Below are 57,214 nucleotides of genomic sequence, written 5' to 3' on the forward strand. Positions count from 1 at the left end.
CGCGGCCGGTCGACGGCCGCGCGCTCCCCGTTGTCGATCCCGCCCGGCAGGCCGGGCCGGGAGCGGCTCAGGAACGGACGACGGTGCCCGCCCAGGAGCGGTTGCCGAGCAGGGTCTTCACGTCCGAGGCGAGCCCGTTGTCGGGATTCACCAGGAAGCCGAGCTCGTACAGGGTGTCCTTGTCCCAGCCGGTGGTCAGCAGACGGACCGGGACGTCGCCCGGGTGGGCCTGGAGGGCCTGCCTGAGCTCGGCCACCACCTCGGGGGTGATCCGGGCGGTCGGCACGGTGATCTGGACCGGGGGCTTGGTGCCCAGCTCGGCGGAGGAGACGTCGAGCGTGGTGATCTCCTGGCCGAAGATGCTCAGCGACCCGTCGCGCTCGTTGAGCCGGCCGCGGACCGAGATGACGTTGTCCTCCACCATCTGCTCGGCCATCAGGTTGTAGGTGGCCGGGAAGAAGAGCACCTCGACCGAGCCGTCGCGGTCGGCGAGGGTGATGATCGCCCAGGCGTTGCCGGCCTTGTTGATCCGGCGGTCCACGGCGGTGATCAGGCCGGAGAGGCGGACCTCGCCCTCGGTCCGGCCGGAGCCGAGGAGGTCGGCGATCGAGGTGTCCCGGTTCTGGGAGAGGATGTGCTCGGCGCCGTCGAGCGGGTGGCTGGAGACGTACAGGCCGAGCATCTCCCGCTCCAGGGAGAGCAACTGGCGGCGCGGCCACTCGCGGTCGGTGAGCTCGAAGTCCAGGCCGATGGCGGGGCCGCCGTCCCCGGTCTCCAGGGCGCCGAAGAGGTCGTCCTGGCCGATCGCCTGCTGCTTCTTCAGCCCGGTGACGGCGTCGATCGCGCTCTCGTGCACGGTGCTGAGCGAGAGCCGGCTGTGCCCGAGCGAGTCGAAGGCGCCGGCCTTGACCAGGGAGTCGACGGTGCGCTTGTTGCACACCACCAGCTCCACCTTGTCCAGGAAGTCGGGGAAGGAGGTGTACTTGCCCTTCTCCTCCCGGGTGCGCACCAGCGACTCGATGACCGGGACGCCGACGTTGCGCACGGCCTTGAGGCCGAAGCGGACGTCGCTGCCGACGGCGGTGAAGTCGACCACCGACTCGTTGACGTCGGGGGAGAGGATCCGGATGCCCATCTGCCGGCACTCCGCCAGGTAGACCGCCATCTTGTCCTTGTCGTCCGCGACCGAGGTGAGCAGGGCGGCCATGTACTCGGCGGGGTAGTTGGCCTTGAGGTAGGCGGTCTGGTACGAGACCAGGCCGTAGGCGGCGGAGTGCGATTTGTTGAACGCGTAGCCGGCGAACGGGACCAGGACGTCCCACACCGCCTGGATGGCCTCGTCGGAGTAGCCGCGCTCCTTGCAGCCGGCGTGGAAGGGGACGAACTCCTTCTCCAGGACCTCCTTCTTCTTCTTGCCCATCGCCCGGCGCAGCAGGTCGGCCTGGCCGAGCGAGTAGCCGGCCAGCACCTGGGCGGCACGCTGGACCTGCTCCTGGTAGACGATCAGGCCGTAGGTGGGGCCGAGGACGTCCTTGAGCGGTTCCTCCAGCTCGGGGTGGATCGGGACGATCTCCTGCTGGGCGTTCTTGCGCAGCGCGTAGTTGGTGTGCGAGTTCATGCCCATCGGGCCGGGCCGGTACAGCGCGGAGACGGCGGAGATGTCGGCGAACTCGGTCGGCTTCATCAGCTTGAGCAGGGCGCGCATGGGCCCGCCGTCGAGCTGGAAGACGCCCAGGGTGTCGCCGCGGGCGAGCAACTGGTAGGTGGTGGGGTCGTCGATCGGGATCTTCTCGATGTCGACGTCGACGCCCCGGTTGGCCTTCACGATCTTGATGCAGTGGTCGATGATGCCCAGGTTCCGCAGACCCAGGAAGTCCATCTTGATCAGGCCCATGGCTTCGCACGACGGGTAGTCGAAGCCGGTGATGATGGTGCCGTCCTTGTCCCGCATGTGCAGCGGGATCAGCTCCAGCAGCGGGGTGGAGGAGAGGATGACGGCGGCGGCGTGCACACCGGTGCCGCGGATCAGGCCCTCGATGCCCCGGCCGGTGTCGATGATCTTCTTGACGTCGGGCTCGTTGTCGTACAGCGCCCGGATCTCGGTGCCCTCGTTGTACCGGGGGTGCTTGTCGTTGAAGAGGTCGGCGAGCGGGACGCCCTTGCCCATCACGTCCGGCGGCATGGCCTTGGTGATCCGGTCGCCCATCGCGAAGGGGTAGCCGAGGATGCGGTTGGCGTCCTTGACGGCGGCCTTGGCCTTGATGGTGCCGAAGGTGTTGACCTGGGCGGTGTAGGCGGAGCCGTACTTCTCGGTGACGTAGCGCACCATCTGGTCGCGCTGGCGGTCGTCGAAGTCGATGTCGACGTCCGGGGGGTTGATGCGCTCGGGGTTGAGGAACCGCTCGAACAGCAGGTCGTGCTCCAGCGGGTCGAGCTGGGTGATGCCGGTCAGGTAGGCGACCATCGAGCCGGCCGCCGAGCCACGGCCGGGGCCGACCGGGATGCCGTTGTCCCGCCCGTACTGGCAGATGTCGGCGACCACGAGGAAGTAGGCGTCGAACCCCATCGGGGTGATCACGCCCATCTCCAGCTCGACCCGGTCCAGGACCTCCTGGCTCGGGTTGTCGCCGTAGCGGTGCTGGAGGCCGGCGGCGATCTTCTGGCGCAGGTAGGAGGCCTGGGTCTCGCCCTCGGGCACGTCGAACTGCGGCATCCGGTCGACGTAGGTGAAGACCTCCTCGTACGACTCGACCCGCTCGGCGATCGCCAGCGTGTTGTCGCAGGCCTCCGGCAGCTCGCGGAAGAGCTCGCGCATCTCCTCGGCGGTCTTGACGTAGTAGCCGGAGCCGTTGAACTTGAAGCGGTTCGGGTCGTCCTTGTTCTTGCCCACGCCGACGCAGAGCAGGCTGTCGTGGGCGTCCGCCTGGTCGGCGGTGACGTAGTGCGAGTCGTTGGTGGCGAGCAGCGGGATGTCCAGCTGCTTGGCCAGGCGCAGCAGGTCCGCGCGGACGTCCTGCTCGATGGACAGGCCGTGGTCCATCAGCTCCAGGAAGTAGTTCTCCTTGCCGAAGATGTCCTGGTAGGCGGCGGCCGCCTTGACCGCCTCGTCGTACTGGCCGAGCCGCAGCCGGGTCTGCACCTCGCCGGAGGGGCAGCCGGTGGTGGCGATGATGCCGGTCGCGTTGGCGGCGATCAGCTCGCGGTCCATCCGGGGCTTCATGTAGTAGCCCTCCATCGACGCGAGCGAGGAGAGCTTGAAGAGGTTGCGCAGACCGGTGGCGTTCTGCGCCCACATGGTCATGTGGGTGTAGCGGCCGCCGCCGGAGACGTCCTTGCCGCCCTCGCCGTCGGCGCCGCTCGGGCGCTGGCCGCCGGGGGACCAGAACACCTGCTTCTTCAGGAAGCGCGAGGCCGGGGCGACGTAGGCCTCGATGCCGATGATCGGCTTGACACCGGTCTTGGCGGCGGCGTGGAAGAACTCGTAGGCGCCGAACATGTTGCCGTGGTCGCTCATCGCGATGGCGGGCATGCCCTGTCTCTCCGCCTCCGCGAAGAGCTTGCCGTTCTTCGCGGCCCCGTCCAGCATCGAGTACTCGGTGTGGACGTGCAGGTGCGCGAAGCTGTCGGACACGGCGCTGGGCTCCTCGGGTGGTGCTCGGACGGGAAGCCGCCCAGGCTAGTCGGTCGGCGCGCACGACACGCCGCGCCGGGGGCTCCTGCCCACGACCTTGACGTGCCCCTCGCGACTCCTTGACGCGCCCGCGGCCCGGCCGCACCCCTCGGGGCGCGGCCGGGCCGGACGGGGCTCAGGCTCCGGTGGAGGCCAGCCGGGCGTGGCGCCGGGCGCTCGCCTCGGCCGGGTCCGGCACCGGCACGGCGGCCAGCAGGCCCTTGGTGTAGGCGTGCCGCGGGGAGTCGTACACCGTGTCGGCGTCGCCCTGTTCCACGATCCGCCCGGCCCGCATCACCGCGACCCGGTCGCTGACCTGCCGGACCACGGCGAGGTCGTGGGCGATGAAGACCAGTGCGAGACCGAGATCACGCTGCAGCTCGCCCAGCAGCTCGACCACCTGGGCCTGCGTGGTGACGTCCAGCGCGGAGACCGGCTCGTCGCAGACGATCAGCCGCGGCTCGGGCGCGAGCGCCCGGGCGATGCCGACCCGCTGCCGCTGCCCGCCGGAGAACTCGTGCGGATAGCGGTGGTACCAGTCGGGGTCGAGCCCGACGCGTTCCAGCAGCTCGCCGACCCGGGCGCGGATGCGGCGCTCGTCGCCCTCGCCGGCGATCCGCAGCGGGTCGGCGACGGACTCCCCGATGGTGCGGCGCGGGTTGAGCGAGGAGACCGGGTCCTGGAAGACCATCTGCAGCTCCCGGCGCAGCGGGCGCAGCTCCTTCTCCCCGAGGGCCCCGATGTCCCGGCCGCGGTAGTGCAGCCGGCCGCCGGTCGGCTCCAGCAGCCGGACGAGCATCCGTCCGAGGGTGGTCTTCCCGGAGCCGGACTCGCCGACGACGCCCAGCGTCTCGCCGGCCCGCACGGTGAGCGAGACGCCGTCCACGGCGGTCACGGCGGCGGTGCGCCGGGCGAGGCCGCGGGTGGCGAACTCGCGGCGCAGGTCGACGGCCTCCAGCAGGACCTCGCCCCCGGCCGGCCCGGCCGGCTCGCCGGGCGCGCGCACGCGCGGGTCCCGCGGAGCGTCCAGCCGGGGCACCGCCGACAGCAGTGCGCGGGTGTACGGCTGGCGCGGTGTGCCGAGCACCTCGGTCACCGGGCCGTGCTCCACCGCCCGGCCGTCCTTCATCACCAGCACCCGGTCGACGCTCCCGGCGACCACGCCCAGGTCGTGGGTGACCAGGACCAGCCCGGCCCCGGTCTCGGCGCGCAGCTCGTGCAGCAGGTCGAGGATCTGGGCCTGGACGGTGACGTCCAGCGCGGTCGTCGGCTCGTCGGCGACCAGCAGCCGCGGCTCGCAGGCCAGCGCCATCGCGATCAGCACCCGCTGGCGCATGCCGCCGCTGAACTCGTGCGGACGCGACCGCGCGCGGCGCGCCGCGTCGGCGATGCCGACCCGGTCGAGCACCTCGACGGCCCGGGCCCGGGCGGCCCGGCGGGAGACCGGCCGGTGCACCCGCACCACCTCGGCGATCTGGTCCCCCACCGCGTAGTAGGGGTCCAGCGCGGAGAGCGGGTCCTGGAACACCATGGCGGCCAACCCGCCGCGCAGGCGCCGCAGGTCCTCGCCCTCGGCGGTGACGGCGTCCACGCCGGCGACCCGTACCGAGCCGCCGATCCGGGCGCCGGTGCCGCGGTGCAGGCCGAGCAGCCCGTAGGCGACGGTGCTCTTGCCGGAGCCGGACTCGCCGACGATGCCGAGCGCCTGCCCGGCCTCCAGGGTGAAGCCGACGCCGTCGACGGCGCGGAGGTGGCCGTCGCCGACGGGGAAGTCGACGACCAGGTCCCGGACGTCGACCAGGGGTCCGGCGCCGACCGGGCCCGCGGCCTTCTCCAGGGGCGTGGCGCTCATGTCAGGACCACCCTTCGGTCGGCCACCGCGTAGAGCACGTCCGCGATGACGTTGGCGAGGACGACGGCGAACCCGGTGACCAGGGTGAGCCCGACGACGGTGGGCAGGTCGATCAGGCCGACCGAGGTGACCAGCAGCTTGCCGAGCCCCGGGAGGCCGAACAGCGACTCGGTCAGCACCGCCGAGCCGAACATCGTCCCCAGGTCGATGGCGGTCAGGGCGATCACCGGGGTGAGCGCGCCGCGCAGCGCGTGCCGGGTCACCAGGTGCCGCTCGCTGACGCCGAACGCCCGGAAGGTCCGGATGTGGTCGTCGGCGAGGGTCTCCAGCATGGAGGAGCGGGTCAGCCGGGCGTACTTGGCGCACTCGATGAGCGCCAGCGAGACCCAGGGCAGCAGCAGGCCCCAGAACCACTGCTGCGGGTCCTCGGTGAGCGGCACGTAGCTCGGGAAGGGCAGCCACTGGAGCTGGGCGCACAGCACGATCAGCAGCACCAGGCCGATGACGAACACCGGGATCGAGCTGCCGGCCAGTGTCAGCGCGGTCAGCAGGCGCTCGGCGAGCCGGCCCCGGCGCAGCGCCGAGAGCAGCCCGGTGCCGACCCCGAGGGCCAGCCAGATCACCATGGCGCCGAGCGCCAGCGAGGCGGTCACCGGGAGCCGGGCGGCGATCATGTCGGTGACCTGCTCGCCGCTGCGGTAGGAGACGCCCAGGCAGGGCGCCGGGCAGTGCAGCAGGCCGGTCCCGGCGCTGAAGTCGCGGCCGGCGACGACGCCCTGCAGGAAGTGGGCGTACTGCAGGTGCACCGGAGCGTCGAGGCCCAGCCGTTCGCGCACCTGGAGCACCTGGGCGGGGCTGCACTTCTCGCCGCAGGCCAGCTGGGCGGGGTCGCCGGGGGCGATGTAGAACACCGCGTAGACGATCAGGGAGAGGGCGAACAGGACACCGACCATGCCGACGGCCTTGCGGAGCAGGAAGCGGGTCATGCGGGGGCCTCCTCGGTGGTGCCCGACGGGCCGGGGCGGGCGGCGCCGGCCGCGTCGGTGCCCTTCGCGCCGGTGTCCGGGGCGGGGCCGTCCGCCGTCGGACCGGCGGCGCCGCGGGCAGTGCCGACCCGCAGCCGGGAGGCCGCGCGGGGGTCGAGCTCGGTGCGGACGGCGTCGCCGAACACGGTGAAGGCGAGCACGGTGACGAACAGCAGCGCGGACGGGAGCAGCACGTACATCGGGTCCGCGCGGAACCAGGTGGTCGCGCCGGAGAGCATCTGGCCCCAGGACGCGGTGGGCGGCTTGACGCCCACGCCGAGGAAGGAGAGCCCGGCCTCGGCGATCACGTTGGACGGCAGCAGCACCGCCGCGTAGGTGATGACCGGCGCGGCCAGCGACGGCAGCAGCTCCCGGCGGGCGATCCGCCACCGGGTGGCGCCGGCGAGCCGGGCCGCGGCCACGTAGTCCAGCTGCTTGAGGCCGAGCGTCTGGGCCCGGACGATGCGTGCGGTGCCGGCCCAGCCCAGCAGTCCGATGACCAGGGTCAGCAGCAGCGGGCGGGGGAAGCCGGAGGGCACGACCGCCATCAGCGAGATGGCGAAGACCAGCGAGGGCAGCGCGAGCATCACCTCGGTGGTGTTGCCGATCAGCTGGTCGAGCAGGCGGCTGCCGAGGCCCGCGAGGAGGCCGAGCAGCACGCCGATGGTGACCTGGACCAGGGTGGCGCCGACGGCGACGAGCAGCGAGATCCGGGCGCCGTGGACCAGCCGGGCGAACACGTCGCGCCCGGTGCCCGGTTCGACGCCCAGCCAGTGCTCGGCGCTGACGCCGCCGAACGAGCCGGTGGGCACGCCGCCGGCCGCCGAGTCGAGCAGGTCGTTGTGGTAGCTGGTGGGGTCCTGGCCTTCGAGCGCGGTGAGCAGCGGGGCCGCCGCCGCGATCAGCGCGAGCAGGACGATGACGAGGCCGGCGGCGAGGGCGGCGCGCCGCGCGAGCAGCCGCCGCCACACCTGCCGGCCCCCGGCGGCCGGGGAGGCCGCGAGGGCCTCCCCGGCACGGGGTTCCTGTGGAGCCATGGTTGTCCGATCGATCCGTCCGGTCCGCTCCGCTACTTGACCGCGACCTGGGAGATGTCCAGCACGCCGGTCCAGTCGCTGATGACGATGTTGCGGACGTCCTTGCCGGACAGCCGCTTGTAGACCGGGTGGAACAGCGGGACGGTGAGGGCCTGCTCGCCGATCCGCTTGTCCAGGGCGCCCCAGCGCTTGGCGGCCTCGGCGTGGTCGGTGATCTTGTTGATCTGGTCGATCTCGTCGTTCACCGACGGGTCGTCCAGCTGCGCGGAGTTGAAGTTGTATCCGTCGGTGACGATCTGCCGGCCGTCGAAGATCGGCGCGAGGAACGGGCCGCCGGACGGCCAGTCGGCGCCCCAGCCGCTGAGGAAGAAGCCGGGCTCGGTGCTGACGGTGTGGATGGTCTTGGAGTACCGGGTGGAGTCCAGGGCCTCCAGCTGGACGGTGATCCCGGCCGCCTTCAGGCCGTCCTGGACGGCGGTGGCCAGGTCCGGGCCGTAGCCCTTGCCGACGGCGCTGGAGTGGGTGAGCGGGATGGTCAGGCCGTCCGGGTAACCCGCCTCCTTCAGCAGCTCCCTGGCCTTCTCCGGGTTGCCGGTGGCACCCGCCGGGAACGGGTCGTAGGGCGTGTGCCCGAAGGTCTCCTGGGCGGGCAGGTAGGTGGTGGCGGCCTCGGCGAGCGAGGAGCCGCCGGCCGCGTTGACGACCGAGGTGCGGTTGACCGCGTAGGCGATCGCCTGCCGGACCTTGGGGTTGTCGAACGGCTTGACCTTGGGGTTGAACGCCAGGTAGTTGACGAAGCCGAAGTGGCCGGTGCCGACCCGGGCGGCGAGCGCCTTGTCGTCCTTCACCTGGGCGAGTTCGGAGGGACCGAGGTTGGTGTCGGTGGTGACGGCGGCCGCGTCGGCGCCGGTGCCGGCCGAGAGCCGCTGGTTGATCACCGCCGGGTCGAGCCCGGACTGCACGTCGACGGTGTCCGGGTACGCCTTGCGCTGGTCGTCCGTCGCGGCGGACCAGTGCGGGTTGCGCTCCAGGACGAGGTGCGCGCCGTCGTTCTCGTTCTTGACGACCCGGTACGGGCCGGAGGAGACCGGGTGCTCCTGGTACTTGGTCCCGGTGTCCTTGGCCTTCGGGACGGGTGCGAACTGCGTCTGGGTGGCCAGGTAGGGGAAGTCGCCCTCGGGCTTGTTGAGGCGGAAGACGATGGTCTTCTCGTCCGGCGTCTCGATGGCGGCCAGCCCGCTGCCGTCCTTGTACGGACCCTGGTAGTCGGCGGCGCCGACCAGCCAGTCCCTCAGGAACGGTGCGCCACCGGAGAGTTCGGGGGCGAATGACCTTTCGATGCCGTACTTGATGTCGGCGGTGGTGATCGGCGAACCGTCCTCGAAGGCGAGGCCGTCCTTGAGCCGGTACGTCCACACCGTCGCGCCCTCCGAGGGGGTGCCGGTGTCGGTGGCGAGGTCCGGGACGACCTTGGTGCCGGCCGTGCCGTCGGCCCGGTTGCGGGTGGTGAGGGTGCGGAAGACCAGCGAGGGAACGTTTCCGCCACCGGAGGTGTAGAGCCGCGCGGGGTCGAACTGCTCCTGAGGGTTCTGGTTGAGCACGGTGAGCGTGCCGCCCTGCTGCGGCGCGGCGCCCTGGTCGGCGCTTCCACCGCCGTCGGCCTTCGGTCCGCACGCCACCGCACCGACGGCCAGCGCGACGGTGACGGTCGCCGCGGCGAGGCGGCGGGGGGTGAAGGTGGTTCGAGACATCGGAAAGGGGGCCTTTCGCTACCGATGGTGCACGGAGAAAGGCGGGCGACAGTGAGGCCGTGAGAGGAGGGTGAGCAGCACCGCGCCCGCGGAAAAAGGGGCGACGCCCCGAAGCGGCGATCACCGCAACGCGTCGGGACAGGCGGATTCAGCGACAGAGATTGTCGGAAACGCAGTGCGCGGCCACGCCGATCAGCGCCAGCTCGATGGCGGCGTACTCGATCGGGTGACGGTCGGACATGCCGAGAAGAATGGAGGACCGTAAGCGGAATGTCAAAAATCCCGATCACCTCCCCCCACCGCGGGAGTGGTGGGAACTGAGGTGATTCCCGGGGCGCCGGGGGATTCCCGGGAATGCGGGGGAGAACCGGACCGCCTCCGGCAACGCTGCGTACAGGGGGCTGTGCGAAACGCGGGAAGCGTCGCAGAATGACAGACATGGGCGAAATAGACCAGTTCGACCGTCTTGGGGTGATGTACGAGGAGATGTCCCTCCTGCCGTGGCGAAGGCATCTGGAGTCGTTCAGCGTGTTCGCCGAGCTGGGAACGGTCACCGGCAGGAGCCTCCTGGACATCGGGTGCGGGACGGGGCTCTACAGCCGGGAACTCAAGCGCCGCGGGGCGGCGCGGGTGGTCGGGCACGACATCTCCGAGGGCATGCTCGACGTCGCCCGGCGGGCCGAGCGCGCCGAGCCGCTCGGCGTCGAGTACACCGAGCGGGCCGGCGGCATCGACGAGGGTGCCTTCGACGCCGCCGTGGCCGTGTACGTCATGCCGTACGCCGAGGAGTACGCGGAACTGGTCACGCTCTGTGCGCTGGCCGCGCGGGCCCTTCGCCCGGGAGGCCGGTTCGTCACCCTCCCGGTGAACCCGGACTTCGACGGGGAACGCGAGTACTACGAACGCTACGGCCTGCGCCTGGTCGAGGCCGAGCCGCGCCGCGATGCCTCGCGGGTGACGCTGGAGTTGTGCTTCGGCCGCTACGACGAACGGATCACCGCCCGCTACTGGAGCCGTGCCACCCTGGAACGGGCCCTGCACGAGGCCGGGTTCGGCACGGTCCGCTGGCCCGGATTCCGGGTCTCCGGGGAGGGACTGGCCCGCCACGGAAAGGACTTCTGGCGGCCCTACCTCACCCGCCCCCACGCGGCGCTCATCACCTGCACCAGAGCCGAATGACCCCGAGGCACGATCATGACGACCACGCAGCAGGACCACCGGAGCCCCGGGCCGATCGAGGAGGGCATCCTGCCGTCGCTCGCCGACGTCGACCACGCCGGGTGGGACCGGCTGGCCGGCCCCGACAACTTCTACAACAGCAGCGCCTGGGCGCACGCGCTCGAACTGGCCCACGGCGACACGGCGCTGGTCACCGCCGCCTCCGGCGGCAGGCTGCTGGGCGCCCTGCCCGTCTGGCCCGGAGAGAACGACGAACCCGGACTGTTCCACCTGCCCACGCTGTTACCCGACGTGACGCAGGCGCGCTCGTCGGCGTACCTGTGGCTGGGAGCCCGGCGCTCCACCTACAACGAACTGGTCTGCACCCGCGGCGAGGCCCGCGCCCGCACCCTGGACGCCCTGTTCGGGACGGCGCTGCGGCTGGCCCGCGAGCGCGGCCTCGACGGCGTCGTCATGCCCTACCTGGCGGCGGACGACGCCCGGGAGCTCGCCCGGCGGCAGCCGCGCGCGAGCGTGCTGCTGCACGACGCGGACGCCAACCTCGCCGTCGCGATCGGCGGCTACGCCGAGCAGTTGGCGCGGATGAGCCAGCCCGACCGCACCCGCCGCCGGGCCGAGCGGCGCGCCTGCGAGCGCGGCGGCACCACCGTGCTGTGGCGGCCCCTGGACCGGCGCGAGGTGGTGCGGCAGACCGCCGCCCTGGTGACACAGACCCGCGCCCGCCACGGCGGCACCGCCGACCCCGCCTGGATGCTCCGCGCCTTCGAGGCCCAGGCCGCGACCGGAGTCCTGGACCGGGCCGTCGGCTGCTTCGCCGTCCGCGAGGGACGGCCCGTCGCCGTGAACGTCTGCTACGCCCACGGTGACCGCCTCTACGCCCGCTACTTCGGGTTCGACTACCGGGCCGCCGAACCGCACGGCGAGTACTTCGTGCTCTGCTACCAGGCCCCCGTCGACTACGCCGCCGCCTGCGGCTTCCGCCGCTACCGCCTGGCGATCTCCGCCTGGCAGATCAAGATCCGGCAGGGCGCCGTGCTCTCCCCGCTCGCCGTCGCCGTGCTGCCCCTGCGCGGGCGGCTCTGCGACCCGCGGACGGAGCGGCGCCACAACGCCCGGACCGCCCGGCTCTGGACGGCCCGCTGCGCCGCCCGCCCCTGGGCCCTGGCCCCCGGGTGGCGCGCCTGGGCGCCGGAAGCCCCGGCCCGCCGCCGGCCGGCTGACCACGACCCCACCGCGGAAGGAGCCCCGCCGTGCTGCACCTGGTCTACCTGATCCAGCCCACCGCGGCCGCCGAAGCGGACCAGGCCGCCTTCTGGGAGTGGGTCCGCGCCCGCGAGGCCTGGTTCTACGACGGCCTCGACACCGTGCTGCGCACCCGGTGGGCGGTGCGCACCGTCGGAAGCCCCGTGCACACCATCGAACACACCGTCAGCTTCGCCGACGAGGCCGGCTGGGGCCGCTACCGGCGCCAGGTCGCCGAACGCGGCCGGGACCCCGTCTGGGAACGCCGCCGCACCGAGCAGGCCCAATGGTGGACCCTGCTGGAGGCCACCCTGCTCAGCGACCCGCCGGTCCCGCTCGGATTCGACCGCGGCTCCCTTCCGCCGGGAGGCCCGTCATGACCGCCCTCGACGACCTCGTGCGCCGCAGCCGCCACCCGCTCTCCCGCGCCCGCTTCATGACCCTGGCCACCACCGACGGCTCCGCGCCCCGCCGCTTCCACCCGCCCCTGGGACTGGGCTGACGTAACGTCAGATAGCTGTTCCCGGACGGTCGGTGGCGTGTCGCCGGGGTTGTCGACAGGGGGTTCGCCGCCCGGCCATGGGTGGGTAATGGTCCAGACCTATTGACGCGCCTTGCCGTGCCTCCTACGATCCGGACCGGCACATCCCCACATGTCCCCACCTCACCCAGAGCCGGGCGTCACGCCCCCACGCGCCGGTCTGTCCACGGCGCCCGGCGGGAAGCGAGCACAGCATGTTCCGTCGGAGGTCGTCGCGCACCCCCCGTCTGCCGGGCGCGGTCCGCCCCGGTCCGGATCCCGTCCGCACGCAGCAGGCGGGCGTGGAACGCGCGGCGCGGGTGCACCGCACCGGCACCGCCGTGCCCGGATCGTCCGTCCTGAGGCGCTCCCTCGCCGGGGTGAGCGCCGCCGCCGTCATCGGTGCCGGTCTCGCCGTGGCGGGCACCGTCACCGCCGGGGCCGCCACCCCCAACCTGGTGTCCAACGCCGGTTTCGAGAACGGACTCTCCGACTGGACCTGTTCCGGCGGCGCCGGCACGGCGGTCAGCAGCCCGGTGCACGGTGGCACCTCGGCGCTCAAGGCCACGCCGACCGGCCTGGACAACGCCCAGTGCAGCCAGACCGTCAGCGTGCAGCCCAACTCCCAGTACACGCTGAGCGCCTACGTCCAGGGCAGCTACATCTACCTGGGCGCCACCGGCACCGGCCTCACCGGTACGACGTCCACCTGGACGGCGAGCAGCGCCTCGTACGGCAAGCTCAGCACCACCTTCTCCACCGGGGCGAACACCACGTCGGTGACCGTCTTCCTGCACGGCTGGTACGGGCAGTCCGCGTTCTACGCGGACGACGTGGAGCTCGCCGGCCCCGGCGGCACCACCACGCCGCCGACGACGCCTCCCACGACGCCGCCGACCACCCCGCCGACCACCCCGCCGACGACGCCTCCCACGACGCCGCCGACCACCCCGCCGCCCACGCCTCCCACCACCCCGCCGGGCTCCACCTGCGCGACGAAGCCCAAGCCCGCGGGCAAGGTCGTGCAGGGCTACTGGGAGAACTGGGACGGCGCCTCCAACGGCGTCCACCCGGGCATGGGCTGGACCCCCATCAACGACAGCCGGCTCGCCGCGCACGGCTACAACGTCATCAACGCCGCCTTCCCGGTGATCCTCTCGGACGGCACCGTCCTCTGGGAGGACGGCATGGACGCCACCGTCAAGGTGTCGACCCCGGCCGAGATGTGCCAGGCCAAGGCGGCCGGCGCGACCATCCTGATGTCGATCGGCGGCGCCGCCGCCGGCATCGACCTCAGCTCCAGCGCCGTCGCGGACAAGTTCGTGGCCACCGTCGTCCCGATCCTGAAGAAGTACAACTTCGACGGCATCGACATCGACATCGAGACCGGCCTGTCCGGCAGCGGCAACATCAACACGCTGTCCGCGTCCCAGTCCAACCTGATCCGCATCATCGACGGCGTGCTCGCCCAGATGCCGGCCGGCTTCGGCCTGACGATGGCCCCCGAGACCGCGTACGTCACCGGCGGCAGCGTCACCTACGGCTCCATCTGGGGCTCCTACCTGCCGATCATCAAGAAGTACGTCGACAACGGGCGCCTGTGGTGGCTCAACATGCAGTACTACAACGGCAGCATGTACGGCTGCTCCGGTGACTCCTACCAGGCCGGTACCGTCCAGGGCTTCACCGCGCAGACCACCTGCCTGAACAACGGCCTCACCATCCAGGGCACCACCATCAAGGTGCCCTACGACAAGCAGGTCCCCGGCCTGCCGGCCCAGCCCGGCGCGGGCGGCGGCCACATGGCGCCGAGCCTGGTCAGCCAGGCCTGGAACGCCTTCAACGGCCAGCTGAAGGGGCTCATGACCTGGTCGATCAACTGGGACGGCTCGAAGGGCTGGTCCTTCGGCGACAACGTCAAGGCCCTCCAGGGCCGTTGATGTCCCGCTAGCGGCGGCACGACGAGCGCCCGCCGGGTGCCACGGACGGATTCCGTGGCACCCGGCGGGCGCCGGCCTTTCGGCCCGGTCGGCCGGGTCGGCCGGGTCGGCCGGAGGCCGCGGCGGCGGCCCCCGGTGAGGGTGGGGGCGCCGCCGCGGGGTTCAGCGGGTGGCCGGGCCGGCCTCGATCCGGAGGTCCGGGCCGGTGCGGGGGAGCGTGCCCGGGAGCGGGGACGCCGTGGGGGCGGCACCCGGGAGGGTCCCCGGCGCGCACAGCGTCTTGGCCACGAGGGAGCCGATCGCCGCCCCGCTCGCCGAGTCGTCCCGGCCCACGAACGGGTTGTACGACAGCGCGAACTGCCGCCGCCCGTCCAGGCTGCCGAGCAGCAGGGTGGTCCAGCCGGGCAGGCCGCCGTCGTGGCCCCAGGCGGGCTCGCAGCCCGGGCCCAGGTCGATCCGGACCACGCCGAGCCCGTACTGCGCGCCGTCACCCGTGGTCGGCACCGTGTCCGTCAGTGCGGCCATCTCGGCCGGCCGCAGCAGCTTCCCGCCGAACAGGGCGGCGTGGAACCGGTCGAGGTCGGTGGTGGTGGAGATGCCGTTGCCGGCCGCGTCCACCAGGGACGGGTTGAACCGGGTGATGTCGGCCGGCCCGGCCGGCAGGTCGAGGTAGGCGTGGGCGTGCGGGCCGCCGAGGCCGGTCTCCGAGCCCGGGAACGCGGTGTCCTCCAGGTGCAGGGGCCGGACGATCCGGCGCTCTACCTCGCGCTGCCAGGTGTGCCCGGTGACCTTCCGGACGATCATCCCGGCGAGGACGTAGTTGGTGTTGGAGTACTTCCAGCCCTGACCGGGTGCGAAGTACGGCGGGTGCTCGGCCGAGACCGCGGCCAACTGCTCGGGGCGGTAGTCCCGGTAGCGCCAGCTCCCGTACGCGTAGTCCTGCAGGTCGGCCTCGCTCCTCACCAGGAACCGCTCGTCCTCGGTGAAGTTGAACAGGCCGCTGGTGTGGTTGAGCAGCTGCCGGACGGTGATCGCGCCGCCGTTCGGGACGACCCCCGGCAGGTGCCGTTCGACCGGGTCGTCCAGCCGCAGCCGGCCCTCGCCGACCAGCTGGAGGACGACCGTCGACACGAAGGTCTTGGTGATGCTGCCGATCCGGAACCGGCCGTCCGCCCTGGCCGGCTGCCCGGTGGCCAGGTCGGCGGTCCCGGCGGCGCCGCGCCACGGGACGCGACCGGCGAGGCGGATCTCCGCGAGCGCGGCGGTCGCCCCGCCGTGCTCCACGAGGTCCCGCAGCTCCGGCCGCCCGTCGACGCGCGGCCGGCGCTCCGCCACGGACCCGGGGCCGGAGGCGTCCCCGCCCGCCGCCACGGCCGCCGTCGGGGCGAGCGTGACGACGGTGGCACCGGCCAGGGCGACGGCGGCGAGCCGTGTCCCCAGCCGGCCGCGCCGGTGCGATGTCCGAGACTGAACGATGGTCATGGTTCCCGCCCCTTCCGGCCCGACCCCCGGGCCGCCGCCACCACCATCGCAGTTCCCGCACCCCCGCCGCGTCCTCCTCCGGGGGGGTCATCGCCCTTGGCGGGCCCGCGCGGTGAGGGACGTGAAGTGCTCGGTGCCGAGGATCCGGCGCCGGACGGCCTCGGGCTCGCGGGCCAGCAGGCCGGGCAGCGCACGCCCGGGCCCGGTCTGGCTGCGGTGGGCCGTGATCGCGGCCCACTTCCGGTCGAACCACGGGCCGATGTCGCAGCTCAGGTCGACCATGCTGTCCGGCACGCTGAGCGTCGTCTTGCCGACGCGGCCCAGGAGGGGGCCGAGGTCGGCGAGCGCCGCGTGGGGATGGGTCGCCATCCGGAGGGCCTCGGGCTGCCAGGGCGCGCCGGCCTCCGGATAGAGGTGTTCGAGGCCGGCGGCGGCGAAGGCGAGCAGGGTGGCGTGGTGGGTGCGCCGGTGGTCCGGGTGGCCGGTCAACTGTCCGTATGCGTCGTGGGTCAGCACGATCCCGGGCCTGACGGCGCGGATCTGCCGCACGATGTCCTGGACGACGGTGTCCACGGGCGCGTCGCAGAGCCGGGGCCGCCCGGGCGCGGACCGCGGGACGCGGGCGTCGGCGTAGCCGAGCATCCGCGGCTCCCCGGCGCCCAGGACGCCCAGGGCCTCGGCGAGTTCGGCGCCGCGGTGGCTCTCCCGCGTCCAGGTGGCGGTGACGACGGCCGTCCGCGCCCCGGAGGCGGCGTGCCGGGCGAGGACGCCGCCGACGAGGAGCGATTCGTCGTCGGGGTGGGCGAGGACGGCGAGCAGCGAGGGCAGTGGCGGCATGGGCGGGACCTCCTGGTTCGGGCGGGTCAGCCTTCCTCGGGTGACCGCGCGGGTGAGTCCGAGGGTGACTCCGCCGTGACGACGTAGAGCGTCACCGCGGCGAGGAACGGCCCTCGGGTCAGATGGTCGAGCCAGCTGTCCGCCTGACCGCGCGTGAGGTACCCGGCGGCCACCGCGCGCTCGGTGTTGCGGTGGAGCCCGAGGATCCGGTCGGCGGCGTGGACCTCCCGGAAGACCGAGGTCACCGGGGCGACCGAGGGGACGGCGAAACCCGCCTGCCCGGCGAGGCGGGGCAACTGCCGTCCGACGAGGGCGTTGCGCACGATCCGGTCGGTGATGTGCCGGGTGTACGCCCGGGCGATCTCCGGATCCGGGTGGTCGACGGCGAGCGAGTCCCAGTCGGGTTCGGCCATGACCAGCCGGCCGCCGGGGCGCAGCACCCGCCGGGCCTCCGCCAGGACGGCCGGGACGTCCTCGACGTGTTGCAGCACGCGGTCGGTCCGCAACCGGTCCGCGGAGCCCGCGGGAAGCGGCAGGGCGTGAACGTCGGCCGTCAGCACGCCGGTTCCCGGAAGGCCGGCGGTCCGGGCGAGCGCCCGCCGGGTCATCCCGGGGTCGGAGTCGACGCCGATGACCCGCCCGCCGGGCGCGGCCGCGCGGGCCAGCACGCCGAGGTCGGTCGCCGGACCGCAGCCCAGGTCCAGGACGACGTGGCCCGGCCGGACGGCCAGCGCCCGCAGGGCGGCCTCCTTGTAGGTGTGCGCGACCTGGGTGGCGGAGAGCCGGTCCAGGTAGAGAGCCTTGTCCGGGACGGCCTTCTCGAAGATCTCCGCGGCCTGCGCGAGGGAGGCGATCCCGCCGTCGAGGGCCTCCCGGCCGGCCGGCGTGAGCGCCAGTGGCCGCCGCCTGCCGTCGCCGTCCAGGTACTCGACCAGGCCCTTGCCGTGCAGCCGCGCCAGGGCGCTCGACAGGCTGCCGCGGCCGAGTCTGGCGCCGGTCAGCCGCTCGATCGCGGTGTTGACGGCGTATCCGTGCAGGGGACCGTCCGCGAGGGCGGACAGGACGAGCATCTGGGCGTCGTTGGTACGCACTGGCACTCCCGGGAGCAGCGGGTTTCCCTGATAACACGCGGCGCGTGCTATCACTCCGTAGTATGCACGCCGTGATGGGCCGGTGTCCGCCCATCCCTCCCGCTTCCGAAAGGCCGCGACATGCGCGTCAGTGACCCCCTCTACGCCTTCTACGCCAGGCGGCTGCGCCGACGGCTCCACGGCCGGGAGCTCCCCGGGCACATCGGGTTGATCATGGACGGCAACCGGCGCTGGGCCCGTCGGCGCGGTATCGGGAACCCGAGCCTCGGCCACAAGGCCGGTGCCGAGCACGTGGAACACGTGCTCGCGTGGTGCGAGGACCTCCGGATCCGGCACGTCACGGTGTTCGTCTGCTCCGCCGAGAACCTCCAGCGGCGCGGTGACAGCGAGGTCGCCTTCCTGATGCGGGTGATCGAGGACGTCCTGGCGGCGCAGCTCGCCAGGCCGCGGCCGCGCTGGCGGGTGCACATCGCCGGAGCCCTCGACAGCCTGCCCGACAGCACGGCCCGCGCCCTGAAGGAGGCGGTCGAGGCCACCCGCGAGTGCATCACCGGCGCCCACGTGACCCTCGCCGTCGGCTACGGCGGCCGCCAGGAACTCGTGGACGCCATGCGGGACCTGCTGTACGAGCAGGCGGCGGCCGGAACGCCGATGCGGGACCTCGCCGGCGAGCTGACCGCCGACGACATCGCCCGCCACCTCTACACCGCCGGACAGCCGGACCCCGACCTGGTCATCCGCACCAGCGGAGAGCAGCGGATGTCGAACTTCCTGCTGTGGCAGAGCGCCTACTCGGAGCTGTACTTCTGCGAGGCGTACTGGCCGGCCTTCCGTGAGGTGGACTTCCTGCGCGCGGTACGCGCCTACGCCGACCGGCAGCGCCGCTACGGGGCCTGACGGCCGGACAGGTCCCGCGAGGCGGCGGGCGGCGGTGGGTGGTCGCCGTCGACGGCCGCGCCCGGGCACGGCCGTCGCGGATCCGCGGGTCCGCAGGGGTGCCTCAGCCCGCGGCCGGTCCGGCCGAGCGGGCCAGTAGGGCGCCGGCCCGGTGGAGCCAGTGGGCGGCCCGCCGCCGGGCGTCCTCGGGGTCACCGGCCAGCGAGAGCAGGGTCAGCGCCCGCGCGTCGGTGGAGTCGCCGGCGACCACGCGGACCGGGACGGCGGCCCGCCGCGCCCGCGCCAGCACCTCGCCGACGGCCTTGCCGAGCAGGCTGGTGGCGTCGAAGCGGCCCTCGCCGGTGACCACGAGGTCGGCGCCGTCGAGGGCCGCGTCCAGGCCGAGCAGGTCGGCGACGGCGGCGGCGCCGGGCGTGATCCGGGCGTTCCAGGCCGCGGCCAGCCCGTAGGCGGTGCCGCCGGCCGCACCGGCTCCCGGCTGCCGCGGGTCGCCGCCGAGCAGCTCCGCGTACCGCTCCAGCCCGCGCTCCAGCCGGGCCACCTCGGCTGCTCCGGCGCCCTTCTGCGGCCCGTACACCGCCGCCGCGCCGGCCGGGCCGAGCAGGGGGTTGGTGACGTCGGTGAGCAGCCGGACGCCGCCGGGCGGGGCCGGGCGCAGGCTTCCGAGGTCGGCGCGGGCGGCCGCGGCGAGCGCGCCGCCGCCGTCGGGCAGCGGTGTGCCCGAGCGGTCGAGCAGGCGCAGGCCGAGCGCGGAGAGCAGCCCGGCGCCGCCGTCGGTGGAGGCGGAGCCGCCGAGGCCCACCGTCAGCGCGCTCGCGCCGGCGTCCAGGGCGGCGGCGATCGTCTCGCCGGTGCCGCGGCTGGTCGCGGTGAGCGGGGCGAGCCGCTCGCCGAGCAGCGGCAGGCCGCCGGTGGTGGCGAACTCGACCAGCGCCGTGCCGTCGGGGAGCAGGGCGTAGCGGCCGGGGACGGGCCTGCCGTCGGGGCCGGTGCAGCCGGGGACCTCGTGGACGCACGCGCCGGGGCGGGCGGTGGCCACCGCGTCGAGGGTGCCCTCGCCGCCGTCGGCCATCGGCAGGGACAGCAGGTCGTCGCCGGGGCGCACCGAGCGCCAGCCGTCCGCGAGGGCCCGGGCGGCCTCGGTGGCGGTGGCGGTGCCCTTGAAGGAGTCGGGCGCGAGGACGATCCTCACGACACGGCCACGTGGGCGAGGTGGCGCTCGGTCAGGGTGCGCAGGGTCTGCTCGCCCGGGGTGTCCCAGATCCGCTCGTTGAAGATCTCCACCTCGATCCAGCCCTCGTAGCCGGCGGCGGTGACCAACTCGGTGAGCGCGCGGAAGTCGATGTGGCCGTCGCCGACGTGGCCGCGTCCGAGCAGGGCGTCGGCCGGCAGCGGCAGCGTCCAGTCGCAGACCTGGTAGGAGGCGATCCGGCCCTCCCGTCCGGCGCGCGCGATCTGCTCGGGCAGCTGCGGGTCCCACCAGACGTGGTAGCTGTCGACGACGACGCCGACCTGCGCGGCGGGGTGCGGCCGGGCGAGGTCGAGGGCCTGGCCGAGGGTGGAGAGGACGGCGCGGTCGGCGCAGAACATCGGGTGCAGCGGCTCCAGGGCCAGACGTACGCCGAAGTCCCCGGCGTGCGGGGCCAGTTCGGCGATCATGTCGGCGACGGACCGCCGGGCGCCGGCGAGGTCCCGGCTGCCGCCGGGCAGGCCGCCGACGACCATCACCAGGGTGTCGGTGCCGAGTTCGGCGGCTTCCTCGATCGCCTGGAGGTTGTCGGCGAGCGCGGTCCGCCGCGCCTCGGGGGCGGTGGCGGTCAGGAAGCCGCCCCGGCACAGGCTGCTGACGGCCAGTCCGGCGTCCCGGCAGAGCTTCGCGGAGCGGGCCAGGCCGGTTTCGGCGACCTTGTCCCGCCAGAGGCCGATCGCCGGGATGCCGGCGTCCACGCAGCCCCGGACGGCCTCGGGCAGGCTCCACCGCTTGGTGGTGATCTGGTTGAGCGAGAGACGGTCGAGTCCGGTCACGGTGCCGGGCTCCTTTCGGGGAGAGGGGGCGGGAACGCCGGTGGCCGCCCGTCGGGGGAGGGGCGGCCACCGGGGGAGGAGGAGCGCTGGTCTCAGCCGAGCGGTGCGGCCACCGCGAGGTAGCGCCGCATCCGCTCGACGGCGAGGTGCGGGTCGGGCAGCACGCCCGCGGCGTCGGCGAGGCGGAACAGCTCGACCAGGTGCGGCACGGAACGCCCGCTCTGCGCGCCGCCGACCATGGTGAAGTGGTCCTGGTGCCCGGCGAGCCAGGCCAGGAAGACCACCCCGGTCTTGTAGTGGAAGGTCGGCGCGGCGAACAGGTGCCGGGCCAGCGGCAGGGTCGGCGCGAGCAGCGCGTCGTACCGGTCGAGGTCGCCCGCGTCCAGGGCCCGCAGCGCGGCGGCGGCGACCGGGGCGATCGGGTCGAAGACGCCCAGCAGTGCGTCGCTGTGCCCGAGCGCGTCGCCGCGGATCAGCGCCGGGTAGTTGAAGTCGTCGCCGGTGTAGAGCCGCACGCCCGGGGGCAGGGCGCGGCGCAGCCCGACCTCGTGGTCCGCGTCGAGCAGCGACACCTTGATGCCGTCGATCCGCTCGGCGTGCGCCTCGATGAGCGCCAGGACGGTGGCGGTGGCGGCGGTGACGTCCCCGGAGCCCCAGTAGCCGGCCAGGGCCGGGTCGAACATCTCGCCCAGCCAGTGCAGGATCACCGGCCGGCTGCTCTGGCCGATCAGGCGGCCGTAGACCGCCAGGTAGTCCTCGGCGCCGCGGGCGGCGTGGGCGAGCGCCCGGCTGGCCATCAGGATCGGCCGGGCGCCGGCGGCCTCGACGACCTCCAGCTGCTCCTCGTAGGCCGCGGCGATGGCGCCGACGGTGTGCGTTCCGGGGGCGAGCTGGTCGGTGCCGACGCCGCAGGCGAGCAGTCCGCCGTGGCTGCGGGCCTCGGCGCCGGAGCGGGTGATCAGCTCGCGGGTGGCGGGCCAGTCGAGGCCCATGCCGCGCTGGGCGGTGTCCATCGCGTCGGCGACGCCGAGGCCCAGGGACCACAGGTGGCGGCGGAAGGCGAGCGTGGTGTCCCAGTCGACGGCGGCGGGGGCGCCGGGAGCGTTGCCGCCGAGCGGGTCGGCGACCACGTGGGCGGCGGCGTAGGCGAGCCGGGAGGCCGGGGGCTCGGGGGTGGCGGGCAGCTCGGCGGGGGCGCGCATCCGGTGGCGGCCGAGGCCGGGCAGGTCGATGTCGGTCATGGTGTCAGCAACGCAATCGCTACGGGGCGGTCGGGGAGCGGGGCACTCGGCGCGCAGGGCGTTCGGAACCCTCGGGGCGTTCGGAGCGTCGGGGCGTTCAGAGCGCGAGGTCGGGCACGTCGAGGCGGCGGCCCTCGCGGGCGGAGCGCAGGCCGAGCTCGGCGAGCTGGACGCCCTTGGCGCCCTCCAGGAGGTCCCAGCGGTAGTCCGAGCCGGTCACCACGTGGCGCAGGAACAGCTCCCACTGCACCTTGAAGCCGTTGTCGAACTCGCCGTTGTCCGGGACGTGCTGCCACTGGTCGCGGAAGGACTCGGTGACCGGCAGGTCGGGGTTCCAGACCGGCTTGGGGGTGGCGGCGCGGTGCTGGAAGCGGCAGTTGCGCAGGCCGGCCACCGCGCTGCCCTCGGTGCCGTCGACCTGGAACTCCACCAGCTCGTCGCGGTCGACCCGCACCGCCCACGAGGAGTTGATCTGGGCGGTGATGCCGCCCTCCAGCTCGAACACGCCGTACGCGGCGTCGTCGGCGGTCGCCGGGTAGCGGCGGCCCTGCTCGTCGACGCGCTGCGGGATGTGGGTGGCGGTGTGCGCGTAGACGGACCGGACGGGGGCGATGAGGTTGTCCAGCACGTAGCGCCAGTGCGGGAACATGTCGAGGACCATGCCGCCGCCGTCCTCGGCGCGGTAGTTCCAGGACGGGCGCTGGGCGTCCTGCCAGTCGCCCTCGAAGACCCAGTAGCCGAACTCGCCGCGCACGGACAGGATCCGGCCGAAGAAGCCGCCGTCCACCAGCCGCTTGAGCTTGAGCAGGCCGGGCAGGAAGAGCTTGTCCTGCACGGCGCCGTTGCACACCCCGGCCTCGCGGGCGAGCCGGGCCAGCTCCAGCGCGGCGTCCACCGACTCGGCGGTGGGCTTCTCGGTGTAGACGTGCTTGCCGGCCGCGATGGCCCGGCGGATGGCCTGCTCGCGGACCTGGGTCAGCTGGGCGTCGAAGTAGATCTCGGCCAGCGGGTGGGCCAGGGCCTCGTCCAGGGAGGTGGTCCAGTGCTCCAGGCCGTGGCGCTCGGCGAGCTCCTTCAGCTTGGCGGCGCTGCGGCCGACCAGGATCGGCTCGGGCCACAGCACCTCGCCGTCGCCGAGCGGCAGGCCGCCCTGGTCGCGGATGGCGAGGATGGAGCGGACCAGGTGCTGGCGGTAGCCCATCCGGCCGGTGACACCGTTCATGACGATGCCGATCACCCTGCGGGACATGGGGGTTCTCCAATTCGTGGGGAGCTGGGTCGTTCTCGTGCGGGGGACGGCGCGCGGTTCACGCGGTGCGGTGGACGTCCTCGGCGCGCACGGGGTGGGCGAAGGGCTGCCCGGCGGCGTAGCGGGCCAGTTCGTCGGCGGCCGCGGCGGCCATGCGGTGCAGCTCCCGGCCGAGCGAGCCGGCGATGTGCGGGGTGAGCACCACGTTGGGCAGGTCGTAGAGCGGGGAGTCGGCGGGCAGCACCTCGGGGACGGTGACGTCGAGGACGGCGTCGAGGCGCCCGGAGAGCAGTTCGCCGACGAGCGCCCGCTGGTCGACCAGGGAGCCGCGGGAGGTGTTGATCAGGGTGGCGCCGTCGCGCATCGACGCCAGGTGGCGGGCGTCGATCAGGTGGTGGGTGGCCGGGAGCTCGGGGGCGTGGATGCTGACCACGTCGCTCGCCGCGCAGAGTTCGTCCAGGCCGACGGCGCGCGCGCCGAGCGCGGCGGCCCCGGCCGCGTCCACGTACGGGTCGTGCAGCAGCAGGTCGAGGTCGTGCGGGCGCAGGAGTTCCAGGACGCGCCGGCCGATCCGGGAGGCGCCGACGATGCCGACGGTGCGCCGGTAGTTGCCGGCGTCGGGGTAGCCGCGCTGCCAGTCGTGCGGGACGCCGCGCCGGGCGCGGTAGTCCTCGCGGAGCCGCAGCACCTGCTTGTTGGCCAGCAGGACGGCGGCGACGGTGTACTCGGCGACGGGCAGGGCGTTGGCCCAGGCGGCGGAGGTGACCAGCAGGCCGCGCCGCCAGCAGGCGTCGGTGACGTGGTGCTTGATCGAGCCCGCCGCGTGGATCACCGCGCGCAGCCGCGGGGCGGCGGCCAGCACGCTCTCGTCGATCGCGGGGCAGCCCCAGCTGGACACGATGACCTCGGTCTCGGCGAGGACGGCGCGGGCCTCCTCGGTGCCGAAGTCGTCGAGCACCAGCGCGGGGTCGAGGTCGGCGACCTCCGTCAGGCGGGCCGTCGAGCGCTCGTCGAAGAGGCGGGCGGTGAGCTCGCGGTGCATCGCGAGCACGGCGCGGGGGCGGTGGGCGGGGTGGGCCGGGCCCGCCGCTCGGGGGTCGGTCATGGGGATCTCCGGGGCGGGGGCGGTGGATGGGGTGCTCACTTGACGCTCCCCGCGGTGAGACCGGCCTTCCAGTGCCGCTGGAGCAGGACGAAGGCGAGGATGAGCGGGACGACGGCCAGCAGCGCGCCGGTGACGACCAGCGGGTAGTACTCGGGGAAGGCCTTGGTCTGGGCGTTCCAGCTGAACAGGCCGAGGCTGACCGGGAAGAGCCGGTTGTCGGAGAGCATCACCAGGGGCAGGAAGAAGTTGTTCCAGATGGCGGTGAACTGGAACAGCAGGACGGTGACGAAGCCGGGCATGACCATGCGCAGGCCGATCGACCAGAAGGTGCGCAGCTCGCCCGCGCCGTCCATCCGCGCGGCCTCCAGCACCTCGCCGGGCACGTAGCCGGCGCAGAAGACCCGGGCGAGGTAGACGCCGAAGGGGTTCACCAGGGAGGGCAGGAAGACCGCCCAGAAGGTGTTGACGATGCCGAGTTCGGAGGCGAGCAGGTACAGCGGCAGGGCGAGCGCGGTGGTGGGCACCAGCACGCCGAGCAGGACCAGGCCGAACAGCTTCTCCTTGCCGGGGAAGGTGTAGACGTGGAACGCGTAGCCGGCGCCGACGCACACCAGCGCGCAGAGGAAGGAGCCGATCCCGGCGTAGAGCAGGGAGTTGAGGTACCAGCGGAAGTAGATGCCGTCGCCGGTGGTGGCGAGGTCGCTCAGGTTCTGCCCGAGGTTGAAGTTGGCGGGGGTCAGGGTTCGGCCGCCGAGCAGGTCGGCGGTGTTCTTGGCGGCGGCGGTGAGCAGCCAGCCGAGCGGCAGCAGGGTGTAGGCGGTGGCCAGGACGAGGGCGCCGTTGACGGCGCCCTTCGACAGGGTCCAGGGACGTCGGGTGTTCACGGGCGGGCCTCCCGTCCGCGCCCGGAGCGGGAGCGGGTCAGCCGGGTGACGGCGAAGGAGAGCGCGGCGGCGGCGAGGGCGAGCAGCACCGAGGAGGCGGCCGCCAGGCCGTAGTCGCCGCGCTCGAAGGCGGCGGTGTAGGCGTACATGTTGGGGGTCCAGGTGGAGACCACGCCCGGTGCGGTGCCGTGCAGGATCATCGGCTCGGTGAAGAGCTGGAGCGAGCCGATGACGGTGAACAGCCCGACCATGGCGAGCGAGGGCCGGATCAGCGGGATCTTGATGCTCAGCGCCGTCCGCAGGGGCCCGGCGCCGTCGACGACGGCGGCCTCCAGCACCTCGCGCGGGATGGCCTGGAGCGCGGCGTAGAAGATGACCATGTTGTAGCCGCTCCACTGCCACAGCGCCATGTTGACCACGGCCGGCAGCGGGTTGCCGAGTGGGTCGGGCTGCGCGCCGAGGGCCTCGAAGGCGTCGAGCACCGGGCTGATGCCGGGGGTGTACAGGTACATCCAGATCAGCGCGGCGATGATGCCGGGCACCGCGTGCGGGATGAACAGGGCGAGCTGGAAGAACCGCTTGGCCCGGGCCAGCGCCGAGTCCAGGAGCAGCGCGAGGACGAGCGCGAGGACCGTCATCAGCGGGATGTAGAGCAGGCAGTACCGGGCGATGGTGAGGAAGCCGTCGCGGAAGGCCTCGTCCCGCAGGGCCCGGGTGTAGTTGCCGAGGCCGGTGAAGACCGTCTCGGTGCCGCCGAAGCCGAGGCCGGAGCGGTGCTCGGTGAACAGGCTCAGCCTGATCGCGTAGCCGATCGGGACGAGGGTGCAGGCGGTGAACAGGAGGAAGAACGGGGCGAGGAGCGCGGCCGGTGCCCCGTACCGCCCGCGCCGCCGCACGGCGGCGGCGCGGGGGGCCTTGGTGCGGGTCGTCACTGGGCGACCTTCAGCCCGCGGTTCTTGAACTCGGCGAGGGTGGCCTGCTGCCCGGCGGAGAGGGCGTCGTCGATGGTGCCGGTCTTGCCGGCGACCTTGCCGAAGGCGTCCTTCAGGGTGCTGTTGGTCAGGCCCATGACGGGGCCCCAGGTCCAGCCCTGCTTGATCGACTTGGCGGCGTCGGAGAACACCGCGTAGATGTCCTGGCCGCCGTAGAAGTCGGTGTTGAAGGCCTGGGCGGCGACCGGGACGAGCTCGGTGGCGGCCGGGTAGGAGGACGAGGTGCCGGAGGCGATGCGGGCCTTGATGCCCTCGGGCGTGGTGGTCGCCCAGGTGGCGAAGGTGACGGCGGCCGCGGCCTTCTTGCTGTCCTTGGAGACGGCGAAGGTGGTGCCGCCGAGCATGCCGCTGGCGGGGGTGCCGTCCCAGCTGGGCAGCGGGGCGACCGCCCAGGTGCCGTTGACCTCGGAGGTGGTGCCGAGGTTGGCCTTCAGGACGCCGCCGCCCCAGGAGGCGCCGAGGTAGCCGGCGGTCTCGCCCTTCTGCAGGGAGGCGGTCCACTGCTGGCTGAAGGACGGCTGGACGCGGACCAGGTCCTCGTCGATCAGCTGCTGCCAGTAGGCGGAGACCTTCCTGGTCTCGGCGCCGGTCAGGTCGGCCTTCCAGGACTCGTCGGCGGCGGTGAACCAGCGGGCGCCGTTCTGCCAGGCCATCGCCTCCAGGGTGGTGGGGTCGTCCGGGAAGAACGTGGCGATGCGGGCGTCGGGCTGGGCCTCCTTGAGCTTCTGGGCGGCGGTGCGGAACTCGTCCCAGGTCCTGGGGACGGTGATGCCGGCCTTCTCGAAGAGGTCCTTGCGGTAGTAGAAGGTCTGCGGGGCGGCGTCCAGCGGCAGCGCCCAGGTGCGGCCGCCGAGCGAGGTGAGCTCGGTGGCCTGCGGCAGGTACTTGGCCTTGAGGTCGGCCCCGACGAGCTTGGAGATGTCCTGGACGGCGCCCTGGCTGACGAAGTCGGGCAGCTGCGGGTACTCGACGTTGAACACGTCGGGGGCGTTGCCGGCCTTGACGGCGTTGGAGAGCTTCGCGTAACCGCCGGCGTTGCCCGCGGGGATCTCCTCGAAGGTGACCTGGATGTCCGGGTGGCTCGCGTTGAAGGCGGCCACCACCTCCTTGGTGCCCTTGGCCCAGCCCCAGAAGGTGAGGGTGACGGGCTTGCCGTCGGCGGCGTCGGTCGCCTTGCCGCCGTCGCTGCCGCAGGCGGCGAGGAGGGTCACCGAGAGCGCGGCCGCGGTGACGGTGGCGGCGGCGCGGAGGGCTCTGCGGCGGGGGAACGCGAATGAGCGCATGGCACGGCTCCTAGGGGGATGGTCACGGCCCGGGGGGTCGGCCCGGTCGCGGACTCGTGAGGGTGGGGGCGACTGGCAGCCATCCTGAGCAGCTTGCCGATCGGAGTCAAGACCGATAGATCGAATGATCCGATCTGATCGGATGACCGAGCGGGCGACGGTAGCCGTTGGTGCGCCGTTCACCTGCGAAAATGACGCACCGTCGGGGGGTGGGGTGGCAAGGTCACAATCTGATCAACTGGTTCATTTGATCCGGAAGCCTTGACGAATGATCGACTGCTTTCTAGATTCCGGCCAGGAACCCACCCGTTCCCGGACACTCCAGACGAAGGACACCCGATGCCGCTGCCCCCGGAGGACCGACGCCTCAGCCCCCGTACCGGCTGGACCAGGGCCCACTGGGAAGCGGTGGCCGACGACCTGCTCGCCGCCGTCCGCCCCCACGCGAGCCCCGGCCACGCGCTGATCGACCTGCCCGGCACCCGGCCCAGCTGGTCGGGCCGCCGCTCGGACGCCCTGGAGGGCTACGCCCGCACCTTCCTGCCCGCCGCGCTGCGGATCGCCGGCGCCGGCGGCGCCGACCCGCACGGCCTGCTGGAGCGGTACGCCGCCGGACTCGACTCCGGCACCCGCCGCCCCACCGGCGAACGCGACCTCGCCGACGGCGACCGGGAGTCCTGGCCGCTGATCACCGACCGGGGCCAGGCCATGGTCGAGTCCGCCTCGATCGCCTTCGCGCTGCGGCTCACCCGGCCCTGGCTCTGGGACCGCCTGGACGGCCCGGTCCGCGACCGCGTCGGGCGCTGGCTGGCCGACGCGCTGCACCGCACCCCCAACGACAACAACTGGTGGCTCTTCCCGCTCGCCGTCGGCGGCTTCCTCGCCGAGGCCGGCATCGAGGAGCCGGCCGCCCGCGCCGCCGTGCGCCGCGGACTGGAGCGGATCGACCGCTTCTACCTCGGCGAGGGCTGGTACACCGACGGCCGGCCCCGGGCCTTCGACCACTACAACGGCTGGGCCCTGCACCTCTACCCCGTCCTGCACGCCCACCTCGCCGCGGACCGGGCCCTGCTCGACGCGTACGGCCCCCGGCTCGCCGCCCACCTCGCCGACCACGCCCACCTCTTCGGCGCCGACGGCGCCCCCGTCCACCAGGGCCGCTCGCTCACCTACCGGTTCGCCGCGACCGCCCCGCTGTGGGCCGGCGCCCTCACCGGCCACACCCCGCTCGCCCCCGGCACCACCCGCCGGCTCGCCTCCGGCGCGCTGCGCCACTTCGTCGACCACGGGGCCTTCGACGACCGGGGCCTGCTCACCCTCGGCTGGCACGGACCGGAGCCGCGGCTGGTCCAGCCCTACTCCGGCCCCGCCTCGCCGTACTGGGCGGGCAGCGGCTTCCTCGGCCTGCTGCTCCCCCCGGAGCACCCGGTCTGGACCCACCCCGAGCAGCCCGCCCCGGTGGAGCAGCGCGACACCGTACGGGTCATCGCGAAGCCCGGCTGGCTGGCCCAGTCCACCGCCGCCGACGGCCTGGTCCGGCTGCACAACCACGGCAGCGACGACCAGCCGGCCGACCGGGTCGGGCCGGACGACCCGCACTACGCGCGCCTCGCGCACTCCACGGCCACCGGCCCCACCCACCGCGGCCCGGCCGACAACCACCTCGCCCTGCTGACCGGCGGCGGGCCGACGGAGCGCGGCCGCATCCGGCCGCTCGCCTGCGGCCCCGACTGGGCGGCCTCCCTCGGCCGCCCGCGCGTCGGCGGGCGGGACCTGCCCGGTGTGACGGTCACCTCGCTCACCCTGGCGCACGGCGCCGACGAGGTGCGCGTCCACCTGGTCGCGGGCGCGGAGCCCGGAACCGCCGTCCGGCAGAGCGGCTGGGCCGTCGCCGGCCGCAGCGCCGGGCCCGCCCCCGGGAGCACGCCGCCCGGCGCGGCCGGCTCGGCCGACGACGGCCGCCTCACCAGCGCGCTCCACCCGCTGCACGGCTTCACCACGGCCGCCGTCCTCGCCGTGCCGGACGGCACCGCCTTCGGCCCCGAGGCGGCCCTGCCGGTCCTCGGCGGCGTCCTCGCCGACGGCTCCGGCCTGCTCGTCTGCGCGGTGCGGCTCACCGCCGCCGCCGGGCTGCCGCCGCTGGACGCGACGCGGGTGCGGGTGGGCGCCGCGGAACCGGGCGCGGACACCCGCCGCCTGGACCTGACCTGGCCGGACGGCACCACCCACCGGATCCGCATCGGGGCCGGCACGGTCTCCGTCGACAGCTGAGGACCCGCCATGCCCCTCGCCCTCGCCACCCTCGGCCTGCCCGGCACCCCGCTCGACCGGGTGGTCGGCCTGGCCGCCGACCACGGCTGGCACGGCCTCGAACTGCGCTGCGCCCCCGACCAGCCGGTGCACCCGGAGCTGACCGCGCCCCGGCGCCGGGCGGCGGTGCGGCTGTTCACCCGCGCCGGGATCGTGCCGCTGACCCTCGCCTCCTACCTCGGCGTCGCGGCGCCGGGGCCGGACGGGCCGGTGGTCGCGGACCTGCGGGCCCACCTGCGGCTCGCCGCCGACCTCGGCTGCCGCCATCTGCGGGTCTTCCCGCGGGGCGGCCCCGGGGCGGGCGCGGCGGCCGACGAGGGCGCGGCGCGCCGGCTCCTCGCCGTGGCCGAGGAGGCCCGGTCGGCGGGGGTGCGGATCCTGGTCGAGACCCATGACTCGCACCGGTCGTCGGCGGCCCTCGCGGCGCTGCTCGACCGGGCCGGCCACCCCGCCGTCGGGGCGCTGTGGGACCTCCTGCACACCTGGCTGGCCGGTGAGGAGCCGCGGCGGACCCACCAGCTCCTCGGCCGCCACCTGGGCTACGTCCAGGTGAAGGACGTGGCGTCGGCCGACGACCTCACGCCGCTCGCCCCGGGCGCCGGCGTCCTCCCGATCGCCGACTGCCTGCACTTGCTGCCGCCGGACGGCTGGATCGCCTGGGAGTACGAGGCGCCCTGGCACCCCGGGGCCGCCCCGCTGGCCCCGCAGCTCGCCGCCGGGGCCCGCCACCTGGCGGCCCTGGCCCGGCAATAGCGGCCCCGGCAGGCAAGAGGGAGGCACCGGCGGGCGGCGTGCGAGGGCGGGTGCACGCCGGTGGCGTGCCGCACGCGCGGGATGTACGGCACCGGTGACGGCCTCGGATACTGCCGGTCATGAACAACGGACCAGCAGGTACCCGGCTCCTCGCCGCTCTCGCCGCCTGCGCGGCCGGCGCCTCCCTGCTGGTGGGCGTCCAGGGCGGCCCCGCGTCCGCGGAGGTCGTCTGCGGCACCCACTCGGTCGACGGCGCGATCTGGACCGAGTACACCCAGGCACCCGGTGTGCGGGAGGCCCTCGGCTGCCCCACCGGCGACGAGCTCGGCCTTCCCGACGGGGTCGGCCGCCGTCAGGCCTTCGAGCACGGCTCGATCTACTGGAGCCCGGACACCGGGGCGCACGCCGTGTGGGGTCTGGTCCTCCAGGAGTGGGGCCGGCACGGCTGGGAGGGCGGCTACATGGGCTACCCGCTCACCGACGAACTGCGGAACCCCGACGGGATCGGCGTCCGCCAGCGGTTCCAGAACGCCACGGTCTACTGGTCGCCCGGTACCGGAGCGCACGCGGTGCACGGCAACATCGGGTGGTGGTGGGGGCAGTACGGGTACGAGCGGGGCTCGTACGGCTACCCCACGAGCGACGAGTACGACACCGGCGGCGTCGGCGGCAACGTCGACGACAACAGGGGCGTCCGCCAGGACTTCCAGTACGGCAGGTACCTGCTGTGGAGCGGTGGTCAGGCCGACGCCTTCGAGGCCTGCCACACCGCGTGCATCGGCTACGGCGGCATCACCGACACGAAGTGGGTCAAGAAGACCGAGGTCTACGTCAACTGGACCGACAGCCGTCTGACGTCCGTCCACGTGACCCCGACGGACGCCGCGTTCAAGACCGTCACGGGGAACGACGACGCCGCCAGCGACGTGAACGAGGACTGGCGGCAGGTGTGGTCCAACACGGCGATGTTCCCCGGCGCCACGCCGACCGCGAAGAACTCGACCCTCCAGCAGCTGCTGTGCCACGCGCAGTTCTCCTACCCCAACGGCAGCGGTGGGCACTTCGGCGGTCCGACGTGGGATCTGGAGACCTGGCACCCCGAACTCACCGGGGACGCCGAGACGAAGCTCAAGAAGATGCTCCGCTCCGGGTGCAACTGGGAGACGGACTCGTAGCCTCCTCCGTGCCGGGACGCTCGGGCGGTCAGCCGCCGCAGGAGGTGCGCACCCGGAGGACGGGCAGCAGGGCGGTGCGGTGGACCGGCAGCTCCTCGCCTCCCGCGAGGCGCCGCAGCAGCAGGTCGAACGCCGCCTCGCCGACGGCGTGCCGGGGCGGCGCCACGGCGGTCAGCGGGGGAGCGGCGAGCGCCGCGAACACGTCGTCGTAGGCGATCAGCGCCACGTCGTCGGGCACCCGCAGCCCCCGGGCGCGCAGCAGCGGCGGCAGCCGGATCGCGTCCTGGTCGTTGTGGACGAGCACCGCGCGGGTGCCCGCGGCGACCGCGCCGGCGATCCGGTCGGCCAGCAGGACGGCGTCGGTCTGCGTTCCCTCGGAGGTGAGCGTGTCCAGCACCGGGAGCTGCGGCAGGTCCAGCAGCCGGGTCCCCTCGCGGTAGCCGGCCCGGACCTCCTCCGCCGTCCAGGAGTCGCTGCGGGCGGCCAGCAGCACGCTGTCGTGGCCGAGGCCGGCGAAGTGCCGCAGCGCCCGCAGCACGCCGTGGCGGTGGTCGGAGCCGACGGCGTCGAGCCGGGAGCCGGCGCCGTCCGGCGTCGGGGAGCGGCGCTCGACCAGCACCGCGGGGACCGGCAGGTCGTCGAGCCAGTCGCAGTCGGGGGAGCGCCGCCCGGGGAGCAGGCCCGGGGCGAGCAGCAGGCCCTCGGCACCGGACTCCAGCAGCCGCTCGACCTGGACCCGGTCGTCACCCGCCTGGTAGGGCGCGATGCCCAGGACCAGCCGGGCGCCGGCGGCGGTGGCGGCGGCGCGGGCGCCGGAGATCACCTCGTCGAAGTAGGAGCCCACCGAGGGGACCAGCAGGCCGACCGTGCGGCCGGAGCCCGCGGCGGTGCCGGCGGCGGGCTCCGCGGTCCGGCCGGCGCCGGGCTCGTCGAGCGAGACGAACCCGTGCGAGCGGACGAGCCGTCCGGCGTCGGCCAGTGCGGCGACGTCGCGCCGGACGGTGACGGCGGGGATGCCCAGCCGGTCGGCGAGGTCCTTGAGCCGCACCTGGCCGCCGAGATCGCCGACGGCCGTGACGATGAGCCGACGACGCTCCTCCCTGGACATGGCCATCCTTTCCCTCCGTGGTTCCGTGGTCTCGCCGCCTGTTGAATAGATCAAATGGTATCGTTCGATCGAATCTCGATCAAGAGAAGCGGTCTGTATCGATTGATTGACCGCCCGATCATCCTGCTCATAGGGTGCGTACCGGCGATCGATCGTCGATCTCGCCCACTGCCCCCACCCCCACCCTCACCCCCGCCCGGAGTCCCTCGCTCCGGCCCACCTCCATGCCCGCACCGACGGAGGCACCCATGGCCGACCAGGCCGCCCACCCCGCCCTGACGCTCGACGGCGACACCTTCCTGCGCGGCGGACGCCCGCACCGGATCGTCTCGGCCGCCGTCCACTACTTCCGGATCCGCCCCGAACTCTGGTCCGACCGGCTCCTGCGGCTGCGCGCCATGGGCGTCAACACCGTCGAGACCTACGTGGCGTGGAACTTCCACCAGCCCGTGCCGGGCGCCGCCGACTTCACCGGCGACCGCGACCTCGCCGCCTTCGTCCGCACCGCCGGTGACCTCGGACTCGACGTCATCGTCCGGCCCGGCCCCTACATCTGCGCCGAGTGGGAGTTCGGGGGTCTGCCGGCCTGGCTGCTGGCGGAGCCCGGACTGCGGCTGCGCCGCGTCGACGGCCCCTACCTCGCGGCCGTCGACGCCTGGTTCGACGTCCTCGTCCCGGTGCTGCTGCCGCTGCTCGCCTCGCACGGCGGGCCCGTCGTCGCCGTCGCCGTGGAGAACGAGTACGGCAGCTACGGCAACGACACCGCCTACCTGGAGCACCTGCGCGAGGGCCTGGTCCGCCGCGGCGTCGACTGCCTGCTCTTCACCGCGGACGGCGCCGAGGACGGCTTCCAGCTGGGCGGCCGGCTGCCCGGACTGCTCACCACCGGCACCTTCGGGTCCCGTCCCGAGGAGTCGCTGGACTGCCTGCGCCGCCACCAGCCGGTCGGCCCCCTGGTCTGCATGGAGTACTGGACCGGCTGGTTCGACCACTGGGGCGTGCCGCACCACCTGCGCGACCCGCAGGAGTGCGCCGACGTCCTCGACCGGATGCTCGCCGCCGGCGCCTCGGTCAACATCTACATGGGCCACGGCGGCACCAACTTCGGCTGGTGGAACGGCGCCAACCACGACGGGACCAGCTACCAGCCCGACACGACGAGCTACGACTACGACGCCCCGGTCGGCGAGGCCGGCGAACTCACCACCAAGTTCCACCTGTTCCGCGAGGTCATCGAGCGCCACCAGGGACCCAATCCGCACCAGCCGCCGCCGCCGCCCGCCCGGCTCGCCCCGCAGAGCGTCCCGGTCGCCTCCGGCGCCGCCCTGCTCGCCTCCCTCGACGACCTCGCCACCGTCCACCGCGGCGCCGAGCCCGAGCCGATGGAGGTCTACGGCCAGAACTTCGGCCTGATCCACTACCGCACCCGCCTGCGCGGCCCGCTCGCCCACGGGGAACTGCGCGTCGACGGACTCGCCGACCGCGCCCAGGTCTTCCTGGACGGCGCCCCGATCGGCGTGCTCGAACGGGACCGCCCCGACGAGGCGCTCCCGGTCACCGTGCCGGCCGGCGGAGCGGTGCTCGACCTGCTGGTGGAGAACATGGGGCGGATCAACTACGGGCCGCTGCTGCACGACCGCAAGGGGATCACCGGGGGCGTGCGGATCGACCGCCAGTACCAGTTCGGCTGGGAGGTCCGCCCACTGCCGCTCGACGACCTGAGCACCCTGCGCTTCACCCCGGGACCGCACGCGGGCGAGGGCCCCGTCTTCCACCGGGCCTGGCTGGCCGTCGAGGAACCGGCCGACGGCTTCCTCGCCCTGCCGGGCTTCACCAAGGGCATGGTCTGGCTGAACGGCTTCGCCCTGGGCCGCTTCTGGGACCGCGGCCCGCAGCGCACCCTCTACGCCCCCGCGCCGCTGTGGCACCCGGGCGCCAACGAGGTGGTCGTCCTCGAACTCCACCGGCCGGGTACCCGGATCGAGCTGCGGGACGGCCCCGACCTCGGCCCGACGGCCCCGCAGTGGACGCCCGCGGACTGAGCCTGACCGCCCCGGCCCCGACGCGCCCGCCGAAACCGGCACCCGCGCCGGGGCCGGGGCGGCTGATCGCGACCCGATCGTGTCCCGATCACGGCCTGACCGAATGGTAGATTCCTGTCCGCGTTGCGCAGATCACTTCGCACCGACCGGAGCAAGGCGCAGGGAGTGACATGTCGATCTCGGCCGACGAACGCCGCAGCCGCATCCTCGAAACCGTGCAGGGCCTCGGCTCGGTCCGGGTCGCGGAGCTGGCGGAGCGCCTGGCGCTCCCGGCGGTCACCGTGCGCCGCGACGTCGCGGCACTCGCCGACGCCGGCCTGCTCCGCCGCTCCCACGGCTCGGTGTCCTGGGCGGCGGCCGCCCCGCAGAGCGGTCCGGCGCGCGGTGAGGCACCGTCACTCGGACTGCTCGTCCCCGCGGTCGGCCAGTACTTCGACGAGGTGATCGCCGGGGCCCGGGCCGCCGCCGCCCAGGCCGGCGCCCACCTGGTGCTCGGCATCTCCTCGTACGAGGCGAGCGCCGACCAGGTCCAGGTGGAACAGCTGCTCAAGTCGGGCGTCAAGGGGCTGCTGCTCGCGCCCAACTGGACCCCCGCCGACACCCCGGGCCGCGGGGACTGGGTCGAGGACCTCCCCGTCCCGGCCGTCCTGGTGGAGCGCCGCCCGGCGCCGGGCAGCCCGGCGGAGGAGCTGGACTCGGTCGCCTCCGACCACCGCCACGGCGTGCTGCTCGCCGTGCGCCACCTCGCCGGACTCGGCCACGGCTCCGTCGCGCTGGTCGCCCGCCGGGACACCTGGACGGCGCACGAGATCCGCCGGGGCTACGCCGAGAGCTGCGAGCTGCTGGGCCTTCCCGCCGAGCCCGTCATCGACATCGTGAACCCGGTGGCGGACGCCGAGGCGGTGGCGGACGCCCTGACCGAGGCCTGCGCGCGCGGTGTCCAGGCGGCGCTGGTCCACAACGACCAGGACGCGATCCAGCTGCTGCCGCTGCTGCGGGTCCGCGGCATCCAGGTGCCGGACCAGCTGGCGGTGGTCAGCTACGACGACGTGCTCGCGGCCCTCGGCGCTCCGCCGCTGACGGCGGTCGCCCCGCCGAAGCGGGCCGTCGGCTCCGAGGCGGTGGCGCTGCTGCTGCGCCGTCTCGGCGGTGACGACCCGTTCCCGGTCCACCACCTCCTGCTGCTGCCGAGGCTGACGGTCCGCGAGTCCTGCGGCGCCCGCACCGCCTGACACGGCTCCGCGGTTCGCCCCGGCCCTCGACCCCCGGTTCCCCGAACTTCTACAGTCCTGTAGATTCTCGCTGGTGGCGGCCGTCGGCGCGGGCCCGGCCCGGCCTGCCCGGGTGCGGTGTCCGGCCGTCCGGCGCGCCCGTCGGAGCCGACAGAGACGACAGGAGTAGCAGTGAGTTCGCGTGTGCTCGCGAAGATCGCCCCCGCCCTCGTACTGGTCGGGCTGGTGCTGGGCTCGCCCGGCGCCGCCCAGGCCGCACCCGCCGTCGCCCGGGCGGTGCCCGCCGTCACCCAGGTGGCCGCCACCCAGGCCGCCGGCCCCGGGACCGCCGCGCAACCCGGCGGCGAGCGGCCGGAGGCCGTCCGGACCGCGGGCGACCGCGCCGCGCTCGCGGCCGGTGACACCAAGGAGAAGAAGAAGGGCGGCTTCTTCAAGAAGCTCGGCATCGCCGCCCTGGTCGTCGTGCTGCTGATCGTGCTGTTCTTCGTCGCGCTCGTCGTGGCGATCGTGTTCGCGCTGCGCCGGATCTTCCGCCGCCGCCGGGAGGCGTGACCGGACCGGCCGGCCCGCCGGCGGCGAGCAGGTCGTCCGGGGGCGCGGACCCGACGCGGCGGCAACTGGTCATGGACCCCGGCGACCGCGTCAGGCGGGACGTGCGGCCGCCGGCCGCGGTCGGCCGCATCGGGGACGGCGCCGCCGGGGCTGCGTCCGGCGATGGCCGGCGTGGTGACGCCGTGTTCGCGCAGTCGGCGGCCGGGATCCGTGGCGGCCGGCGCGCCGAAGCGGGTCCGGCGTGCGGCGCGGTTGCCCGCCCGGCGCGTCGGGCGGCGCGTGGACGGCGGTGGCGGCGTCCACGTGGTGCGGGAGGCGGTGCGGAGTTGGCGGTCAGCCGCGGCCGGGAGCCGGGTCCGGCAGGTGCCGCGGCGTCAGGTCGCCGCGCGGCAGCAGCAGCGGACTGGCCAGGATGAGCAGCCCCGCCGCCGCGATGGCGGTGCGCGGGCCGGTGGCGTCGGCGAGCAGTCCGCCGAGCGCGGTGAGGAGGGCGATGGACGTCTGCTGGGCGACGGACCAGGCCGACAGGGTGCGGGCGACCAGCCACTGGGGCGTGTGTTCGAGCCGGTAGGTGGCGAGCACCGGGTTGTACAGACTCATGTGCACGACGATCGCCAGCTCGACGGCGATCACGGTGACCAGGCCGACGACGCCGGGGCGGACGAGGACCAGGCCGATCAGCCAGACCGCCCGCAGGGTGCCGACGGTGCGGAACACCCGCTGCCGGCCGTGGCGGGCCACCACGCGGGCGGCCAGCCGCGAGCCGAGGAGGCCGCCGAGGCAGGGGACGGCGAAGGCGAGGCCGTACTGCCAGGGCGCGAACCCGAGCCGGCCGAGCAGGAGCACGGCCAGCAGCGGCTCGGTGGCCATGATCAGGCCGGAGACCAGCATGTTGTTGAGGCAGAGCGCCCGCAGCCCGGGCTCGCCCATCAGGTGCCGCCAGCCGTCCAGCACGGCGCCCGGCCCCACCCGGCCCGCGCCGGCCGGTCGCGGCGCCTCCTCCCGGCCCCGGATCGCGGCGATGCCGAGCGCGGAGAGCAGGTAGCTGAACGCGTCGGCGAGCACGGTGGTGACCGGCCCGAACAGGCCGATCGCCGCCCCGCCCAGCGGCGGTCCGATCGCGATGGAGCTCCAGTTCGTGGACTCGAAGCGGGCGTTGGCCACCAGCAGGTCCTCCGGCCGGACGAGCGCCTTGAGGTGGGCGCCGCTCGCCGCGTTGAACGCGATCCTGGCGGCGGCGACCACGGCGGAGACCACCAGCAGCTGGACGAAGCCGAGCCGGCCGACGGCGTGGGCGACGGGCACCGAGGCCATGGCGGCGCAGCGCACCAGGTCCGTCGCGATCATGACCGGGCGTTTGCGCCGGAACTCCACCCACGGTGCGAGCGGCACCGCGATCAGCGCGCCGACCGCGGGCCCCACCGCCGACAGCGCGGCCACCTCGCCGGGACCGGCGTGCACCACCAGCACGGCGATCAGCGGCAGGGCCCCGAATCCCAGCCCGGATCCGTAGGCGCTCGCCGCGTAGGCCGCCCACAGCCAGCCGAACTGCCGGCCCAGCGCTCTCCTGCCCGTCATGCCGCGCACGCTCCCCTTCGCCGTCCCGACCGAACAAACCGGCGTTGACCGGGGAGAGCCAAGCGCTCCGGAGAAGCGCAGGTCAAACAACCTGCTCACCGGATCCGCACAACCTCCGGTTGTTCACTAAGGTGGGCCGGCATGGACCTCGAAGCTGTACGCACCTTCGCCGCCGTCGCGGAGGCGGGCCAGTTCCAGAAGGCCGCCGCCGACCTGTCGATCACCCAGCAGGCCGTCTCCAAGCGCATCGCCGCGCTGGAGCGCGACCTGGGCGTGCGGCTGTTCGACCGCACGCCCAGGGGCGCCGAGCCGACCATCGACGGGCGGGCGTTCCTGCCGCACGCGCGCGAGCTGCTGCGCGTCGCCGAGCGCGCGGTCGCCTCCGTGCACGCCGGCCGCCGTCCGCTGCGCGTCGACGTGATCAACCTCCGCGGCGCCGCGTCCGGCCTGCTGCGCGGCTTCCACCGCGCGCACCCCGGCACCGAGCTGGACGTGCTGACGCTGCTGGAGATCGAGGCCGCCGTCACCGCGATCCGCTCGGGCACGATCGACGCGTCCTTCCGGGCGGTCGCGATGCCGGGCCGGCCCCTTCCCGAGGACCTGGCGTCCGTCCGGGTGGTCGACGAGCCGCTCCAACTCCTCACCGGCCCCGGCCACGCGCTGGCGGACGCCCGGTCGGTGACCCTCGCCGAGCTGGCCGGGCACCGGATCTGGATGCCCGGCATGCTCCCCGGCAGCGAGTGGGCCGCCTACTACGACGACCTCGTGGCGGAGTTCGGCCTCACCATCGAGGCGACCGGCCCCAACTTCGGCTCCGAAGCGCTCCTGGACACCGTCGCCGACACCCCGGCGCTGGCCACCTTCATGGGCGCGCACACCCGCCTCGTCTGGCCCGCCGGCCACGGCCTGCGCCTCGTCCCGGTCGCCGACCCCGCGCCCGTCTACCCGCACGCCCTGCTCTGGCACCGCGACAACCTCCACCCGGCCCTGGCCGCCCTCCGCACCCACCTCGCCGCCACCGGAGCCGTCCACGACGCCCCCGGCACCTGGCGCCCGCGCTGGGTGGTCCCGGGCTGACCGCCGCGCCGCCGTGCTCCCGCGCTCGGCCGGGGACCGCGCGCCACCGGCGCGGTGTGCGGCCCCCGGGCTCAGGCGAGGGCGGCGACCAGCAGGGCGAAGGCGGCGATGATGACGGCGACGCGGGCGTAGTGGTAGCGGTCCCAGCGGTTCATCTGCTCCTTCCAGTCCTCGGGTCGGTTCTCGGGGGTCCACGTCTTGCCCTGGTCGTTGATCGGGACGAGCAGCAGCACCGACATGAGCACGCTGACGATCAGCAGCCCGCCGGCGGTGACGACGAGGCCGGCGCCGTGGTGGTGCCATCCGGCGACGGCCCATGCCGCGACGAGGACGAGCGAGGTGATGTACCAGACCGGCATCACGGCGCCGAGCATCCGGCCCCCGTGGGCGCGGCCGAGCTGGCCGCTGTCGCCGGGGAGTGCGTCGAGGATCCGGTTGACGACGAAGGCGACGGAGAACTCCACCCCCACCATCACGCCGACGGACACGGTGGTGAACACCTGGAGTGCGTTGAGCATGATGACCCCTCCTGGGATCTAGCGCTGCTAGCTGATGAGGCAACGCTAGACCTGCTGTCGCTCGATTGTCTAGCGGTGCTAGGATCGGGTCATGTCGGTACAGGAACGCAAGCAGCGCGAACGGGCGGAACGCGAACGCCTCATCGTGGCGACGGCCCGCGAACTCGCCGAGCAGCAGGGCTGGGACGCGGTCACCACCCGCCGGCTCGCCGAGCGCATCGAATACAGCCAGCCCGTCCTCTACAGCCACTTCCGCGGCAAACGCGAGATCATCGGCGCCGTCGCCCTGGAGGGCGCCGCCGAGATGGCCGTGGCGCTGCGGGCCGCGACCTCCGCCGCGGACGGCCCCCGCGGCCGGGTCACCGCCCTCGCCCACACCTACCTCGACTTCGCCGCCCGCAACCCGGCGGTCTACGACGCCCTGTTCCGGCTCGACGGTGGCCTGGCCTTCGCGGACGAGGACACCCCGGAGCCTCTGAAGGACGCCTTCGCCGCCCTGCTGGAGAGCCTCGCCGAGGTCGCCGGGGACGGTGTCCACCCGGGACTGTTCACCGAGGTGTTCTGGGCGGCCCTGCACGGACTGGCCACCCTGACCAGGGAGCGACGGCTCCCGCCGGAGGAGACCGGGCGCAGGGTGGAGCTGCTGGTGGACCGGCTCGCCGTGCTGTGACCCACCGCACCGGCGTCGGCAGCGGTGTCCAGTCGGCGAACTCACCGGCGGCGTATTCTCCGGGCGGTTTCCCCGCGCACCGTTGACCGCCGGCGCCGCGCGGCGCTTGGCTCTCCTCGGGCCCGCCGGCACGGGGAGCAGGGGGCGGGCCGGACTCGACCATCCGGGGAGGACGCATCACCATGCAAGCGAGCAACCGAACGGGCCGCATCCGCCGCACGGCACGAGCCGCCGCCCGCGTGCTCGCGGTGGCCGCGGCGGTCGCCGCCGGCGCCGCGCCGGCCCAGGCCGCCCCCGCCTGGGGCCGCACCGTCCAGGCCGACCTCGGCGCGGACGGGGCCCGGGCCGACCGGCAGTCGACGGGCCTGGGCATCAGCGGCAACGGCCGCTACGCGCTGTTCGGCTCGTCCGCGACGAACCTGCTCCCGGGCGCGGCGGCCCCCGCGTTCGGCCTGTACGTCCGCGACCTGCGGACCGGGCGGACCGAACTCGTCAGCCGGGCCGACGACGGCACCCCGTCGGCCGCCGTCGACGAGACGGCGGGGATCAGCGGCGACGGCCGCTACATCGCCTTCTCCGCCGAGGCGGACGGCGTCCACAACGTCTACGTCCGCGACCGCGTCCGGGGCCGCACCACGCGGGTCACCACCGGAACGGCGAGCGCCGAGGGGCGGGACAACGGCGCCTACCACCCGGCGATCAGCGCGGACGGCCGGCGCATCGTCTTCATGTCGGCCCGCGCCGACGTCGTCCCCGGCGCCCCCGCGGCTCCGGACACCCGCAACATCTACGTCACCGACCGCCTCACCGGCGCCACCCGCCTGGTCACCGTCGGAGCCGACGGGCAGCCGGCCGACGCCGACTCGGACCGTCCGACGATCAGCGCGGACGGCAGGACGGTCGGCTTCGGCTCCCGGGCGAGCAACCTGCTCCCGGCGGCGGCGGGCGGGACCACCGCCGGCCTGCTCCGGCCGCGCTACACCACCCTCTACGCCACCGACCTGCACCGCGGCACCACCGTCGTCGCCGCACTCGCACCCGACGGAACGCCCGGGCCGGCGGACCCGGTGCTGCGTTTCAGCCCCGACGGCCGCTACGCCGTCTACGCCCTCGCCGCGCCTCCGCTGCCGCACGGCAAGGCCCGTACCGAGCTCTTCGTCCGGGACCTGCGGACGGACCGGGTGCGGAGCATCAGGACGTCCGCCAACCCGGACGCGATCTGCTGGGCGGACGCGTCGGCGGCCGTCACCGCCGACGACCGGTGGATCTACTTCTCCGGCGGCTGCTCCGACACGGTCATCCCCGCGAGCCGGGCGCGCTACGACCTCCACCGCCAGGACCTGGCCACCGGGCGCACCGAACTGCTCACCACGGCCGCGGACGGCTCGCCGCAGGACGGCGCCGCCGTCAGCCCGTTCGTGACCGCCGACGGCCGCACGGTGCTGTTCAGCGACAGCAGCACCAACCTCCTCCCCGGGGACCCCGGCCCCTACGACTGGCACGTCTACGTCCGCTCACTCACCCGCGGCTGACCCGCGGTGCCCGGGCCGGTCATGGCCCGGGCACCACCCGGCCACGCGTCCCCGGCGCCGGAAGACCGGGGGAAGCCCCTGGTCACCCTCCCGAAGCCACCCGGGGAAGCCGCCGCGCCACCGCGTCGGCGAGGCGTTCGAACTCGGCCCGCAGGAACGGCGACGCGAGGCGCGCCGGCCCGTGGAACCGCAGCCGCGCACGGTAGACGACCACCGCGCGGTTCCCGGAGGCCCGGACCGTGATGTCGTCGGTGGCCGTGACGGTCCGGTTGCGCCCGACGAACACCAGGCGGCCGGGCTCGTACCGCTCCAGGCGGTAGTGGAGCTCGGTCCGCCGCCCCCTGAACCTGGAGACGTTGCGCCAGGACGCCCCTTCCGCCAGGGCGGCGCCGTCCAGGCGCACGCAGCTCTCGGTGCCCGGATCCCACTGCGTCGCGTGGCCGAAGTCCGCCAGGTAGCGCAGGACCTCCCCGGCAGGCCGGTCCACGACCATGGTGCGCTCCACGCTGATCATCGGGCCTCGTGAAGTCGGCGGACGATGTCCATCAGTGCTCCCGGAATCTCGGCTGCCATGACCCGTCTCCGCCTCCCACCCTGGGACCGGTGGCCCGCCGGTGGCAGCCGCAGCGTTGGTGCAGCGGTCGCGGCGCCTTCCCCGGCGAGGGCGGTCCGATCCGCGGCGTCGCCGTCTCCGAAGCACCGGGGTGGAAGCCCCGCGTCCGCGCGGAGCGGGAAGGAGCGGGCGAGATGTCACTGGACGCGACCGAGGTGGTCGTCGTGGGCGCGGGCCTGGCCGGCCTCGCGTGTGCGCTGGACCTGACGGCGGCCGGCCGGGACGTGCTGCTCGTCGAGGCCGCCGAGGAGGTGGGCGGCCGGATGCGCACCGACGTGGTGCGGGGCTTTCGCCTGGACCGGGGCTTCCAGGTGTTCAACACCTCCTATCCGCAGGTGAAGCGCCGTCTGGACCTGCGCGCCCTACGGTTGCACCCGTTCACCGCCGGGTTCTTGACCGCCGGCGCCCGAGGCTCGCACCGCGTGGTGGACCCGACCAGGCACCCGGGCCGGAGCCGCGACCTGCTGCCCGGTCGGCTGATGCCCCTGCGCGACCTGGCGGCGCTCGGGCTGCTCGGGGCGTGCGACGCGGTGCTGCCGGCCGGCGTGCTCAAGCGCCTGCCGGAGACCAGCACCGCTCGGGCGCTGCGGGCCGCCGGCGTGTCGCGGCGCACCCTGGACACGCTGCTCGCACCGTTCCTCGCCGGGATCTTCCTGGAGGAGGAACTGGAGACCTCCAGCCGGATGTTCCACCTGGTGTGGCGCAGCCTGGTGCGAGGGAGCCTGTGCCTGCCGCGCGACGGCATCGGCGCCGTCCCGCGGCAGCTGGCCGACAGGCTGCCGGAAGGACGGCTGCTGCTCGGCGCGCCGGTGGACCGGGTGACGGCCGACGGCGTGGCGCTCGCCGACGGGTCGGTGCTGCGGGCCGGCGCGGTCGTGGTGGCGACCGGGATGGCGCGGGCCGCCCGTCTGCTGCCGGGCCTGCCGGTCCCGGCGGGCCGGGCGGTGACGACGTTCTACCACGCGGCGCCGGCCGCCCCGCTTCGTGAGCCGACGCTCGTCGTGGACGCGGATCGGCACCTGCTGAACACGGTGGTGCTCTCGGAGGTCGTCCCCGGCTGCTCGCCGGACGGACGCGCGCTGGTGTCGACCTCGGTGCTGGGAACGGACGCCGACGAGGAGGCGGCCCGGACTCGCGCGGGCGAGCTGTACGGGGCCGACACCTCGCGGTGGCGGCTGCTGGCCGACTACCGGATCGCCGACGCCCTGCCGGCCGGACCCGCCCCGCTCGCGCTCAGCCGCACCACCCGGTTCGCACCGGGCCGTTACGTGTGCGGGGACCACCGGGCGACGGCGTCGGTGCAGGGGGCGCTGGCCTCGGGCGCGCGGGCGGCCCGGGAGGTGTCGGCCGATCTGGACCGCGCCCGCCTCGCCCGGCCCGCCGTGCGCGGGGGCGCCGGCCGGTGATCACCCCCGCTCGGGCAAACGCTGCACAAACGCTTCGACTGCGCCCCGCGCTCCGGACCGCTGCAGCGTGGAACCGTGACCCCAGCCGCACAGTGCCACCCCGACCCGCGCGTCGCCGACGCTCCGGCCACGACGACCGAGGACCTGGCCCGCCTTCTGGCGAGCTCGGCGGGCGGGGACGACGCGGCGTACGAGCGGCTGTACCGCGCGGTCGCCGGGCCGGTGTACAGGGTCGCCCTGCGCACGCTGCGCAGCCCCGCCCACGCCGAGGAAGTGGCCCAGGAGGTCCTGCTGGAGGTGTGGCGCACCGCGGCGGCCTACCGGCCCGAGCGCGGATCCGTGCTGGCCTGGGTGCTCACCATCGCGCACCGCCGGGCGGTGGACCGGGTGCGGTCCGCCCGGGCGGCGGCCGAGCGGGACCTCCGCGCCGCGCTGAGGGAGCCGGTGGACGACGAGCCGCCGGACGTCCGGGTGGCGCGCTCGCTGGACGGGCTGCGGGTGAGGGCGGCTCTCGAACGGCTGAGCGGGGTCCAGCGCGAAACGGTGGTGCTGGCCTACTACGCCGGGTACTCGCAGCGGGAGATCGCGGATCTGCTGGACGTGCCGCTGGGGACCGTGAAGACCAGGACCCGTGACGCCCTGATCCGGCTCAGGGCCGTGGTCGGCCCGTGCGACCGGGCAGCGCCGCGGCCGCCCGCCGCCCGGGCCGTGCCCGTGACCCCCGGAACACCCCCGACCGCGCGAGGACGTCATGACCCCCGACCGAGACCTGCTCACCCACGGGCGCCCGGTGCCCGCGAGTCCTCCCACCGGGCCGCCCGAGGGCGAGGGACCGACGTGCGCGGTCAGGTCCACCCCGGAGCGGGCGGAACTCCGCTCGGCACGGCCCGGTTGGATTCCCCCGCCGGTGATCGCCACCATGGTGGTGTGCTGCCAGGGGTTCACCGTGGGAAGGATCGCCGGATGGTGACGTCGACGGCCGGCGGCGACACCGGACGGCAGGGCGGCGAACCGCCCGCGGCGTCCCGCCCACCGGAGGACGTGGGGCTGCCGACCGGCGGCGTGGCCCAGCGCCTCGGCGTGTCGCCCACCACCATCCGCTCCTGGGAGCGCCGCTACGGCATCGGCCCGGCCCACCGTGAGGCGGGGCACCACCGCCGCTGGAACCACCAGGACATCGCCGTGCTGGAGGCCATGTGCCGCCTGACGGCCCGGGGGGTGCCGCCGGGCGAGGCCGCCCGCGCCGCGCTGGCCGAACGCGCCGCCGCACACCGCGGCACCGGCCCGGTGGATCCTTCCGGGGAACCCGGTACGGCCGCCCGCGGCGGTGCGCGGTCCGCCCCGGGTCCCGGCCCCGGCGGGAGCAGGGCCCTGCGGGTCGGGGCGGTGCGCCCGGAATGCCGGGGCCTCACACGGGCGGCGGTGCGGCTCGACGCGCCGGAGGTCGCCGGGATCCTGCGCGAATCCGTCGGCACCCTCGGCGTGATCGACGCCTGGACCGAGGTCATGATGCCCGCCCTGCGGGCCGCGGGCCGCAAGTGGGCGGCGGACGGCGAGCAGTACGTCGAGGTCGAGCACCTGCTCTCGTGGCACGTCTCCAGCGTGCTGCGCGGCGTGGCGGTGGACGCCGTCACCGCGAGGCCGGTGCCGCCGGTGCTCCTGGCGGCCGCGCCCGGCGAACAGCACAGCCTCCCGCTCGAGGCGACGGCCGCCGCGCTGGCCGAGCGCGGCCTGCCGTACCGCATGCTCGGCGCGGCCGTCCCGCCCCGGGCACTGCTCGACGCCGTGCACCGGATCGGCCCGGTCGCGGTGATGGTCTGGTCCCAGGACCGGCGTACCGCCGACCGCGAGCTCGTACGCCGGGTCGCCGCCAGCACGTGGGGCCCGCGCGGTTCCCGCGGCCGGGCGCTGGTGGTGGCCGCCGGACCCGGCTGGGCCCGCACCCGGCCGACGGCCGGCACCGCGCGCCCCCGCACCCTCCGGGACGCCGTGGACCTCCTCGAACGGGCGGTCACGGCCTGACACCCGCGCCCTCGCCCGGGGTGACGCGCCGTCGGAAAACCGGACCCAATCCGCTGCGCGGTCGGCTCCGAAGAATCGGTGCAACGACAGTGCAGGCCGCCTGACGGCCCCGCCGGGAGGGACCCTCATGACCACGTTCGACACCGTCTCCGCCGACCGGGCCGGCCCCATCGCGCAGAACGGCGAACGACCGCGCCGGGTGGTGGTCGTGGGATCCGGTGTCGCCGGACTCACGGCGGCGTACCGGCTGACCCGGGCCGGCGTACGGGTCACGCTGTTCGAGGCCGACGCACGACTCGGCGGCCACGCCCACACCCAGGAGGCCACCGGGGCGGACGGCCGGGCGCTGGCCCTCGACACCGGCTTCCTCGTCCACAACGAGCGCACCTACCCCCATCTGCTGCGGCTCTTCGCCGAACTCGGCGTCCGCACCCGCGACACCGAGATGAGCATGTCCGTGCGGTGCGACGGCTGCGGCCTGGAGTACGCGGGCGCGCGCGGCCCCGGCGGACTGTTCGCCGGGACGGACGCCCTGGTCCGTGGCCGCTACCTGTGGATGCTCACCGAGGTCCCCCGGTTCCACCGGCTCGCCCGCCGTCTGCTGGCCGACCCCTCGGCGGGCGATCCGGGTCTGCGCGAGTTCCTCACCGCCGGGGGCTTCTCGCCGTACTTCGTCAGCCACTTCATGACCCCGGTGGTCTCCGCCGTGTGGTCCTGCGCCCCCGATCTGGCGGGTGACTACCCGGCGCGCTACCTGTTCACCTTCCTCGACAACCACGGGATGCTCTCGTTGACCGGCTCGCCGACCTGGCGCACCGTCGTCGGCGGCTCGCGCACGTACGTCGACAGGATCGCCGAACGCCTCGCGGCCGTCCGCCGGTCGACGCCCGTGCGCGCCGTGCGCCGGCACCCGGACGGCGTCACCGTGGTGACCGCGGACGGACACCGCACGGAGGCCGACGCCGTGGTGATCGCCACCCACGCCGACCAGGCGCTGCGGCTGCTCGCCGACCCGACCGCCGCCGAGTCGAGCGTCCTCGGTGCCTTCACCTACTCGCGCAACCCGACCGTGCTCCACCGCGACCCCGCCGTCCTGCCCGCCGCCCGCCGGGCCCGCGCTTCGTGGAACTACCGGATGCCCCGGTGCGGCACCCCCGCCGGCGGGGTCCGGGTCAGCTACCACCTCAACCGGCTCCTGCGGCTGGACACCGCCGAGGACTACCTGGTCACCCTCAACGAGGACCGTCAGCACCCCGTCCCCGAGCACCTGGTGGTCTCCCGCGCCGTGTACGAGCACCCGGTGTACACCGCGCGCACGGTCGCCGCGCAGCACAGGCTGCCCGGGCTCAGCGCGGGGCGGACCGCCTTCGCCGGTGCCTACCACGGCTGGGGGTTCCACGAGGACGGCTGCCGCTCCGGCATCGAGGCCGCCGGGGCCCTGCTGGGGGTGAACGCGCCGTGAGGCCGTTGCCCGGGCCGTGGGGCGCGGTCCTCTACGACACCCGCACCACCCACGTCCGCACCGCGCCCCGGCGCCGGTCGTTCCGGCACCGCGGCTACCTGTGGCTGGTGGACATCGACCGGCTCCCGCCCGTCCCGGGGCCGCTCCGGCCGCTGGCCCGGTTCCGGCACGAGGACCACGTGCCGGACCGTGACCGGCGGAAGGCGACGATCCGCCGGTCCCTGGACGGCTACCTCGCCGGCCACGGGGTCCGGCTCGGCGGCGGACAGGTCCTGATGCTGACCCAGGCCCGGTCGCTGGGACACGTCTTCAACCCGCTGACGGTCTACTGGTGCCGCGACGGTGCGGGCCGGCCACTGTGCACGGTCGCCGAGGTCCACAACACCTACGGCGGCCGGCACCGCTACCTGCTGCCCCCCGATCCCGGCGGCCGTGGCGAGACCCTCAAGGACTTCTACGTCTCCCCGTTCCTCCCCGTCGACGGCCGCTACCGGATGGTGCTGCCCGAGCCGGGGGAGCGGCTCGATCTCACCGTCCACCTGGACCTCCCGGCGGGCCGCGCCTTCACCGCCACCGTCCGCGGCACCGCGCGGCGGGCCGGCCCCGCCGCCCTGCTGGCCGCGGCGCTCACCCACCCCTTCGCCACCTGGGCCGTCAGCCTGCACATCCGCTACCGGGGCATTCGCCTGTGGCTCGGCGGCCTGCCCGTCCACCCCCGCCAGACGACCGGCTCCCGGCGCGCCGAGCGCGCCGGGCCCACCGAAGAGGTGCCCGCCCCATGACCACCACGGCTTCCCCGGCGAGGCCCGCGCCCGTCGTCGATCCCGCCCGCTGGCCGGACGTGGCCCGGGTGCCGCACGTACCGCTGCGCGCCGCCCTGGCCGGGCGGCTGCTGCACCGGGCGGCCGCGCGCCGCGGCCTGCGCGTCGAGCTCCCCGACGGCCGGACCCTGCGGCCGGCCCCGGCCGACGCGCCGGTCCTGCGGCTGCACCGCCCGGGGGACTTCCTGCACCGGATCGGCGCCGGCGGCCTGATCGGCTTCGGCGAGTCCTACCAGGCCGGCGACTGGGACAGCCCCGACCTGGTCGCGCTGCTGACCGAACTGGCCACCGCCCCCGAGACACTGGTGCCGGCCGGCACCCAGTGGCTGCGCCGGCTGCACGTCCGGCGCCCGCCGACGGCGGAGCTCCCGACGGCGGCGAACGCGCCCCGCAACATCCACCGGCACTACGACCTGTCCAACGACCTGTTCGCCCTGTTCCTCGACCCGACGATGACCTACTCCTCGGCGGTCTTCCCCGTCGGCCCGGGCCCGGTGCCGCTCGTGACCCGGGACGTCCTGCCCGCCGCCCAGCACCGCAAGATCGACCGCCTGCTCGACCTGGCCCGCGTCGGCCCGGGCACCCGGCTGCTGGAGATCGGCACCGGCTGGGGCGAACTCGCCGTGCGGGCGGCGGCCCGCGGCGCCCGGGTGGTCAGTCTCACCCTCTCCGAGGAGCAACTCCTCCTCGCCCGCCGCCGGATCGCCGACGCGGGTCAGGCGGGGCGGGCCGAGGTCCGGCTGTGCGACTACCGCGCCGCCGAGGGCGCGTACGACGCCGTGGTCAGCGTGGAGATGATCGAGGCGGTGGGACGGCCCTTCTGGCCCGAGTACTTCGCCACCCTCGACCGCGTCCTCGCCCCGGGCGGGCGGGTCGCCCTGCAGGCGATCACCATGCCGCACGACCGGATGCTCGCCACCAGCCGCACCTACACCTGGATCCTCAAGTACGTCTTCCCCGGCGGCCGGATCCCCTCCCTGCGCGCCGTCGAGGAGACGGCGGCCCACGCCACCCGGCTGCGGGTGGTCCGCGCCGACGCCTTCGGGCCGCACTACGCCGAGACCCTGCGACTGTGGCGCGAGCGCTTCACCGAACGCTCGGCCCAGGTCGCGGACCTCGGCTTCGACGAGGTCTTCCGGCGGACGTGGGAGTTCTACCTCGCCTACTCGGAGGCCGGCTTCCGCTCCGGCTACCTGGACGTCCACCAGGTGCTGCTCGCCCGCGAGGGGGTGGGGCCGTGAACGCCGGTGCCTTCGCTCTCGGCCTCGCGGTCGCAGCCACCGTCGTGCTGTCCGTCATGCTCGCGGCCTTCGGTGTCGGGGTGCGCACCGGGCGCCACCGCGGTGTGGACGTCGCCTGGGGGCTGGCCTTCACCGCCGTGGCGGTGAGCGGACACGTGCTGTCGGACGGCCACGGCGACGCCGGACGCCGGCTGCTCGCCACCGTGCTCGTCGCCGTCTGGGGCCTGCGGCTGTCCGCGCACATCCGGCGGCGTGCCCGGGGCGCGCCCGAGGACCCGCGCTACGCCCGGATGCTCGCCCGCGCCCCCGAGGGCCCGGCCCGCACCCGGTACGCGCTGCGGAAGGTCTACCTGCTCCAGGGCGCCCTGGTGTGGTTCGTCTCCCTTCCCGTCCAGGCCGCCCAGTACATTCCCCGGCCGCCGGGCCCGCTCGCCTGGGCGGGCACCGCGGTGTGGGCGGTCGGCCTGACCTTCGAGGCGGTGGGGGACCGGCAACTCGCCCGGTTCAAGGCCGACCCCGCCAACCGCGGCCTGATCATGGACCGGGGCCTGTGGCGCTACACCCGCCACCCCAACTACTTCGGCGACGCCTGTGTGTGGTGGGGGCTGTTCCTGCTCGCCGCCGACACCCCCGCCGGCTGGGCGTTCGTCCTCAGCCCGCTCCTGATGACCTGGCTGCTGGCGTTCGGCAGCGGCAAGCCGCTGCTGGAACGGCAACTGGGCGCACAGCGCCCCGGCTGGTCCGCCTATGCGGCCCGTACCAGCGGCTTCGTACCGCTGCCACCGCGCCGGAACCCGAGCATCCCGACCACACCCCCCGTGAGGCCCCACCCGTGACCGTGTCGATCGCCCTGTTCACCCAGGACCTGCGTCTGCACGACAACCCCGTCCTGCACGCCGCCTGTGCCGCGGCCGACGAGGTCGTGCCGCTGTTCGTCCTCGACCCCGCGGTCGAGAACGGCGGATCCGCCGCCCCCAACCGCACGGCGTTCCTCGCGGACTGCCTCGCCGACCTGGACGCCTCGCTGCGCCGGATCGGCTCCCGGCTGACCGTGCGCCGCGGTGAACCCGCGGAGCAGACGGCGCGTGTCGTCGCCGCGACCGGCGCCGCCACCGTGCACGTCGCCGCCGGTGTCAGCCGTTTCGCCCAGCGCCGTGAGACCCGGTTGCGTGAGCTCCTCGGAGACCGCCTCCAGGCGCACGACGGTTCCACGACGGTGGTGCCGCCCGGGCGGGTCGCCCCCGCCGGCCGCGACCACTACGCGGTCTTCACCCCCTATCACCGCGCCTGGCAGGGGACGCCCCGCCGCGCCGTGCTCGGCGCACCGCGGATCATCCGCACCCCGGACGGCATCGGCAGCGAGAACATGCTGGTCGGCGGCCCGATCTCGCCGGGCCTGCCGCCGGGCGGCGAGACGGCGGCCAGGGAGCGATGGCGGCGGTGGGACGTCGGTGCCTACGCCGGCGTCCATGACGACCTCGCGGCCGACGGCACCTCCCGGCTGTCCCCGTACCTGCACTTCGGCTGCCTCTCCCCGACGGAACTCGTGACGCGCGCCCTGCGGCACGACGGCGCCGGTGCGCAGGCCTTCGTCCGACAGCTCGCCTGGCGGGACTTCCACCACCAGGTGCTCGCCGCCCGCCCCGACGCCGCGCACCGCGACTACCGGGACCGCGGCGACCACTGGCACCAGGACGAGCGCGAGGCCGAGGCGTGGCGGCAGGGCCGCACCGGCTATCCGGTCGTCGATGCGGGCATGCGTCAGCTCGCCCACGAGGGATGGATGCACAACCGGGCCCGACTGCTGACCGCGAGCTTCCTGGCGAAGAACCTCTACCTGGACTGGCGGATCGGCGCCGCCCACTTCCTGTCCCTGCTGGTCGACGGTGACGTGGCCAACAACCAGCTCAACTGGCAGTGGGTCGCCGGCACGGGCACCGACACCCGGCCCAACCGGATCCTCAACCCGCTGCGGCAGGCGGACCGCTACGACCCCACGGGGGACTACGTGCGCCGCTGGGTGCCCGAACTCGCCCATCTTCCCGGCCCGTCCGTCCACCGCCCGTGGCTGTTCACCGACGGCTACCCGGCCCCGATCATCGGTCCCGACGTGCTGACCGCCCGGTTCCGGCACGGGCGGCCGTGACCGCGACGAGGCGTCCACGGCTACCCTGCCCGCCGGGCGGCGGCTGGGCGAGGACCGGGCCGCCCGGACGGCCCGGATCGCCGCCTGGTGGGCATCGGCGCGCTGCTGTTCCCTGTTCCCCTACGCGCTGCGTCGCCCCGCCGGGTGGTCCGTCCAGGTCGTCGGGGTCGCGTGGGGGCTGGCCGGTCCCGCCTTCCTGGTCTTCGGCGGGCTCGACCACTTCACCCACATCGGGCTGATCGTCACCACCATGTGAGCCGCGGCCCGCGCCGGACCGCCCGTCCTACGCGTCGATCATGGTGAGGTCCGGGTAGACGTCCTGCCAGCGGTAGCGGCGGCAGTGCAGCTGCCAGTGGGTGAACCCGGTGAGGTAGCGGTCGAGGTGGGGGCGCTGCTCCTCGGTGGCGAGGTCCAGGACGCGGCGGTGGGCGGCCCGGCCGCCGGCGAGCACCCGGCGGTAGGCGGCGAGGTAGGGGATGCCCTCGGTGACCGCCCGGCGGTGGATCCGGCCGGTGGCGAAGTCCGCGCCGTGCACGGCCTCCTTGTAGAACGAGACGACGTCGTTGACGTCGTTGAGGAACGCGACCCCGGAGCTCAGGGCCGCCGACCAGAACGCCCGGTGGGTGTCGGCGCGCAGGCAGGGGGCGGTGAACTGGAGCGAGGTGAACCAGAACTGGGAGAAGCCGTTGAAGGTCCGGGCGAAGTCGCTGTCGATCCCGTCCGAGGCCCCGGGGTCGAACTCGGCCTCCAACAGCACGCCCGTGATCGCGTTGTAGAAGAAGTTCTTCCAGACCGCGAGGAAGGTCGGTTCGCAGAACGGCGCGACCTCGTCGAACATGTGGCGGATGTACCGGGTGACCGGTGAGGACGGCGGTGCGTCGGGCAGCAGACCGGCGCGCATCACCGCCGCCGCCTCGCCGCGGTCGTGGCAGCAGACGTCGTCGGTGCGGGTGGTGAACACCCAGATCCGGTCGACGGCGAGGGCGAGCGCGTCGTCGGCGATCGGCACCATCACGGCGCGCATCCGGGTGATGTGGCGGATCGTGGCGGCGGGCACCTCGACGCCGAAGGCCGCGAACTCCGCGGTGAGCACCTCCACGGCGGTGCGGCACTGCGTCCCGTTCACGGGAGGGTCGAACGCGGCGGTGGCGGCGATCAGCCCGTCCACCAGCCCGGAGCCGAGGACCTCGGCCACCATGGCGCGGTGCCGGGGGTCGGGGATCGCGGCGAGGGCGCCGTGCGGACGGTAGCGGAGGGTGTCGATGCCCGGCGGCGGGTGTCCGACCGGGCTGCGGACGGTGGGGTTCACGCTGCGCCCTTCCGAGGTGCGGGGACCGGTGTCGTCCGGCGGCTCGTGCCGGATCCTCGCCCGGCCGCCCGGCGTCCAACCGCGGACGACGCAGCTTGAAGCCGAACAGGTGAATCCCGGGTTGACGGGTTGACGGGTTGACGGCGGAACCGGGCTCAGACGGCGTACAGGCCGTGGGCGGTGAAGACGGCGCGGGCGGCGGCGATATGGTCGGCGGTGGGTACCGGGGTGTCGGCGAGCGGGAAGTCCAGGCCGAGGGCGCGCCACTTGGCGGCGCCGAGCTTGTGGAAGGGCAGCACGTCGACCCGGCTGACGTTGCCCAGCGAGGCGGCGAAGGCGGCGACGCCCTCGACGTTCCCGGCCGGGTCGGTGAGGCCGGGGACGAGCACGAAGCGGACCCAGACCTCGGTGCCGAGGCCGGCCAGGCGGCGGGCGAAGTCCAGGGTGGGGGAGAGCCGGCGGCCGGTCACCCTCCGGTAGAGGGCGCGGTCCCAGGACTTGACGTCCAGCAGCACGAGGTCGGTGTCGGCGAGCAGCGCGTCGTCGGCCCGGGCGCCGAGGTAGCCGGAGGTGTCCAGCGCGGTGTGCAGGCCCAGGTCGTGCTTGAACCGGTGCAGGAGTTCCCCGGTGAGGGCGGGCTGCAGCAGCGGCTCGCCGCCGCTGACCGTCGCGCCGCCGCCGGAGGCGTGGATGAAGGCGGTGTACTGGGCGGCCTTCCGGACGAGTTCGTCGGCGGTGACCGGGCGGCCGTCGCTCAGGTAGCGGGTGTCGGGGTTGTGGCAGTACTGGCAGCGCAGCGGGCAGCCGGCCAGGAAGGCGACGAAGCGGGTGCCGGGGCCGTCGACGCCGGTGGACAGGTCCCAGGAGTGCAGCATGCCGGTCGCGGGGGCGGTGGGGGCGCCGTCGGTCATCGCGGGTCTTCTCCAGCGGTAGGGGGCGCCGCCGGTGCCCGGAACGCGGGGCACCGGCGGCGCGGGGGCGGGACGGAGGACGGGGACGGGCGGGGACGGGCGGGGCGGGCTACAGCGCGTCGTGGAAGGTGCGGTTGACGACGTCGAGCTGCTGCTCGCGGGTCAGCCGCACGAAGTTGACCGCGTAGCCGCTGACCCGGATGGTCAGCTGCGGGTACTTCTCCGGGTGGGCCATCGCGTCCAGCAGGGTGTCCCGGTTCAGCACGTTGACGTTCATGTGGAAGCCGCCGACCGCGGTGTAGCCGTCCAGCACGCCGACCAGGTTGGTGATCCGCTCCCGCGCCGTGCGCCCGAGGCCGTCCGGGGCGACGGTGTGGGTGAGCGAGATGCCGTCCTCGGCCTGCGCGTACGGGAGCTTGGCGACCGACAGCGCGCTGGCGACGTAGCCGTGGCGGTCGCGGCCGTTCATCGGGTTGGCGCCGGGGGAGAACGGCTCGCCGGCCCGGCGGCCGTCCGGGGTGTTGCCGGTCTTCTTGCCGTACACCACGTTGGAGGTGATGGTGAGCACCGACTGGGTGTGCTCGGCGCCCCGGTAGGTGGGGTGCTTGCGCACCTTGCGCATGAACTCCTCGACCAGGTGCACCGCGATCGCGTCCACCCGGTCGTCGTTGTTGCCGTACGCCGGGTACTCGCCCTCGATCCGGTAATCGGTGACCAGCCCGGTCGCGTCCCGCACCGGGGTGACCTTCGCGTACCTGATCGCCGACAGCGAGTCCGCCGCCACCGCGAGGCCGGCGATGCCGCAGGCCATGGTGCGCCGCACGTCGCGGTCGTGCAGCGCCATCTCCAGCCGCTCGTAGGCGTACTTGTCGTGCATGTAGTGGATGACGTTGAGCGCGTGGACGTACGTGCCGGCGAGCCACTCCATCTGCTCCTCGAAGCGCGCCATCACCTCGTCGTAGTCGAGCACCTCCGAGGCGATCGCCCCGGTGGCGGGGCCGATCTGCTCGCCCGACTTCTCGTCCCGGCCGCCGTTGATCGCGTAGAGCAGCGTCTTGGCGAGGTTGACCCGGGCACCGAAGAACTGCATCTGCCGGCCGACCGGCATCGCCGAGACGCAGCAGGCGATCGCGGTGTCGTCGCCGAAGCGCGGGCGCATCAGCTCGTCCGACTCGTACTGCACCGAGGAGGTGTCGATCGACACCCGGGCGCAGAACTCCTTGAAGCCCCGGGGCAGCCGGGGCGACCAGAAGACGGTCAGGTTCGGCTCGGGCGCCGGGCCGAGGTTGTACAGGGTCTGCAGGTAGCGGAAGGAGGTCCGGGTGACCAGGGTGCGGCCGTCCTCGCCCATGCCGCCGATCGACTCGGTGACCCAGGTCGGGTCGCCGGAGAACAGCTCGTCGTACTCGGGGGTGCGCAGGAAGCGGACGATCCGCAGCTTGATGACGAAGTCGTCGATCAGTTCCTGGGCCTGTTCCTCGGTCAGCCGTCCGGCGGCGAGGTCGCGCTGCAGGTAGACGTCGAGGAAGGTCGAGGTGCGGCCGAGCGACATGGCCGCGCCGTTCTGCTCCTTCACCGCCGCCAGGTAGGCGAAGTACAGCCACTGGACGGCCTCCCGGCCGGTCGTGGCCGGGCCGGCGAGGTCGTACCCGTAGGCCGAGGCCATCGCCTTGAGCTCGCCCAGCGCCCGGATCTGCTCGGCGAGTTCCTCGCGCCCGCGGATGGTGTCCTCCAGCCGCGCCGGGTCGGTGGGCGCGGCGTCCAGCTCGGCCTTCTCGGCGAGCTTGCCGGCGATCAGCCGGTCCACGCCGTAGAGGGCGACCCGGCGGTAGTCGCCGATGATCCGGCCGCGCCCGTAGGCGTCCGGCAGGCCGGTGACGACGCCGGCCTTGCGGGCGGCCCGGATCGCGGGGGTGTAGGCGTCGAACACCCCGGCGTTGTGGGTCTTGCGGTACTCGGTGAAGACCTTCTCCAGCCCGGGGTCGACCGGGTAGCCGTAGGTCTTCAGCGCGCCGGCGACCATCCGCCAGCCGCCGTTGGGCATGATCGCGCGCTTCAGCGGGGCGTCGGTCTGCAGGCCGACGATCAGCTCGCGCTCCCGGTCGATCCAGCCGGGCGCGTGCGCGGTGATGGTCGAGGGGACGTCGTACGCGACGTCGTGGACGCCCTTGGCGCGCTCCTCGGGGAAGCGATCGGTGATCCGCCGCCAGACCGCGAGGGTGCGCTCGGTGGGGCCGGCCAGGAAGCCGGCGTCGCCCTCGTACGGGGTGTAGTTGCGCTGGACGAAGTCCCGCACGTCGACGCCGTCCTGCCAGGGGCCGGGGGCGAAGCCGTCCCAGGCTCCGGCCGGCGTGGTGGTGGGGGCGGTCCGCGTCCGCTGCGAGGTGGTCATCTCGGTGTCTCCTCTGTCCGGGCCCTCAGGCCCGGTCGCCGTAGTAGGCCTGGCGCATCAGCCGCTGCATGTCGGTGAGCAGCGGCATCCGGGGGTTGGCGGGGGCGCACTGGTCCTCGTAGGCGTTCATCGCCTGCTGCGGCAGGGCCGCCAGGAAGGCGTCCTCGTCGACGCCCGCGTCCTTGAAGGAGCGGGGGATGCCGACCCGGTCGCGCAGGTTCTCGACCGCCGCGGCGAGCGACTCCACGCCCTGTTCGGGGGTGGCGGCCGGCAGGCCGAGCGTCCGGGCGATCGTCTGGTAGCGCTCGGGGGCCGTGTAGCTCCGGTACTTGGGCCAGCCGGTCACCTTCGCCGGCGCCGAGCCGTTCCAGCGGATCACGTGCGGCAGCAGCAGGGCGTTGGTCCGCCCGTGGGCGACGTGGAAGGTGGCGCCCAGGGTGTGCGCCATGGCGTGCACGGCGCCCAGGAAGGCGGAGCCGAAGGCCATGCCGGCGATCGTGCCGGCGTTGTGCATCTTCTCCCGGGCCCGCGGGTCCCCGGGCCCGGCGGTGACGGCCCGCTCCAGGTTCTCGAAGATCAGCCGGATGCCCTGCAGGGCCAGGCCGTCGGTGAAGTCGTTGGCGTAGACCGAGACGTAGGTCTCGATGCAGTGGGTGAGGGCGTCGAAGCCGGTGTCGGCGGTGACGTGGGCGGGCAGGCGGGTGGTGAGCGCCGGGTCGACGATGGCCACGCTCGGGGTGAGCGCGTAGTCGGCGAGCGGGTACTTCTGGCCGGTGGCGGTGTCGGTGATCACCGCGAACGGGGTGACCTCGCTGCCGGTGCCCGAGGTGGTCGGGATGCACACCAGCCTGGCCTTCTCGCCGAGGTCGGGGAAGGTGAAGGCGCGCTTGCGGATGTCGAAGAACTTCTCCTTGAGGTCCGCGAACTCCACCTCCGGGTGCTCGTACATCAGCCACATCACCTTGGCCGCGTCCATCGGCGAGCCGCCGCCGAGCGCGATGATGGTGTCCGGCTCGAACTCCCGCATCAGCTCCGCGCCCCG

Annotated in this window: 47 protein-coding genes and 1 pseudogene (1 of these 48 cut by a window edge); 23 read left to right on the forward strand and 25 right to left on the reverse strand. The window is 74.2% G+C overall.

Annotated elements, in window-relative coordinates; genetic code table 11:
• Positions 1-67: 67 nt before the first annotated feature.
• The 6 genes from dnaE to ABT238_RS18050 all read right to left on the reverse strand — a co-directional run bounded on the left by dnaE (position 68) and on the right by ABT238_RS18050 (position 9,576).
• On the reverse strand, positions 68-3,631 hold the full coding sequence (dnaE, locus tag ABT238_RS18025) for a DNA polymerase III subunit alpha (RefSeq protein ID WP_350565258.1): 3,564 nt from the start codon (positions 3,629-3,631) through the stop codon (positions 68-70).
• A 175-nt stretch (positions 3,632-3,806) separates the two neighbouring features.
• Positions 3,807-5,522, reverse strand: a complete 1,716-nt coding sequence (locus ABT238_RS18030; protein WP_350565256.1) for an ABC transporter ATP-binding protein — start codon at positions 5,520-5,522, stop codon at positions 3,807-3,809.
• Positions 5,519-6,508, reverse strand: coding sequence for an ABC transporter permease (locus ABT238_RS18035; RefSeq protein ID WP_350565254.1), 990 nt, complete (start codon positions 6,506-6,508; stop codon positions 5,519-5,521). Before ABT238_RS18035 ends, ABT238_RS18030 begins: the two co-directional genes overlap by 4 nt.
• A complete protein-coding gene (locus tag ABT238_RS18040; protein WP_350565252.1) occupies positions 6,505-7,584 on the reverse strand; it encodes an ABC transporter permease in 1,080 nt (359 codons plus the stop codon). Before ABT238_RS18040 ends, ABT238_RS18035 begins: the two co-directional genes overlap by 4 nt.
• 32 nt (positions 7,585-7,616) lie before the next feature.
• Positions 7,617-9,335, reverse strand: a complete 1,719-nt coding sequence (locus ABT238_RS18045; protein ID WP_350764289.1) for an ABC transporter substrate-binding protein — start codon at positions 9,333-9,335, stop codon at positions 7,617-7,619.
• 148 nt (positions 9,336-9,483) lie between these two features.
• Positions 9,484-9,576: an Ms4533A family Cys-rich leader peptide gene (locus ABT238_RS18050; RefSeq protein WP_350565249.1), complete on the reverse strand. Its 93-nt coding sequence runs from the start codon at positions 9,574-9,576 to the stop codon at positions 9,484-9,486.
• A gap of 197 nt (positions 9,577-9,773) precedes the next feature.
• Here ABT238_RS18050 and ABT238_RS18055 point away from each other — a divergent pair, with 197 nt between their 5' ends.
• The 6 genes and pseudogenes from ABT238_RS18055 (at position 9,774) to ABT238_RS18080 (ending at position 14,216) form a co-directional block, all read left to right on the forward strand.
• Positions 9,774-10,514 (forward strand): class I SAM-dependent methyltransferase, encoded by a 741-nt coding sequence (locus tag ABT238_RS18055; protein ID WP_350565247.1) that lies wholly within the window; start codon positions 9,774-9,776, stop codon positions 10,512-10,514.
• A gap of 15 nt (positions 10,515-10,529) precedes the next feature.
• Positions 10,530-11,786 (forward strand): GNAT family N-acetyltransferase, encoded by a 1,257-nt coding sequence (locus ABT238_RS18060; RefSeq protein WP_350764302.1) that lies wholly within the window; start codon positions 10,530-10,532, stop codon positions 11,784-11,786.
• Positions 11,765-12,136: a hypothetical protein gene (locus tag ABT238_RS18065; protein WP_350764311.1), complete on the forward strand. Its 372-nt coding sequence runs from the start codon at positions 11,765-11,767 to the stop codon at positions 12,134-12,136. Before ABT238_RS18060 ends, ABT238_RS18065 begins: the two co-directional genes overlap by 22 nt.
• Entirely contained in the window at positions 12,133-12,258 is a 126-nt protein-coding gene (locus ABT238_RS18070; RefSeq protein ID WP_350764319.1) for a hypothetical protein, read from the forward strand. The genes ABT238_RS18065 and ABT238_RS18070 overlap by 4 nt, the downstream gene beginning before the upstream one ends.
• Before the next feature lie 233 nt (positions 12,259-12,491).
• Positions 12,492-13,067: pseudogene (locus tag ABT238_RS18075) on the forward strand (carbohydrate binding domain-containing protein); the annotation flags it as partial.
• Positions 13,068-13,298: 231 nt separating this feature from the next.
• Positions 13,299-14,216: a chitinase gene (locus ABT238_RS18080; protein ID WP_350565271.1), complete on the forward strand. Its 918-nt coding sequence runs from the start codon at positions 13,299-13,301 to the stop codon at positions 14,214-14,216.
• 162 nt (positions 14,217-14,378) lie between these two features.
• Here ABT238_RS18080 and ABT238_RS18085 read toward each other — a convergent pair whose 3' ends face one another.
• The 3 genes from ABT238_RS18085 to ABT238_RS18095 form a co-directional block, all read right to left on the reverse strand.
• Entirely contained in the window at positions 14,379-15,698 is a 1,320-nt protein-coding gene (locus tag ABT238_RS18085; protein WP_350764326.1) for a serine hydrolase domain-containing protein, read from the reverse strand.
• An 87-nt stretch (positions 15,699-15,785) separates the two neighbouring features.
• Positions 15,786-16,535 carry a PIG-L deacetylase family protein gene (locus tag ABT238_RS18090; protein WP_350565238.1) on the reverse strand — a complete coding sequence of 250 codons (750 nt, stop codon included), beginning with the start codon at positions 16,533-16,535 and terminating at the stop codon, positions 15,786-15,788.
• 26 nt (positions 16,536-16,561) lie between these two features.
• Positions 16,562-17,626 carry a methyltransferase domain-containing protein gene (locus ABT238_RS18095; RefSeq protein WP_350565236.1) on the reverse strand — a complete coding sequence of 355 codons (1,065 nt, stop codon included), beginning with the start codon at positions 17,624-17,626 and terminating at the stop codon, positions 16,562-16,564.
• A 120-nt stretch (positions 17,627-17,746) separates the two neighbouring features.
• Here ABT238_RS18095 and uppS point away from each other — a divergent pair, with 120 nt between their 5' ends.
• On the forward strand, positions 17,747-18,523 hold the full coding sequence (gene uppS / locus ABT238_RS18100; protein WP_350764348.1) for a polyprenyl diphosphate synthase: 777 nt from the start codon (positions 17,747-17,749) through the stop codon (positions 18,521-18,523).
• Positions 18,524-18,626: 103 nt separating this feature from the next.
• Here uppS and ABT238_RS18105 read toward each other — a convergent pair whose 3' ends face one another.
• From ABT238_RS18105 to ABT238_RS18140, 8 genes are all read right to left on the reverse strand, one after another.
• The gene (locus ABT238_RS18105) at positions 18,627-19,715 is read right to left on the reverse strand and encodes a glycerate kinase (RefSeq protein WP_350764357.1); all 1,089 of its coding nucleotides are present in this window, start codon (positions 19,713-19,715) and stop codon (positions 18,627-18,629) included.
• Complete coding sequence (locus tag ABT238_RS18110) at positions 19,712-20,548, reverse strand: sugar phosphate isomerase/epimerase family protein (RefSeq protein WP_350764369.1); 837 nt, start codon at positions 20,546-20,548, stop codon at positions 19,712-19,714. The genes ABT238_RS18105 and ABT238_RS18110 overlap by 4 nt, the downstream gene beginning before the upstream one ends.
• A 92-nt stretch (positions 20,549-20,640) precedes the next feature.
• On the reverse strand, positions 20,641-21,789 hold the full coding sequence (locus tag ABT238_RS18115) for a dihydrodipicolinate synthase family protein (RefSeq protein ID WP_502891442.1): 1,149 nt from the start codon (positions 21,787-21,789) through the stop codon (positions 20,641-20,643).
• 97 nt (positions 21,790-21,886) lie between these two features.
• Complete coding sequence (locus tag ABT238_RS18120) at positions 21,887-23,038, reverse strand: Gfo/Idh/MocA family protein (protein ID WP_350764375.1); 1,152 nt, start codon at positions 23,036-23,038, stop codon at positions 21,887-21,889.
• Between the two features lie 58 nt (positions 23,039-23,096).
• Positions 23,097-24,143: a hydroxyacid dehydrogenase gene (locus ABT238_RS18125; protein WP_502891443.1), complete on the reverse strand. Its 1,047-nt coding sequence runs from the start codon at positions 24,141-24,143 to the stop codon at positions 23,097-23,099.
• 35 nt (positions 24,144-24,178) lie between these two features.
• Complete coding sequence (locus ABT238_RS18130) at positions 24,179-25,027, reverse strand: carbohydrate ABC transporter permease (protein ID WP_350565227.1); 849 nt, start codon at positions 25,025-25,027, stop codon at positions 24,179-24,181.
• On the reverse strand, positions 25,024-25,959 hold the full coding sequence (locus ABT238_RS18135; protein ID WP_502891444.1) for a carbohydrate ABC transporter permease: 936 nt from the start codon (positions 25,957-25,959) through the stop codon (positions 25,024-25,026). Before ABT238_RS18135 ends, ABT238_RS18130 begins: the two co-directional genes overlap by 4 nt.
• The gene (locus ABT238_RS18140; RefSeq protein WP_350565225.1) at positions 25,956-27,302 is read right to left on the reverse strand and encodes an ABC transporter substrate-binding protein; all 1,347 of its coding nucleotides are present in this window, start codon (positions 27,300-27,302) and stop codon (positions 25,956-25,958) included. Before ABT238_RS18140 ends, ABT238_RS18135 begins: the two co-directional genes overlap by 4 nt.
• Positions 27,303-27,641: 339 nt before the next feature.
• Here ABT238_RS18140 and ABT238_RS18145 point away from each other — a divergent pair, with 339 nt between their 5' ends.
• The 3 genes from ABT238_RS18145 to ABT238_RS18155 all read left to right on the forward strand — a co-directional run bounded on the left by ABT238_RS18145 (position 27,642) and on the right by ABT238_RS18155 (position 31,540).
• Positions 27,642-29,573 (forward strand): DUF2264 domain-containing protein, encoded by a 1,932-nt coding sequence (locus tag ABT238_RS18145; RefSeq protein ID WP_350764395.1) that lies wholly within the window; start codon positions 27,642-27,644, stop codon positions 29,571-29,573.
• Positions 29,574-29,582: 9 nt separating this feature from the next.
• Positions 29,583-30,365 (forward strand): sugar phosphate isomerase/epimerase family protein, encoded by a 783-nt coding sequence (locus ABT238_RS18150; RefSeq protein WP_350764405.1) that lies wholly within the window; start codon positions 29,583-29,585, stop codon positions 30,363-30,365.
• Between the two features lie 119 nt (positions 30,366-30,484).
• Positions 30,485-31,540: a DUF2599 domain-containing protein gene (locus tag ABT238_RS18155; protein WP_350764411.1), complete on the forward strand. Its 1,056-nt coding sequence runs from the start codon at positions 30,485-30,487 to the stop codon at positions 31,538-31,540.
• Between the two features lie 28 nt (positions 31,541-31,568).
• Here ABT238_RS18155 and ABT238_RS18160 read toward each other — a convergent pair whose 3' ends face one another.
• Positions 31,569-32,654, reverse strand: a complete 1,086-nt coding sequence (locus tag ABT238_RS18160; protein WP_350565218.1) for a substrate-binding domain-containing protein — start codon at positions 32,652-32,654, stop codon at positions 31,569-31,571.
• Positions 32,655-32,896: 242 nt separating this feature from the next.
• On the opposite strand from ABT238_RS18160, the gene ABT238_RS18165 reads away from it, so the two are divergent.
• The 3 genes from ABT238_RS18165 (at position 32,897) to ABT238_RS18175 (ending at position 36,474) form a co-directional block, all read left to right on the forward strand.
• Entirely contained in the window at positions 32,897-34,690 is a 1,794-nt protein-coding gene (locus tag ABT238_RS18165) for a glycoside hydrolase family 35 protein (RefSeq protein WP_350764426.1), read from the forward strand.
• Positions 34,691-34,860: 170 nt separating this feature from the next.
• A complete protein-coding gene (locus ABT238_RS18170) occupies positions 34,861-35,922 on the forward strand; it encodes a substrate-binding domain-containing protein (protein ID WP_350565214.1) in 1,062 nt (353 codons plus the stop codon).
• A 171-nt stretch (positions 35,923-36,093) separates the two neighbouring features.
• Positions 36,094-36,474: a hypothetical protein gene (locus tag ABT238_RS18175; RefSeq protein ID WP_350764440.1), complete on the forward strand. Its 381-nt coding sequence runs from the start codon at positions 36,094-36,096 to the stop codon at positions 36,472-36,474.
• 333 nt (positions 36,475-36,807) lie between these two features.
• On the opposite strand, the gene ABT238_RS18180 is transcribed toward ABT238_RS18175, so the two are convergent.
• Positions 36,808-38,052 carry an MFS transporter gene (locus tag ABT238_RS18180; RefSeq protein ID WP_350764454.1) on the reverse strand — a complete coding sequence of 415 codons (1,245 nt, stop codon included), beginning with the start codon at positions 38,050-38,052 and terminating at the stop codon, positions 36,808-36,810.
• A 141-nt stretch (positions 38,053-38,193) separates the two neighbouring features.
• Between ABT238_RS18180 and ABT238_RS18185 the strand changes: the two genes are divergently transcribed.
• On the forward strand, positions 38,194-39,129 hold the full coding sequence (locus ABT238_RS18185; RefSeq protein ID WP_350764461.1) for a LysR family transcriptional regulator: 936 nt from the start codon (positions 38,194-38,196) through the stop codon (positions 39,127-39,129).
• 71 nt (positions 39,130-39,200) lie between these two features.
• On the opposite strand, the gene ABT238_RS18190 is transcribed toward ABT238_RS18185, so the two are convergent.
• Positions 39,201-39,647 (reverse strand): anthrone oxygenase family protein, encoded by a 447-nt coding sequence (locus ABT238_RS18190; RefSeq protein ID WP_350565206.1) that lies wholly within the window; start codon positions 39,645-39,647, stop codon positions 39,201-39,203.
• 91 nt (positions 39,648-39,738) lie between these two features.
• Between ABT238_RS18190 and ABT238_RS18195 the strand changes: the two genes are divergently transcribed.
• Complete coding sequence (locus tag ABT238_RS18195; RefSeq protein WP_350565204.1) at positions 39,739-40,317, forward strand: TetR/AcrR family transcriptional regulator; 579 nt, start codon at positions 39,739-39,741, stop codon at positions 40,315-40,317.
• A 182-nt stretch (positions 40,318-40,499) separates the two neighbouring features.
• Positions 40,500-41,849: a TolB family protein gene (locus ABT238_RS18200; RefSeq protein WP_350764478.1), complete on the forward strand. Its 1,350-nt coding sequence runs from the start codon at positions 40,500-40,502 to the stop codon at positions 41,847-41,849.
• Between the two features lie 82 nt (positions 41,850-41,931).
• Here the strand turns inward: ABT238_RS18200 and ABT238_RS18205 are convergent, their stop codons facing one another.
• Complete coding sequence (locus ABT238_RS18205; protein WP_350565200.1) at positions 41,932-42,363, reverse strand: SRPBCC family protein; 432 nt, start codon at positions 42,361-42,363, stop codon at positions 41,932-41,934.
• Between the two features lie 233 nt (positions 42,364-42,596).
• Here ABT238_RS18205 and ABT238_RS18210 point away from each other — a divergent pair, with 233 nt between their 5' ends.
• The 7 genes from ABT238_RS18210 (at position 42,597) to ABT238_RS18240 (ending at position 51,560) form a co-directional block, all read left to right on the forward strand.
• Positions 42,597-43,868, forward strand: coding sequence for an NAD(P)/FAD-dependent oxidoreductase (locus ABT238_RS18210; RefSeq protein WP_350764493.1), 1,272 nt, complete (start codon positions 42,597-42,599; stop codon positions 43,866-43,868).
• 75 nt (positions 43,869-43,943) lie between these two features.
• Positions 43,944-45,890, forward strand: coding sequence for a sigma-70 family RNA polymerase sigma factor (locus tag ABT238_RS18215; RefSeq protein WP_350764500.1), 1,947 nt, complete (start codon positions 43,944-43,946; stop codon positions 45,888-45,890).
• Positions 45,891-46,017: 127 nt separating this feature from the next.
• Positions 46,018-47,352, forward strand: coding sequence for an NAD(P)/FAD-dependent oxidoreductase (locus ABT238_RS18220; RefSeq protein ID WP_350764509.1), 1,335 nt, complete (start codon positions 46,018-46,020; stop codon positions 47,350-47,352).
• A complete protein-coding gene (locus ABT238_RS18225) occupies positions 47,349-48,134 on the forward strand; it encodes a DUF1365 domain-containing protein (protein ID WP_502891445.1) in 786 nt (261 codons plus the stop codon). Before ABT238_RS18220 ends, ABT238_RS18225 begins: the two co-directional genes overlap by 4 nt.
• Complete coding sequence (locus ABT238_RS18230; RefSeq protein ID WP_350764520.1) at positions 48,131-49,414, forward strand: class I SAM-dependent methyltransferase; 1,284 nt, start codon at positions 48,131-48,133, stop codon at positions 49,412-49,414. Before ABT238_RS18225 ends, ABT238_RS18230 begins: the two co-directional genes overlap by 4 nt.
• A gap of 56 nt (positions 49,415-49,470) precedes the next feature.
• Positions 49,471-50,250, forward strand: a complete 780-nt coding sequence (locus tag ABT238_RS18235; RefSeq protein ID WP_350565264.1) for a DUF1295 domain-containing protein — start codon at positions 49,471-49,473, stop codon at positions 50,248-50,250.
• Positions 50,247-51,560, forward strand: a complete 1,314-nt coding sequence (locus ABT238_RS18240) for a cryptochrome/photolyase family protein (RefSeq protein ID WP_350764530.1) — start codon at positions 50,247-50,249, stop codon at positions 51,558-51,560. The genes ABT238_RS18235 and ABT238_RS18240 overlap by 4 nt, the downstream gene beginning before the upstream one ends.
• Before the next feature lie 283 nt (positions 51,561-51,843).
• Here ABT238_RS18240 and ABT238_RS18245 read toward each other — a convergent pair whose 3' ends face one another.
• From ABT238_RS18245 to adhE, 4 genes are all read right to left on the reverse strand, one after another.
• Positions 51,844-52,869, reverse strand: coding sequence for a hypothetical protein (locus ABT238_RS18245; RefSeq protein ID WP_350764538.1), 1,026 nt, complete (start codon positions 52,867-52,869; stop codon positions 51,844-51,846).
• A 155-nt stretch (positions 52,870-53,024) separates the two neighbouring features.
• Positions 53,025-53,780 carry a pyruvate formate-lyase-activating protein gene (gene pflA / locus ABT238_RS18250; RefSeq protein WP_350565188.1) on the reverse strand — a complete coding sequence of 252 codons (756 nt, stop codon included), beginning with the start codon at positions 53,778-53,780 and terminating at the stop codon, positions 53,025-53,027.
• A gap of 109 nt (positions 53,781-53,889) precedes the next feature.
• Positions 53,890-56,172, reverse strand: a complete 2,283-nt coding sequence (pflB, locus tag ABT238_RS18255; RefSeq protein ID WP_350565186.1) for a formate C-acetyltransferase — start codon at positions 56,170-56,172, stop codon at positions 53,890-53,892.
• A 25-nt stretch (positions 56,173-56,197) separates the two neighbouring features.
• Positions 56,198-57,214, reverse strand: the 3' portion of a protein-coding gene (adhE, locus tag ABT238_RS18260; protein ID WP_350764550.1) for a bifunctional acetaldehyde-CoA/alcohol dehydrogenase. It continues 1,632 nt past the right edge of the window; 1,017 of the gene's 2,649 nt are visible here — the last part of the coding sequence; its start codon lies off the right edge, out of view; it ends in the stop codon at positions 56,198-56,200.

This window comes from Kitasatospora sp. NPDC001527, assembly GCF_040298605.1.
GTDB lineage: Bacteria > Actinomycetota > Actinomycetes > Streptomycetales > Streptomycetaceae > Kitasatospora.

Excerpts from the sequence above, each read along its gene's own strand:
- ABT238_RS18030 (WP_350565256.1), bottom strand. The coding sequence starts at position 5,522 with ATGAGCGCCACGCCCCTGGAGAAGGCCGCGGGCCCGGTCGGCGCCGGA.
- ABT238_RS18035 (WP_350565254.1), bottom strand. The coding sequence starts at position 6,508 with ATGACCCGCTTCCTGCTCCGCAAGGCCGTCGGCATGGTCGGTGTCCTG.
- ABT238_RS18040 (WP_350565252.1), bottom strand. The coding sequence starts at position 7,584 with ATGGCTCCACAGGAACCCCGTGCCGGGGAGGCCCTCGCGGCCTCCCCG.
- ABT238_RS18045 (WP_350764289.1), bottom strand. The coding sequence starts at position 9,335 with ATGTCTCGAACCACCTTCACCCCCCGCCGCCTCGCCGCGGCGACCGTC.
- ABT238_RS18050 (WP_350565249.1), bottom strand. The coding sequence starts at position 9,576 with ATGTCCGACCGTCACCCGATCGAGTACGCCGCCATCGAGCTGGCGCTG.
- ABT238_RS18055 (WP_350565247.1), top strand. The coding sequence starts at position 9,774 with ATGGGCGAAATAGACCAGTTCGACCGTCTTGGGGTGATGTACGAGGAG.
- ABT238_RS18060 (WP_350764302.1), top strand. The coding sequence starts at position 10,530 with ATGACGACCACGCAGCAGGACCACCGGAGCCCCGGGCCGATCGAGGAG.
- ABT238_RS18070 (WP_350764319.1), top strand. The coding sequence starts at position 12,133 with ATGACCGCCCTCGACGACCTCGTGCGCCGCAGCCGCCACCCGCTCTCC.
- ABT238_RS18085 (WP_350764326.1), bottom strand. The coding sequence starts at position 15,698 with ATGACCATCGTTCAGTCTCGGACATCGCACCGGCGCGGCCGGCTGGGG.
- ABT238_RS18090 (WP_350565238.1), bottom strand. The coding sequence starts at position 16,535 with ATGCCGCCACTGCCCTCGCTGCTCGCCGTCCTCGCCCACCCCGACGAC.
- uppS (WP_350764348.1), top strand. The coding sequence starts at position 17,747 with ATGCGCGTCAGTGACCCCCTCTACGCCTTCTACGCCAGGCGGCTGCGC.
- ABT238_RS18115 (WP_502891442.1), bottom strand. The coding sequence starts at position 21,789 with ATGACCGACATCGACCTGCCCGGCCTCGGCCGCCACCGGATGCGCGCC.
- ABT238_RS18120 (WP_350764375.1), bottom strand. The coding sequence starts at position 23,038 with ATGTCCCGCAGGGTGATCGGCATCGTCATGAACGGTGTCACCGGCCGG.
- ABT238_RS18125 (WP_502891443.1), bottom strand. The coding sequence starts at position 24,143 with ATGACCGACCCCCGAGCGGCGGGCCCGGCCCACCCCGCCCACCGCCCC.
- ABT238_RS18140 (WP_350565225.1), bottom strand. The coding sequence starts at position 27,302 with ATGCGCTCATTCGCGTTCCCCCGCCGCAGAGCCCTCCGCGCCGCCGCC.
- ABT238_RS18145 (WP_350764395.1), top strand. The coding sequence starts at position 27,642 with ATGCCGCTGCCCCCGGAGGACCGACGCCTCAGCCCCCGTACCGGCTGG.
- ABT238_RS18150 (WP_350764405.1), top strand. The coding sequence starts at position 29,583 with ATGCCCCTCGCCCTCGCCACCCTCGGCCTGCCCGGCACCCCGCTCGAC.
- ABT238_RS18155 (WP_350764411.1), top strand. The coding sequence starts at position 30,485 with ATGAACAACGGACCAGCAGGTACCCGGCTCCTCGCCGCTCTCGCCGCC.
- ABT238_RS18160 (WP_350565218.1), bottom strand. The coding sequence starts at position 32,654 with ATGGCCATGTCCAGGGAGGAGCGTCGTCGGCTCATCGTCACGGCCGTC.
- ABT238_RS18165 (WP_350764426.1), top strand. The coding sequence starts at position 32,897 with ATGGCCGACCAGGCCGCCCACCCCGCCCTGACGCTCGACGGCGACACC.
- ABT238_RS18170 (WP_350565214.1), top strand. The coding sequence starts at position 34,861 with ATGTCGATCTCGGCCGACGAACGCCGCAGCCGCATCCTCGAAACCGTG.
- ABT238_RS18180 (WP_350764454.1), bottom strand. The coding sequence starts at position 38,052 with ATGACGGGCAGGAGAGCGCTGGGCCGGCAGTTCGGCTGGCTGTGGGCG.
- ABT238_RS18185 (WP_350764461.1), top strand. The coding sequence starts at position 38,194 with ATGGACCTCGAAGCTGTACGCACCTTCGCCGCCGTCGCGGAGGCGGGC.
- ABT238_RS18190 (WP_350565206.1), bottom strand. The coding sequence starts at position 39,647 with ATGCTCAACGCACTCCAGGTGTTCACCACCGTGTCCGTCGGCGTGATG.
- ABT238_RS18195 (WP_350565204.1), top strand. The coding sequence starts at position 39,739 with ATGTCGGTACAGGAACGCAAGCAGCGCGAACGGGCGGAACGCGAACGC.
- ABT238_RS18200 (WP_350764478.1), top strand. The coding sequence starts at position 40,500 with ATGCAAGCGAGCAACCGAACGGGCCGCATCCGCCGCACGGCACGAGCC.
- ABT238_RS18205 (WP_350565200.1), bottom strand. The coding sequence starts at position 42,363 with ATGATCAGCGTGGAGCGCACCATGGTCGTGGACCGGCCTGCCGGGGAG.
- ABT238_RS18210 (WP_350764493.1), top strand. The coding sequence starts at position 42,597 with ATGTCACTGGACGCGACCGAGGTGGTCGTCGTGGGCGCGGGCCTGGCC.
- ABT238_RS18220 (WP_350764509.1), top strand. The coding sequence starts at position 46,018 with ATGACCACGTTCGACACCGTCTCCGCCGACCGGGCCGGCCCCATCGCG.
- ABT238_RS18230 (WP_350764520.1), top strand. The coding sequence starts at position 48,131 with ATGACCACCACGGCTTCCCCGGCGAGGCCCGCGCCCGTCGTCGATCCC.
- ABT238_RS18235 (WP_350565264.1), top strand. The coding sequence starts at position 49,471 with ATGCTCGCGGCCTTCGGTGTCGGGGTGCGCACCGGGCGCCACCGCGGT.
- pflA (WP_350565188.1), bottom strand. The coding sequence starts at position 53,780 with ATGACCGACGGCGCCCCCACCGCCCCCGCGACCGGCATGCTGCACTCC.
- pflB (WP_350565186.1), bottom strand. The coding sequence starts at position 56,172 with ATGACCACCTCGCAGCGGACGCGGACCGCCCCCACCACCACGCCGGCC.